This window comes from Streptomyces doebereineriae, assembly GCF_031845645.1.
Taxonomy (GTDB): Bacteria; Actinomycetota; Actinomycetes; order Streptomycetales; family Streptomycetaceae; genus Streptomyces; species Streptomyces canus.
Window position 1 is genome coordinate 225739 of the sequence record NZ_JAVREZ010000015.1, and the last position, 42207, is coordinate 267945.

General features: G+C 69.1%; 42 protein-coding genes and 6 pseudogenes (1 of these 48 only partly in view). 16 read left to right on the forward strand and 32 right to left on the reverse strand.

Translation table 11 applies throughout. From position 1 onward, the window contains the following. The 3 genes in view from RNB18_RS35610 to RNB18_RS35620 are tightly spaced (at most 7 nt apart) and all read right to left on the reverse strand, a layout consistent with a single transcriptional unit that may run on beyond the window. Window positions 1-569, reverse strand: the 5' end (the start) of a protein-coding gene (locus RNB18_RS35610; protein ID WP_311718201.1) for an ABC transporter permease. 1972 nt of this gene lie to the left of the window's left edge; only the first 569 of its 2541 coding nucleotides appear in the window; the start codon lies at window positions 567-569; its stop codon lies beyond the left edge, outside the window. Between the two features lie 7 nt (window positions 570-576). Then, complete coding sequence (locus RNB18_RS35615; RefSeq protein ID WP_311718202.1) at window positions 577-1326, reverse strand: ABC transporter ATP-binding protein; 750 nt, start codon at window positions 1324-1326, stop codon at window positions 577-579. Beyond that, on the reverse strand, window positions 1326-1559 hold the full coding sequence (locus tag RNB18_RS35620) for a hypothetical protein (RefSeq protein WP_311718203.1): 234 nt from the start codon (window positions 1557-1559) through the stop codon (window positions 1326-1328). Before RNB18_RS35620 ends, RNB18_RS35615 begins: the two co-directional genes overlap by 1 nt. A 232-nt stretch (window positions 1560-1791) precedes the next feature. On the opposite strand from RNB18_RS35620, the gene RNB18_RS35625 reads away from it, so the two are divergent. Further along, window positions 1792-1944, forward strand: coding sequence for a hypothetical protein (locus tag RNB18_RS35625; protein WP_311718204.1), 153 nt, complete (start codon window positions 1792-1794; stop codon window positions 1942-1944). A gap of 518 nt (window positions 1945-2462) precedes the next feature. Here RNB18_RS35625 and RNB18_RS35630 read toward each other — a convergent pair. Continuing rightward, window positions 2463-3092: a DinB family protein gene (locus RNB18_RS35630; RefSeq protein ID WP_311718253.1), complete on the reverse strand. Its 630-nt coding sequence runs from the start codon at window positions 3090-3092 to the stop codon at window positions 2463-2465. Between the two features lie 458 nt (window positions 3093-3550). Here RNB18_RS35630 and RNB18_RS35635 point away from each other — a divergent pair, with 458 nt between their 5' ends. Next, window positions 3551-4423, forward strand: a complete 873-nt coding sequence (locus RNB18_RS35635) for a class I SAM-dependent methyltransferase (RefSeq protein ID WP_311718205.1) — start codon at window positions 3551-3553, stop codon at window positions 4421-4423. A gap of 69 nt (window positions 4424-4492) precedes the next feature. Here RNB18_RS35635 and RNB18_RS35640 read toward each other — a convergent pair. The 6 genes and pseudogenes from RNB18_RS35640 to RNB18_RS35665 form a co-directional block, all read right to left on the reverse strand. Then, window positions 4493-5367, reverse strand: a protein-coding gene (locus tag RNB18_RS35640) for an IS5 family transposase (RefSeq protein ID WP_449657645.1) whose coding sequence is annotated in 2 segments (ribosomal slippage) — window positions 4493-4950 and window positions 4950-5367 — 876 coding nt in all. Because the reading frame shifts where the segments join, the coding sequence is not laid out codon by codon here. Between the two features lie 153 nt (window positions 5368-5520). Then, on the reverse strand, window positions 5521-6045 hold the full coding sequence (locus RNB18_RS35645) for an AAA family ATPase (protein WP_311718206.1): 525 nt from the start codon (window positions 6043-6045) through the stop codon (window positions 5521-5523). A 321-nt stretch (window positions 6046-6366) separates the two neighbouring features. Continuing rightward, the gene (locus RNB18_RS35650; protein WP_311718207.1) at window positions 6367-6891 is read right to left on the reverse strand and encodes a hypothetical protein; all 525 of its coding nucleotides are present in this window, start codon (window positions 6889-6891) and stop codon (window positions 6367-6369) included. A 105-nt stretch (window positions 6892-6996) separates the two neighbouring features. Further along, a pseudogene (locus tag RNB18_RS35655) lies at window positions 6997-7719 on the reverse strand (ATP-binding protein). A 242-nt stretch (window positions 7720-7961) separates the two neighbouring features. Beyond that, window positions 7962-9599, reverse strand: a complete 1638-nt coding sequence (locus RNB18_RS35660) for an ABC transporter substrate-binding protein (protein WP_311718208.1) — start codon at window positions 9597-9599, stop codon at window positions 7962-7964. A gap of 5 nt (window positions 9600-9604) precedes the next feature. Beyond that, entirely contained in the window at window positions 9605-11746 is a 2142-nt protein-coding gene (locus RNB18_RS35665) for a hypothetical protein (protein WP_311718209.1), read from the reverse strand. 63 nt (window positions 11747-11809) lie between these two features. On the opposite strand from RNB18_RS35665, the gene RNB18_RS35670 reads away from it, so the two are divergent. Then, entirely contained in the window at window positions 11810-11965 is a 156-nt protein-coding gene (locus RNB18_RS35670; RefSeq protein WP_311718258.1) for a hypothetical protein, read from the forward strand. A gap of 64 nt (window positions 11966-12029) precedes the next feature. Here RNB18_RS35670 and RNB18_RS35675 read toward each other — a convergent pair. Together RNB18_RS35675 and RNB18_RS35680 are read right to left on the reverse strand one after the other, a co-directional pair. Further along, window positions 12030-12122, reverse strand: a pseudogene (locus RNB18_RS35675) (IS5/IS1182 family transposase); the annotation flags it as partial. A gap of 478 nt (window positions 12123-12600) precedes the next feature. Further along, window positions 12601-12903 carry a hypothetical protein gene (locus RNB18_RS35680; protein ID WP_311718210.1) on the reverse strand — a complete coding sequence of 101 codons (303 nt, stop codon included), beginning with the start codon at window positions 12901-12903 and terminating at the stop codon, window positions 12601-12603. Between the two features lie 146 nt (window positions 12904-13049). Here RNB18_RS35680 and RNB18_RS35685 point away from each other — a divergent pair, with 146 nt between their 5' ends. Continuing rightward, window positions 13050-13568, forward strand: a complete 519-nt coding sequence (locus RNB18_RS35685; protein WP_311718211.1) for a TetR/AcrR family transcriptional regulator — start codon at window positions 13050-13052, stop codon at window positions 13566-13568. Window positions 13569-13804: 236 nt separating this feature from the next. On the opposite strand, the gene RNB18_RS35690 is transcribed toward RNB18_RS35685, so the two are convergent. After that, window positions 13805-16969: an N-acetylmuramoyl-L-alanine amidase gene (locus RNB18_RS35690; RefSeq protein ID WP_311718212.1), complete on the reverse strand. Its 3165-nt coding sequence runs from the start codon at window positions 16967-16969 to the stop codon at window positions 13805-13807. 682 nt (window positions 16970-17651) lie between these two features. On the opposite strand from RNB18_RS35690, the pseudogene RNB18_RS54205 reads away from it, so the two are divergent. Then, window positions 17652-18633 (forward strand): annotated as a pseudogene (locus tag RNB18_RS54205) (IS110 family transposase); the annotation flags it as partial. A 121-nt stretch (window positions 18634-18754) separates the two neighbouring features. Here the strand turns inward: RNB18_RS54205 and RNB18_RS35710 are convergent. Genes RNB18_RS35710 through RNB18_RS35720 form a run of 3 tightly spaced genes read right to left on the reverse strand, consistent with a single transcriptional unit; the run spans window position 18755 to window position 19904 of the window. Next, window positions 18755-19021 carry a DUF4235 domain-containing protein gene (locus tag RNB18_RS35710; protein WP_311718216.1) on the reverse strand — a complete coding sequence of 89 codons (267 nt, stop codon included), beginning with the start codon at window positions 19019-19021 and terminating at the stop codon, window positions 18755-18757. Next, window positions 19018-19488 (reverse strand): DUF3618 domain-containing protein, encoded by a 471-nt coding sequence (locus tag RNB18_RS35715; protein WP_311718217.1) that lies wholly within the window; start codon window positions 19486-19488, stop codon window positions 19018-19020. Before RNB18_RS35715 ends, RNB18_RS35710 begins: the two co-directional genes overlap by 4 nt. Further along, window positions 19485-19904 (reverse strand): phage holin family protein, encoded by a 420-nt coding sequence (locus tag RNB18_RS35720; RefSeq protein WP_311718218.1) that lies wholly within the window; start codon window positions 19902-19904, stop codon window positions 19485-19487. The genes RNB18_RS35715 and RNB18_RS35720 overlap by 4 nt, the downstream gene beginning before the upstream one ends. A 413-nt stretch (window positions 19905-20317) precedes the next feature. Here RNB18_RS35720 and RNB18_RS35725 point away from each other — a divergent pair, with 413 nt between their 5' ends. Then, window positions 20318-20479 carry a hypothetical protein gene (locus tag RNB18_RS35725; RefSeq protein WP_311718219.1) on the forward strand — a complete coding sequence of 54 codons (162 nt, stop codon included), beginning with the start codon at window positions 20318-20320 and terminating at the stop codon, window positions 20477-20479. 199 nt (window positions 20480-20678) lie between these two features. On the opposite strand, the gene RNB18_RS35730 is transcribed toward RNB18_RS35725, so the two are convergent. The 5 genes from RNB18_RS35730 to RNB18_RS35750 form a co-directional block, all read right to left on the reverse strand. Further along, window positions 20679-21737 (reverse strand): YihY/virulence factor BrkB family protein, encoded by a 1059-nt coding sequence (locus tag RNB18_RS35730; RefSeq protein ID WP_311718255.1) that lies wholly within the window; start codon window positions 21735-21737, stop codon window positions 20679-20681. 240 nt (window positions 21738-21977) lie between these two features. Then, window positions 21978-22262, reverse strand: a complete 285-nt coding sequence (locus RNB18_RS35735) for a hypothetical protein (protein ID WP_311718220.1) — start codon at window positions 22260-22262, stop codon at window positions 21978-21980. A gap of 188 nt (window positions 22263-22450) precedes the next feature. After that, window positions 22451-23245, reverse strand: coding sequence for a helix-turn-helix domain-containing protein (locus RNB18_RS35740; RefSeq protein ID WP_311718221.1), 795 nt, complete (start codon window positions 23243-23245; stop codon window positions 22451-22453). Window positions 23246-23260: 15 nt separating this feature from the next. Beyond that, window positions 23261-24022 carry an ABC transporter permease gene (locus RNB18_RS35745; protein WP_311718222.1) on the reverse strand — a complete coding sequence of 254 codons (762 nt, stop codon included), beginning with the start codon at window positions 24020-24022 and terminating at the stop codon, window positions 23261-23263. Next, window positions 24019-24828 (reverse strand): ABC transporter ATP-binding protein, encoded by an 810-nt coding sequence (locus RNB18_RS35750; RefSeq protein ID WP_311718224.1) that lies wholly within the window; start codon window positions 24826-24828, stop codon window positions 24019-24021. Before RNB18_RS35750 ends, RNB18_RS35745 begins: the two co-directional genes overlap by 4 nt. Window positions 24829-25029: 201 nt before the next feature. Here RNB18_RS35750 and RNB18_RS35755 point away from each other — a divergent pair, with 201 nt between their 5' ends. After that, a complete protein-coding gene (locus RNB18_RS35755) occupies window positions 25030-25407 on the forward strand; it encodes an NUDIX domain-containing protein (protein ID WP_311718225.1) in 378 nt (125 codons plus the stop codon). Window positions 25408-25590: 183 nt separating this feature from the next. Further along, window positions 25591-25806 carry a hypothetical protein gene (locus RNB18_RS35760; protein WP_311718226.1) on the forward strand — a complete coding sequence of 72 codons (216 nt, stop codon included), beginning with the start codon at window positions 25591-25593 and terminating at the stop codon, window positions 25804-25806. A 23-nt stretch (window positions 25807-25829) separates the two neighbouring features. Here the strand turns inward: RNB18_RS35760 and RNB18_RS35765 are convergent, their stop codons facing one another. From RNB18_RS35765 to RNB18_RS35805, 9 genes and pseudogenes are all read right to left on the reverse strand, one after another. Further along, the gene (locus RNB18_RS35765; protein ID WP_311718227.1) at window positions 25830-26279 is read right to left on the reverse strand and encodes an ATP-binding protein; all 450 of its coding nucleotides are present in this window, start codon (window positions 26277-26279) and stop codon (window positions 25830-25832) included. A gap of 137 nt (window positions 26280-26416) precedes the next feature. After that, window positions 26417-26542: pseudogene (locus RNB18_RS35770) on the reverse strand (CoA-transferase); the annotation flags it as partial. 35 nt (window positions 26543-26577) lie between these two features. Continuing rightward, window positions 26578-27315 (reverse strand): SDR family NAD(P)-dependent oxidoreductase, encoded by a 738-nt coding sequence (locus tag RNB18_RS35775; RefSeq protein WP_311718228.1) that lies wholly within the window; start codon window positions 27313-27315, stop codon window positions 26578-26580. An 11-nt stretch (window positions 27316-27326) separates the two neighbouring features. Next, window positions 27327-28292, reverse strand: coding sequence for a fumarylacetoacetate hydrolase family protein (locus RNB18_RS35780; RefSeq protein WP_311718229.1), 966 nt, complete (start codon window positions 28290-28292; stop codon window positions 27327-27329). An 84-nt stretch (window positions 28293-28376) separates the two neighbouring features. Next, window positions 28377-29327: a VOC family protein gene (locus RNB18_RS35785; RefSeq protein WP_311718230.1), complete on the reverse strand. Its 951-nt coding sequence runs from the start codon at window positions 29325-29327 to the stop codon at window positions 28377-28379. 11 nt (window positions 29328-29338) lie between these two features. Continuing rightward, the gene (locus tag RNB18_RS35790; RefSeq protein ID WP_311718231.1) at window positions 29339-30346 is read right to left on the reverse strand and encodes an amidohydrolase family protein; all 1008 of its coding nucleotides are present in this window, start codon (window positions 30344-30346) and stop codon (window positions 29339-29341) included. After that, complete coding sequence (locus tag RNB18_RS35795; RefSeq protein ID WP_311718232.1) at window positions 30343-31491, reverse strand: FAD-dependent oxidoreductase; 1149 nt, start codon at window positions 31489-31491, stop codon at window positions 30343-30345. Before RNB18_RS35795 ends, RNB18_RS35790 begins: the two co-directional genes overlap by 4 nt. A 104-nt stretch (window positions 31492-31595) precedes the next feature. Beyond that, window positions 31596-32573 carry a cyclase family protein gene (locus RNB18_RS35800; RefSeq protein WP_311718233.1) on the reverse strand — a complete coding sequence of 326 codons (978 nt, stop codon included), beginning with the start codon at window positions 32571-32573 and terminating at the stop codon, window positions 31596-31598. Continuing rightward, entirely contained in the window at window positions 32570-33568 is a 999-nt protein-coding gene (locus RNB18_RS35805; protein ID WP_311718234.1) for a fumarylacetoacetate hydrolase family protein, read from the reverse strand. The genes RNB18_RS35800 and RNB18_RS35805 overlap by 4 nt, the downstream gene beginning before the upstream one ends. A gap of 133 nt (window positions 33569-33701) precedes the next feature. Here RNB18_RS35805 and RNB18_RS35810 point away from each other — a divergent pair, with 133 nt between their 5' ends. The 5 genes and pseudogenes from RNB18_RS35810 to RNB18_RS35830 all read left to right on the forward strand — a co-directional run bounded on the left by RNB18_RS35810 (window position 33702) and on the right by RNB18_RS35830 (window position 39597). Next, on the forward strand, window positions 33702-34646 hold the full coding sequence (locus RNB18_RS35810; protein WP_311718235.1) for a LysR family transcriptional regulator: 945 nt from the start codon (window positions 33702-33704) through the stop codon (window positions 34644-34646). A 113-nt stretch (window positions 34647-34759) separates the two neighbouring features. Continuing rightward, on the forward strand, window positions 34760-36037 hold the full coding sequence (locus RNB18_RS35815; protein ID WP_311718236.1) for an MFS transporter: 1278 nt from the start codon (window positions 34760-34762) through the stop codon (window positions 36035-36037). Window positions 36038-36168: 131 nt separating this feature from the next. Further along, window positions 36169-36711 (forward strand): MOSC domain-containing protein, encoded by a 543-nt coding sequence (locus RNB18_RS35820; RefSeq protein WP_311718237.1) that lies wholly within the window; start codon window positions 36169-36171, stop codon window positions 36709-36711. A 321-nt stretch (window positions 36712-37032) separates the two neighbouring features. Further along, on the forward strand, window positions 37033-37776 hold the full coding sequence (locus RNB18_RS35825; protein ID WP_311718238.1) for a DUF3885 domain-containing protein: 744 nt from the start codon (window positions 37033-37035) through the stop codon (window positions 37774-37776). Between the two features lie 620 nt (window positions 37777-38396). Further along, window positions 38397-39597, forward strand: a pseudogene (locus RNB18_RS35830) (IS110 family transposase). Between the two features lie 5 nt (window positions 39598-39602). Here RNB18_RS35830 and RNB18_RS35835 read toward each other — a convergent pair. Together RNB18_RS35835 and RNB18_RS35840 are read right to left on the reverse strand one after the other, a co-directional pair. Beyond that, window positions 39603-40304, reverse strand: a complete 702-nt coding sequence (locus RNB18_RS35835; RefSeq protein WP_311718239.1) for a hypothetical protein — start codon at window positions 40302-40304, stop codon at window positions 39603-39605. A gap of 23 nt (window positions 40305-40327) precedes the next feature. Next, window positions 40328-40777 (reverse strand): YrhB domain-containing protein, encoded by a 450-nt coding sequence (locus RNB18_RS35840; protein ID WP_311718240.1) that lies wholly within the window; start codon window positions 40775-40777, stop codon window positions 40328-40330. Window positions 40778-40998: 221 nt separating this feature from the next. On the opposite strand from RNB18_RS35840, the gene RNB18_RS35845 reads away from it, so the two are divergent. The 3 genes and pseudogenes from RNB18_RS35845 to RNB18_RS53880 all read left to right on the forward strand — a co-directional run. Further along, window positions 40999-41616, forward strand: coding sequence for an HAD family hydrolase (locus tag RNB18_RS35845; protein WP_311718242.1), 618 nt, complete (start codon window positions 40999-41001; stop codon window positions 41614-41616). Between the two features lie 151 nt (window positions 41617-41767). Continuing rightward, window positions 41768-42034 (forward strand): hypothetical protein, encoded by a 267-nt coding sequence (locus RNB18_RS35850; protein ID WP_311718243.1) that lies wholly within the window; start codon window positions 41768-41770, stop codon window positions 42032-42034. Between the two features lie 92 nt (window positions 42035-42126). Next, window positions 42127-42207, forward strand: a pseudogene (locus RNB18_RS53880) (IS5/IS1182 family transposase); the annotation flags it as partial.

Sequence of the window (42207 nt, forward strand, 5' to 3'; positions counted from 1 at the left end):
GCGCCCGGTGTGCCCACCACGGCGGAGACACGGTACGGCTTGGCGGGGTGGCCGTTCGCGACGACCTCGACCCGGTCGCCCGCCTCGATCCCGGCCGCCGCCGCGGTGGCGGTGTCGACGGCGATCTCGCCGGAACCGGCCGGAGCGCGGCCCTCGATGTGCGGCGCAGCCAGCAGCGTCGTCGAGGACCAACCGTGGCCTGCGGTTCCGGGGTCGTCACCGGCCGGTACGGCCCGGCCGTGGGCGTCGACGAGGGCCGCCGGGAAGTCGACGGCGCCGACCGCGGCGGTGACGCCGGGCAGCCCGGCCAGCCGGCCCGTGAGCTTGGCCGGGACAGTGGCGCGCTCGGGCAGGGCGATCGGCAGGTCGCCGCTCGGGTGGAACTCTTGGTCGGCCGCCACCACGACGTCCGCGCCGGCGAGGCGGCCGGGCGGCAGATGGGAACGCACGCCGGACTCCGCGAGGACGCCGGTGGCCGTAATGAGTGTGGCGCCGCCGAGGACCGCGCAGGCCACGGCGAGCAGTGCGGTGATCCGGTGGGCGGCCATACGTACCGCGAGATGGAACATGGTCTCTCTACCTCTCCGCCAACGCGACGAGCCGGTCGGCGAGTTCGGGCGCGGTCGGCGCGTCCAGGGCGTCAACCACGCAGCCGTCGGCCATGACGAGGGTGCGGTGGGCCTGGGCCGCGGCGGCGGGGTCGTGGGTGACCATCACGACCGTCTGGCCGAGGTCGTCGACGAGGGCGCGCAGCAGGTCGAGGACTTGGTGGGCACTGCGCAGGTCGAGCGCTCCGGTCGGCTCGTCCGCGAACACGACGGCCGGACGGGCCGCCAACGCCCGTACGACGGCCGCCCGTTGCTGCTGGCCGCCGGAGAGCTCGGCCGGGCGGTGGGTGAGCCGGTCGGCCAGACCGACCCGTTCGACCAGGGTGCGCAGCCAGTCGGCGTCGGGGCGCCGGCCCGCGAGGCGCAGCGGCAGCGTGATGTTGTCCTCGATGCTGAGCGAGGGGATGAGGTTGTAGGCCTGGAAGACGAAACCGACGCGTTCGCGGCGCAGTTCGGTGCGGCGGGTCTCGTTGAGCCCGGCGATCTCGCGTCCGTCGATCCGGATGCTGCCCGTGGTCGGGGAGTCGAGCCCGGCGGCGCAGTGCATAAGGGTGCTCTTGCCGGAGCCGGAGGGCCCCATCACGGCGAGGAAGGTGCCGCGCCGCACGCTGAGCGACACGTCGTCCAGGGCCCGTACGCCGCCCGCGTACGTCTTGCTGACCTGCGCCAGAGCGATGGCGGGCGTCTGCTGCGTGGTGAGCGGCGCGACGGGGGCCATCACTTGCGTCCCCGCAGGTTGCGCACGACCAGGGTGCCGGCACAGAGCACGGTGACGACACCGCACAGCAGGTGCACCCAGGTGCGGGCTCCGCCGTAGGAGGCGGCCATGTTGGCGACGGTGCTGAGCACCACCACCGCCCACAGCACGGAGCGCAGGACGTCCCCGCGGGAGACGCCGCTCGGGCCGTCGGCGGGCGGCTCGGTCAGCCGGTAGGGGTTCGTGTGCGTCATGGCTCTTCCTCAACTCGCGCCTTGTGTACGGCTCCTGCCGTCGCCTCACCGACGCTATGAATCAGGACCCCCCTCGGCCGATCCCGCAGTCCGCCCGGTTCGAGGTACAGCAGGCTGTACCTCCCGCCTTCCGGGCTGACGGCTAACTTGCGTACGACATAAGGCCTTCGCGTAGAAGGGAGGTCCGCGCCTGGCCATCCGTCAGGAGGCGGCGACCGCGGGCGTCGGCGTCATGGACACCGCCGTAAGGGCGCTGGGCGCTTCCGGCAGCTCGTTCGCGCAGCTCTGCTCGGGGCTCGGCACGGCCCTTCTCGCGGCCGCGAACTCGCGCCGGGGCGGGCCAGCGACGGGCCGCAGGCTCGTCGGCGCGGGCTCCGGGGACTGACGCCTGTGATGGTGCCTGGCGGCCACGAGTCGCTGCTCACCAAGGGCGCCTCGGCGGAGCGGTAACGCCTGCCGTCTCGCGACATGGCATTATCGCCGCCCGCTCGGCATGGGCCCGTCGAAGGGCGGCGGCTTCGGTGGCTGCGGCCTGGCGGCGCTGGGCCCGGGCGGCTTCGATCGGACTGGGCTGGTCGGCCGGGTCCGGGTCGGGGAACGCGCGTCGGCCGGCTGAGCTCTCGCAGCGCGCGGGTCTGCGACTCGATCGCCTGCGCGATGGCCGGGTCGACGTGGCGGGCGGGGCGGGGCGTCTGGTGGGCGGCGAGCACCTGGTGGTAGCCGGCGGAGGCCTCATCACGGGTCTTCACCAGCGTCTTCGCGGCCAGTGCGTCCTCACACTCCGCTCCGGTGTCGACCGGGGCGGCCCCGTCGCTGCCGGGGGCCAGGCCAAGCGGACCGCAGCCTGCTGAACGGCGCCGCATGGCCGACCCCGGATCCAACGGGGTCGGCATCAGGGTGAGATCAGCCGTCGGCTTCCCGCGCCACGCGCTCCAGCCGGCTCCGGTAGTCCTCCCACCACGCCTGATCCCCCGGTGGCAAGTTGTCCTTGCCTTCCAGATATCCGACGGATCCGTCGATGAGCTCTCGCACGATGTCGGCCTGCCCGGCGTGCCGATGAGTATCGGAGATCACGCGCACAGCGATGTGGTTCAGCGTCACCTCCCGGCGTTCCTCCGGCCACCACGGGACATGCCCGAGCGCGTCAAGCGGCAGCGTCGCGATGGTGCTGTTGGAGTGCTCCCACGCCTGGCGATACAGCCCAACGATCTGCTCCCGTGATTCGTTTGCAGTGGCCCACATGTCCGAGTTGGGTTCCGACTCCTCGGTATACCACCAGGACGGCGGGTCCTCGTCGAAGAACGGCCGCCCAAACGTGTCGCCGAAGTACCCCAGCTCCACGCTGGCAACGTGCTTAACCAGCCCCAACAGGTTCGTGCCCGTGGGAGTCAGCGGACGGCGGATGTCGTACTCCGAGAGGCCGTCGAGCTTCCACACCAGGGCGTCACGCGCCTCTTGCAAGTACCGGAGAAGGTCCGCTTTCGGGTTCGGTTCATCATGCCGGGCAGTCTCCCACCCGGCACTGACAGCCAGGATTGAAGCGCTCCGGGATCGGTGGAGGCTCCATCGGACTCGGAGCGCTCAATATCGAGTGGCCGGAAGAAGCGGTCGAGCAAGGCGGCCTCGCCGTGGGTACGCATGCGGGCTACCACTTCGGCAGACGGCGGGAGATGCTGGCTTCGGCGGCGACGTGTGCGATCGGGCGCCCGGTGTTCGGGCGGTAGCAGAGTCGGCAACGTCCTTCCGGCGTCAGGGGCGTTGAGGGCCCCTGCATATTGGCCTCGTCCTGACAGCGGTCGCGTGGTCCTGTAGGTGAGAGCTGGCAACGTTTGTCGACGGTTTTGGGCAGCACTTACGACTCGTAACGAAATAAGCGCGGCATTGCTGTGCAGCATCACGAGGTTTCGCGACCACCTGTGGCTCCCAGCTGCGCATGGTACCCAGGGCGAAAATCCTGTGGCCCCGTAAGGCGTAGCTGGCAGACTGTCGAAGTGGACGATCAAGAATCTGACCTCGACACCGGAGCTGCTCGGGATGCTGTCACCGCCGAGCGATCGATGATGGCTGACACGACGCGCGCAGCTCGCCGGATGTCGTTCAACGCTGATGCGCTGACCTATAAACGAGGCAGACCACGGTACCCGGACGCGGTCTTCGACCTGTTGGCAGAGCGCTGCGGGCTGCGGCCCGGTGCGCGGGTGCTCGAGATCGGTGCCGGTACCGGCCTGGCCACCGAGCCGCTGCTGGCGGCCGGCGCGCACGTGGTCGCGGTCGAGCCCGGCGAAAGCCTGGCCGCGATCCTCGTCGCCGATCACGCGTGTGACCGGCTGGAGGTCCTCGTCAGTGACTTCGAGGCTGTAGACCTGCCAGGCGGGTTCGACCTCGCGGCGGCGGCGACAGCGCTGCATTGGCTCGACCCGGCCACGTCGACCGCGAAGATCGCCCGGTTGGTGCGTCCGGGCGGCTGGCTGGCGGCGTGGTGGAACGACTTCGGCGACGTCAAGCGGCCGACGATCTTCCGCGACCGGCTCGACGAGGTCTACCATGACCTGCTGCCCGCCGACACCGGCTACCGGGACAGCCGCTCGCACGTCCTCGACACCGACCGGTGGCGCAGCCAGTTGACCACGGGCGGCTACTTCGACAACGTCTCCGTCGAGATCATCGAATGGGAGCAGATCCTGACCGCGCAGACCGCACGGGATCAGTGGTCCACGTTCCCGAACATCGCGGAACTCTCCGCGCCCGACCGCGAAGAGTTCCTCACTCGCCTCGGCTCGCTCGTCGACGAGCTCGGCGGCCAGGTCGCAGACCCGCGCCTAACGGTCACCTACACCGCTCAACGCGTCCAAGGCTCGCCGTGACCCACATCCGCAGCGGTCCAGCAGAACACCATGACGAACGCGAAGACTTGTGGGCCACGGCGACACGAGTCACAGCGACAATTTCAGCCGTCGCCAGCAGATGAGGGCACAGCCGAGGGTGACGAAGGCATGGTGGATGTCGTCGCGGATCTCCCAGCGGATGCGCAAGCGGCGAAACCAGTGCAGCAGCGCGATCGTGCCCTCCACGACCCAGCGGTAGACGCCCAGGCCGGAGCCGTGTTCGATGCCGCGCCGGGCGATATGCGGGGTGACCTCAAACCTGCGCACCCGGTCGCGGTAAAGGTCGTGATCGTAGCCGCGGTCGGCATACAGATGCCTGGGCCGCCGTAGCGGTTGGCCGCGCTTGCCGCGGATCGGCGGCACGGCCTCGATCAGCGGAATCAGTTGAGTCACGTCGTTACGGTTGCCGCCGGTGGTGATCGTGGCCAGAGGGATTCCGTGGGCCTCGACGATGACGTGGTGCTTGCTACCGGTCTTGCCTCGATCCACCGGGGACGGGCCGGTGGCCGGCCACTCTTCATCGCCCGGATATGGCTGGAGTCGACGGCAGCCCTAGAGAGGTCGAGCATGTCGGCCGTCCGCAACTCGGCGAGCAGCAGCTCGTGCAGCCGTTGCCAGACTCCGGCCTCGTTCCAATCCCGAAGCCGTCTCCAGCACGTCATCCCCGAGCCGAAGCCCAGTTCCTGGGGCAGAAACCGCCACGGGATACCGGTGTGGAGGACAAACAGAATTCCGCAGAGCACCTGCCGATCATCCAAGCGCCGTCGGCCAGGGTGACGGTATCGGCACTGGACCACCGGCACCAGCGGCTCGATCCGTATCCACAGTCCGTCGTCGACCTCACACGGCTTGCTCGCACCCTTCGTCTCGACTGACTCACACCCCCCATCCGGACGCGTCAACGGGAGCTGACGCAGGATCATTCCCGACGCATCCACGAGCTCATTTCGTTACGAGTCGTTAGCCACCACAGGGCTCGGAAATGTCGATGAGAACTAGCAACGCTTTCGGAGCGCACGGCGACTGGCCCCAGGCTCCCGCGCCAGTACTGGGCCGCACCAAGGTTGGCCGGACAGTCACGCGAGTGACGGCCACCGTTCGGCGGCCCACTCCAGCCATCCTGACCATCCAGGAGGCGGACCTACCAACTCATGCCCATCGAGTTCCGTGGCGTCGGGCTCCTCGAACAGCGTCCTCCAGTGCATGAGGTCCGACTCGCTCATCGCGAAGGTCTGATCAGGGGTGGTCGACTGGCGATGAGCGATCCGAGCGCGTTGGGTCTCATGGTCCACCGGCACGTACACAAGGTGACAGGACGCGCCCACAGACATCACCAACCAGCGGATCGCGGATCTCTCGTCACGAGACCAGCATCCGAAATCCAGGACCACGTTGGTTCCCAGCTTCAGCGCCTCCAGACCAAGCCAGAGCAGCCGTCCTTCCAGCACATCGCGCTTCCCCTCCGGCTGCGGATCGCCGAACAGCGGGATCATCCACTCATCCGGCGTCAGCCGCAGCGCGCTGTGCTCCTTGGCCAGCTGCCGCGCTCTCGTGGTCTTCCCGGCACCTGGCAGGCCGACTGTCAGGAACAACGTCGTCACGCCCAGATCGTGTCACGAAGGCCAAGTGGAGGAAGACTGCTCTTTCTGCCGAGATCGCCGGGCCACGGCGCGGCCCAGCAGCGCGATGACCTCCAGTGGCGGTGACGCACGCCTCCCAGGTTCTTTCCGTTGGTTCAGGGGGCGTAGGTACTGGCGGGCCGATGCCTTGTGGTGTGGCTGATCATGGCTTGAGCCAAAGGCGGATCGAAGCCGCGGTGACGGGACGTGAAGTGGCCGAGTCATTCCTGGCCCTACTTAGCGATCTTGGAAGCGGTTTTCGGGAGCGAGTTTTGGCCCCACCCTGTGCACTGAGGAGCGACGTCAGTCAGCGGCGCCTGGTGTGGGGAGGTAGGGCTCGATCTCGCGCCATGGCGGCGGTCCTCCCAGCTGCCGGTTGATGGGCTGCTGGGATCCGTCGAGGGAGCTGCGGGCCGCGTTAACGAAGGCGAGCTGTCCGGATGCGAGTTCTGCCATGATCCGCTGCAGGTTGTCTCGGTTCTTCGGGCTGCGGTCAGCGACCAGGAGCGCGAAGCGGCCGATCGCATCGGCCAGGTCGCCGGCGGCATTCGCAACGTCGGGGGTGGCGACCAGACTGAGTGAGGTCAAGGCGGCGTTGAACGGTGGCCAGTTGGCGTTGTTGGGCCGGTCGTCGAGGTATGCCTCACGCAGCTCGATCTCGACCGCGGTGAACTCCTGGAGGAAGGCTCCGTAGGCAGCTGTCTGGGTGTCGCGCAGCCATTGCTGGTTCTGGCTGCGGCGACCGACGAAGCCGCCCACCACGATGCCAATGATGGTTGCGACGGCACCAACGCTCGTGGACACCAGAACATCCCAGGGGGCGGCCAAACCAGTTTCCTCCTTCAGCGCGGGGGCTGTGATCTGTGGTCAGCGTGGCAATCGACTGGTCCATTCTTGATCACGAGGTGTGTTCTGCGGGACCGGATCCGGAGGTCAAGTGGTGGCTTGCTGTTGTGTACGGGTCTGTGCGAGCCGATAGGACTCGGTGCCGGTCTCGATGATGTTCCCGCCGAAGGTCAGACGGTCGACGATGGCCGCGCAGAGCCGCGGATCCGTGAATGTCCTGGTCCAGCCGCCGAACGATTCGTTGGAGGCGATGGCGACGCTGATTTTTCTCCTCGCGTTCCGTCAGCACCTGGAACAGCAGCTCAGCGCCGCGGCGGTCCAGCTCCATGTAGCCGAGTTCGTCTATGCAGAGGAGATCGACGCGTCCGTAGCGGGCGATGGTCTTGGCCCGGAAGCCGGCCATGGCGGCCTCGGTGCCGAGCGCGATCAGCAGGTGGGACTTGCCGGTGCCGGAGTCGCCGATCAGGCAGAGCGGCAGGCCCTTCTTGACCCATTCGCAGGTCGCCAGGGTGTGAATGACGGCTGCGTCGATGTTCGCGTTGGCGTCGAACTCAAAGGCTCTGATCGACTTCTCCCGGGGGAACTGCGCCGCTTTGATGCGCCGTTCGGAGCGGCGGCGGGCCCGGTCGTCGCACTCGGCCATCAGCAGTTCGGCGAGGAAGCCGAGATAGGACATCTGGTCCCGGGCGGCGGCTTCGGCGAGTTCGGGGAACTGGGCCCGGATGGTGGGCAGCCGGGCCATGCGGCATGCCTGGTCGACGGCGGCGGCGCGGCCTGTTCGGTCAGCCCGCGGTGGCATTTGAGTGTCACGGCATCGGTCCCTGGATGGCGGGGCGATCGGCCGGCTGCCCGGCTCGCAGCAGCTGGTCGTAGGCCGCGACCGAGGGCAGCGGCCGGGTGTCGGGCGGCAGCTGACTTACGAAGCCAGTCGCGCCTCGGACAGGGGAAGGTCCCGTCCGGTGGCGGCCGTTCGGGCCGGACCAATGGGTGGAGGGCGGGTGGGATTCCCACTGCTGCAGATATGTAAAGGCACTGACCTGGCTGCGCACCTCTCAGGAAGTGCCGCTCGGGATCACGCAGTTCTTCGGCTGTTCCTTGCCGGTGGGCCAGCCCAGACCGACGAACTTCAGGGTCCCGCGCACGCCCTGGCCCGGGTTCAGTTCGACCACCGCGACCGGCTTGTCGTACGGATTCCCGCCGCTGGTCAGGCAGATCAGGCCACTCGTGCCCCTCACGCGGTGCACCGACTGGAGTTTCGACCACTCCTGGCGGACGTCTCCGAGGCTGGGCGCCTGCTCGGCGTCGTTGCCCTGTACCTCGTGCAGAGCCGTACCGATGGTAACGAGGCCGTCGTAGACGAGCATGGTGCGGGAATCCTCCAGGTTCGGGGTGGAGCCAAGGTCCGTGCCCGCCTTGCTCGTGCTCTTGATCAGTTCGCTGAGCCCGTCCAGGGCCGCCTTGGGCTCCGTGAGGTACTGAGGGAGTTCGTTCGCGGTGGGCTCGCGGTGGTGGGTCTCCTTCCACTGCTTGGTCCAGGCGGCCAGTTCGGTGTCCCAGGCGGCCGGGTGCGCAGGGGCGGCGTACTGGACCGTCACCTTCGCCGCGCCGTCCTCGCCGCGCAGCTGCGCCCAGTCCTTCTCAGACATGGCCTGCCGCAGCGAGGCGGCGTCGGAGCCGCTGACCAGGGTGAAGTGTCGGTTCGCGCAGGTCTGCCTGGCGAGCGTGAGCGCGAAGATCCGCAGGTGCAGCGTGCGCCCGGCGAAGTAGACGGTGTCGGCCGTGGAACCGCAGATGTTGTTGGCGATCTGCTCGAACTGGCTGCCGGTCGAACCGGCCTCATCGATGCCTGGGGATTCGAAGGACATGTCGGCGGGACCTGCCGGGCCCGTCTCCTGGATTCCCCGGAAGGCGCTCGCCAGCGACTGGTCGTAGGCGTCCGGGCGGTCGTCGTAGACCAGCACCGTCCTGGCGTCCTCCCGGCCCCGCTCGCCGTTGAAGTTGGCCAGTGCCTCGGCCGCGTTGCCGTTGGTGGGGATGATTCGGGCCAGGCCAGGGAATCGTTGCTTCTTCCCCTCGACGTTCGCGATCCCGTCTCCGCTGATCCGGGAGGCGAGCACCGGGACACCGTTCTCCGTCAGACGTTCCACGGCCTTCTCGGTGGCGTCGAGAGTGAGGTTGAAGCCCGTGACGGCTCGCAGCTTGTCCTTGTCGGATTCGGCCATGTCGAGCAGTGTGCTTACGATCTTGTCCTGATGGCCATAGTTCAGCCCGGGGTTGGCCAGCACCAGCCGGATCCTGGGTACTTGGCCCATGCCAGAGTTGGCCTGTCGCTGTCCCAGATACGCGCCCTGGAGATCGCTGCGCATCTGCCGCCTCAGCGCCGCCGAGTCCGACTGGAGCGGCAGCATCATCGCCACGGTGACATGGGGCTGGTTCGCGATCCTCTTGTTCTCCTCCGAGATGGCTTTGGCCACGGCACCGATCTCCGGTGTGCCGAAGGCGTAGCCAGCGCCGTCGACGCCGATGCACTCGCCACCGATCTTCTCGACACCGTGGTGGCAGGTGTCCGGCTTCTGGAGGGCGGGAACGCCGAATACGCCGGCGGCCACGAGCACCGCCACGCCCGCCAGCGCGTAGAGGATCTTTCCCCACCTGGGCAGTCTGTTCCACCTGGGTATCCAGCCGGGCATCCCCGTCACCTCCTGCGGCCGAGCTGATCGGTGCAGTCGCAGCGGAGCAACGGCTGCTCGTTCGCGGCCAGTTGGCTCCACTCGGTGGCTGTCGGGCCGAGTTCTCCGGCGCCGTCGAAGTCCATGGTCGACAGTTGCCTCAGCAACTGCTCCAGCGTGCGGGCCATTTCACTCCCGGTCGGTCTGGTGCGCTCCTCGCACAGCCATACGGCGTGCAGAAGTTGGTCGACGGTGCGGCGCAACGGTGGTCCGTCGACCTGTACCAGACCCTGGGCGCGCTTGCGGCGCTCGTCCGCCCCGCCCGGATACGGTGCCTGGGCGATCTCCAGCAGTTCCCCGCACCACTGACGGGAGCGGCCGGGGAGGGTGGCGGCGAGGTGGTGTATCACGTCGTCGACGCCGCCGGAGACAAGGTGGTGGTTCATCTGGTGGGTCATCACCGAGTGGAACGCACCGCCGCTCGGCTCACCCACGGCATAGTGTGCGCACAGCAGATGGTGGTCGGCGTACCAGGCGGCTCCGTCGCGCGACAGCCCGTACAGTCGGTGCACCAGCAGCTGGCGCAGGCCGAAGTCTCCGATGAAGTGCCGATCGCAGCTGGGCCACCCGGTGTCGTTGAGCAGCCGCGCGACCTCATGTGCCGTCAGGCGCAGGACACGGCCCGCCTGGTGTTGGCGGAGCAGGACGTCCGCGCACTCCTGGTCGTGCGCCACCGACAGATGGGTGAGGAGATCGAGCCACTGGTCATGGTGCTCGTCCGGCAGCCGCACCGGCAGCTGGTCGAGGATCAGCTCCTGAAGCAGTACGTCCGTCACCGGGCGCTCGGGGGCGCCGTCCGGGTGGTGCAGCCCCGCGTCCAGGATGGCCCGGTCGTTGGCGTCCGTCTCCATCGGGTGGTCGGCGGCAGCGGTGGCCAGCCGGATCACCGTGTGCGGCCGTCCGCCGCTCAGTTGGGCCACGGCGGCGGTGATACGGCGGCGGTGCACACCGCCCTCCCGCTCCGCGCCCAGCTGTATGCGTTCGGTCGCCTTGCGGAGCTGGTCGCCGGTGAGGAAAGGCATCCGCAGTATGAGCACCCCGGCGGACAGCGGCCCCCGGTCCTCCTCCTGGTCCCTGCGCCGGGACCAGGTGGCCGGCACCCCGTCAGCGGGCCGGAACGCTGCTACCTCCCTCGGTGGCAGACCCCCGTGCAGGAATTCCCCGCCGTCCGCCCGGCGAGCCGTGCCTACGATCACCACGCGGTCGCGCTGCCCGTCCCGGCGGTCGGTGAGCACGGCGCGCAGCAGCTGCTCGCCCACCGGTTCCTCTGCGTGGTCCAGCAGCAGTCCCGGGCGGCCGACCCGGCCCAGCCAGCCCCCCAGACCGCCGTACGCCGCCTCCAGATCCTCGCGCAGCGCCCGGAACAGGAAGCGCTCCGCGTCCTCCCGCCGCTCGCCGCCCGCCTGGAAGTCGGTGGCGAGCCTGCGCAGCCCGTGCTTGGGCTGGCCGGCCGCGCCGGGATACTCGCCGTAGATCCGGGTCAGTTCCGCCTCGACCCGGGGCGTCACACTCTCGAAGAGGGCGTCGAGCAGCGCGGTGAGCGCGGCGGCCCCGTACGGGCCGAACGCCTGTCCGGCCAGGACCTCCAGCATTTTCCGTACGGCCCCGAGGAGCACACTGCGCCAGAAGTCGCGCACTCCCAGACCGCGCAGGCGCGGCGGATGGAGCAGTTCCTCGTACCGCTCGACCTCTGTCCTGATCGCCGCAGGAGTGCCGTCCGCGACTCCGGTCGCGATCACCGCCAAGCCCGCGAAAAACCGCGGGAAGGTGAACGCGCCTCCCGTTCCCCGCCAGGTGTGCAGCAGCAGGGCGGCCTCGACCAGGGCCTCGGTCGCCGCCGAGCGGGCACCGGGCTCCGGCCCGGCCTGGTCCGCGTACACCGGTGAGGCGCAGTCCAGACGGATCACCGGCACGTGGCGGGCGAAACGCTCGTGCACCGCCCGTAGCAGCCGCCCCTTTCCCATCCCCGGACCGCCGGTGAGCAGCACCACGGGCAGGTCAGGGCCGTACAACGCCTTGCGGTCGGCGCCTGATGGCGACCGCCCTAACAGGCGTGCGAAGAAACCGTCCGCGTCGAGGAGTTTCTCGAAGCCCAAGTCTTCATACACGCATCTCCCCCGTGGATGCTCTCCCGCCCGGGAGCGGGTGATCGAAGTGGTGGATGGAGATTAGTGGAACACGAGACCTTCAGCCAGGACAACGGCTGTTATGTGAAGGGAAGTTGGTGGTGGGATTCACGTGTCACCGTCCTGACGGAAGGCTCTTCGCTGGGACTGACCCAGGCCACCAGTTGTCAGGGCGTCGTCCCGCTGAACCAGCCGGGCTGACCCCGCCCTCCCTCAGACGGGCTCCGGAAGCGCTCAAACAAAGCCTCTGGACGTGCCGGTGGGTGATCAGGCAGACGGCAAGTCCGAGGAAGGCCTCGTGGATGTCGTCGCGTCGTTCCCAGCGGGTCCGTAAGCGGCGAAAGCCGTGCAGCCAGCTCCCATATCCTCCGGGCGGATCCGCCCGAGCCTTCGACGCTGTGCAACTACGGAGAACCCGTGGTTGCACAGGTCCGGTTGGTTGCACAGGCCGTGTGGCCGCGCCGTCCCGCCCAGGGGATTTCTGATCACTTCCCACGCCCGCGAGGCAGTCGGGGGGCGTGCCGGGGGTCGCGACGCCGCGGAGATCCATCAGAGACAGCCCGGCCTCACTCGCCGCTCGACTCGGCCGCCATCCGTTCCAGGTCGTCGGCGAACTCGGTCCAGGCACTCGCGCACTGCCGAGCCAGCTGACTGATCACTTTGGCTCCGTGCTCCGGTACGGCCTCCTTCAGCTCTGTCCACCGGCCATCGGGCAAAACCCGTGTTCCGAACAGCCGCAGCTGGAATCGCCCCCGCTCGGTCAGCCTGAGGGACGGGTCCTTCATGAGGGGCTTCAGCAGACCCTGCCCGGCGATGGGAGCGCGCGCCTGCGCCGGCTACCGCACGAGCGCCGGTTCGGTCTTGACGGGTGAGCCGCCGCCCCCGTCCGAAGCCCGCAGCGACGCCGGAAGCGGGCCCTCGCCCCGGCTCAGCCCGTCGCGTACCTCGCGGACCGTGCCCGGGGAGAGCCCGGCCCGCTGGGCGATCGCGCGCAGCGATGCGCCCGGCATCTCCATGATCAGCTGACTCGCGCGTATCCGTCCCTCGGCACTGTTCAACGGCCGCACCCGACCGTCACGCCCCAGCCTGACGGCGGGCTGTTCGCCCTCGTCCAGGGACGCCCGCCGGATCTCGCCCACAGTGCGGGCGGAGAAACCGGCCGCCAGTGCGATGGCGGCGTCGGACCACTGCGGATGCGATCGGAGGATCCGGGCGGTGGCCGCGGCGCGGTCGCGTGCGCTCAGCGGCAGGCCGTGCGCGATGTTCTCCCGTACGGCCCGCAGGGGTGACCAAGGGAGCCGTCTACTTCCACTTCACGAACAAGGAGGCCATCGCCGTCGCGGTCTCCGAGGAGTACTTCGCCCGTCTGGCCGCCCAGTCCGCCGGGGTCAAGCGCCTGAAACTGCCTCCCCTTCAGGCCACGGTCAAACTCCTGAACCGCGTGGCGGTCGCCCTCCGCGACGACAACCTGTTCCAGGCCGCGGTGCGGCTGCATCTGGACCGCCACCTGATCGACAACGGTCTGCCCACCCGTCCGTTCGCCGACTTCATCGCACACTGTGAGGAGTTGTTGACGGAGGCGAAGCGCCTGGGCCAACTCCACGGGGACGCGAGCCAGGAATCCCTGGCCCGGGTGCTCGTCGCTTCCTTCTTCGGCGCGCAGCACACCTCCTGGGCACTGAACGATCGGACAGACATCGTCGATCGTGTGCAGGAGACGATCGACGCGATTCCGCCCCTCCATCAGTGCTCGGGCAGTGCTCGGGCCGACAACGCGCCAGCGCATCAGGACGCACGTGCCTGACACGAAGACGGGGTGAGCGAGGCAATCGGCCACCTGCCGCCGCCTCCCGCCGAGGACGGCGGGGGGACGTCGGATCGAAGTCGACCTGGTCCCGGGTCGGACAGAGGCCGGTGCCGGGTCTGCCGACGCGGACGGGCCCGGTCACGAACGAGGGAGCCGTTCGTGACCGGGTCCGGATGCCGTGGGCGGGCACACGCGCGTCCGGCGTACGCCGCGGCGGCCCGCCGCCCTGGGGCTCAGCTCGTGAAGTAGCCCGTCAGGTCGGCGATGAGTTGGACGCTGCCGGCGTTGTTGTAGAAGTCGACCTTTCCGTTGATCATGGGGACGACGACCAGGTTGGGTATGGTCTCGCCGGCTGTGAAGTTGAGGTTGGACGCGCTGGACCGGGTGGTGCCGTCGGGGTAGACCGTGACGTAGCTGGAGGAAGTACCGCCGGTCGCGGTGACGTTGAGGACGACGGCGGTGGCGTCCACGGGGACGCCGTTCCTGCCGCCGACGGTCAAGGTGACCTTGGCGGCGGCGCCGACCGTGCCCTTGCGGACGCCGGTGCCGTTGCGGGTGTCCATGACGCGGAGCGGGCCGGCGTTGTGCTCGACGGAGCCGCTGCTGCTGAAGTAGCCGGTGATGTCGGCGATGAGGTTGACGCTGCCGGCGTTGTTGTAGAAGTCCACCTTTCCGTCGGCCACGGGGACGACGACCAGGTTGGGGAAGGTCTCCCCCGCACTGAAGTTGAGGTTGGAGACCGCTGGGCGCGGACTGCCGTCCGGATAGACGGTGACATAGCTGGACGAAGTACCGCCGGTCGCAGTCACGTTCACCACGACGCCCGTGACCCCACTGGTCGGCACTCCGGCCACACCGGCGACCTTCAGAGCGACGGTACCGGCCGGGCCGACCTTCGCCTTCGTCACACCCGTGCCGCTGCGGGTGTCCATGATCCGCGTCGGGCCGACGCTGGTGAGCTTCGATCCGCTGCCGTCACTGGTGTAGTAGCCGGTGATGTCGGCGATGAGGTTGACGCTGCCGGCGTTGTTGTAGAAGTCCACCTTTCCGTCGGCCACGGGGACCACGACCAGGTTGGGGAAGGTCTCCCCCGCACTGAAGTTGAGGTTCGAGACGGCGGGGCGCGGACTGCCGTCCGGATAGACGGTGACGTAACTGGACGAGGTCCCGCCGGTCGCGGTCACGTTCACCACCACCCCGGTGACCCCACTGGTCGGCACCCCGGCCACACCCGCCACCTGCAGACGGACCGTACCGGCCGGGCCGACCTTCGCCTTCGTCACACCCGTGCCGCTGCGGGTGTCCATGATCCGCGTCGGGGTGACGGGCTTGAACGTGCCGGTCGGCGGCACGACCGGCTGGATCGTTCTGACGTCGCTCGCCTTCACGTACGCGATCCGGTGGTTGTAGCGGATCGGGTAGTACTGCGTGGTGCCGACGACGAGCAGGCAGTCGGGGTCGGCCGTGCAGTTGAGGTTCTCCGCGTAGTAGAAGTCGCCCGTCACCTGGTCCAGCGCGCCGTACGCCTGGCCCGGCTGGATGGTCTCGTGGCTCAGCGGGGTCAGCTGCTGGTCGGGGTCGGCCGCGAGGGTGCTCAGGGACGAGGGGTAGGCCGAGGTCTCCGGGTAGGCGCGTCCGTACACCGGGACCGCCGACGTGCCGGCGGGGGTGATCAGCTGCTTGGCGGTGCCGGTGTTGGCCATGGTGTAGGCGCCGCCGGGGTTGGAGAACCAGGCCTTCTGACCGTCGTACCAGATGGCCGTCCAGTCGCCCTGCACCGCCGCGACCACGAAGGTCTGGCCGTAGACAGCCTTGTCGGTCCAGTCCCAGCCCAGCGTGGAGCCGGTGGTCTGGCCGTCCGCCGTGTACTTCGGGTCCTTGATCAGGGAGGCGGTCGAGGACGGACTGGTGCGCAGGTAGACGAAGTTGGCCGGGTTGGCGGGGCAGGTGGTGGTGGAGGAGCCGCAGCCGGTCAGGGTCGGCTCGTTCGCGGTGCTCCAGGGCGGGGTGATGGTGACCTCGCCACCGGCCACCGGCATGCCGTCGCCGTTCGGGGAGGCCTGCAGCAGGGCGAGATAGTGGCCCCAGTTCCACCATGGGCCCGGGTCCCAGTGCATGCCCTCGTAGTACGCGTCGAGCGGGCCGGGAACGTCGTCGTGGCCGATGAGGTGCTCGCGGTCGAGCGGGATGGCGAACCGCTGGGCGAGGTAGGTCACCAGCGCCGCGGAGGACTGGTACTCCTGCTCGGTGTACCAGGAGCCGTAGTCCAGGGCGTAGCCCTCGTGCTCGATGCCGATCGAGTGATCGTTGACGTACTTGTTGCCCGCGTGCCAGGCGACGTCCTTGGTCGGCACCATCTGCGTGACCGAACCGTCGGCGCCGACGACGTAGTGCGCGCTGGCGTATGACGATGGCTTCTGGAACGCGTTGATCGCCGCGGACGCCGTGCTCTCCGTGTCATGGATGACGATGCTGGTGATCGCGTCCCCGTCGGCGGGACGGTTGGCCAGGTCGTAGTTGCCGTAGTCGGTCTGGTCGGTGCTGCCGTTCAGCGCGTAGGCCGCCGGCGTGAAGGTGCAGGTCAGCGTGGACGGGCACTCGGTCGCGGGCGTGGTCGTGCTCGTGTCCGCCTGGACCACCGGGGTCCGCGGGGACAGCGGGGCGACGGCGGCCGTGGCGTGGGCCACCCCTGACTGCGGGGCGGTGTTCAGGGCGACGGCGTCCGAGGCCTGGGCCGCCGCGGACTTGAGATCGGGGCTGAGCTTGGGGGACGCCTGGACCGGCACCGAGGGGTCGGCGGTGAGCGTCACCTCCTGATTGTCCGCGGTGATCCGGTGGGCGCCGGTGCGGATCGTCGCGTAGACCCGGTGGGCGAACTGGTCGGCGGTGGCGGAGTTCGCTGCCTGCGCGAAGCGGGCCACCGCGGGGTACCACTGCGCGGAGGTGGTGGGCAGTGAGCCGGTCGCGGCGCGCTCGTACGAGGCGAGGAGCGCGGCGGCCCCGCGCACGCTCTGTCGCGTGGAGGTGCGCAGCGACGCCGGCGAGTCGCCGAGCATCGAGGCGGCCGTGTCGAGGGTGCGCATCGCCGGGGTGATCGGCGGCACCGTGCCGCTGTCCGACGGCGTCGCCGCGGGGTGGTGCGGCGCGCGGGGGTCGTCACCCCTGCCGTTCGTCTCCGGCGGGCTGTCCGACGCCGCCCGGAGATCCGCCCGGCTGACGGAGGTGAGGCCCATGACGTTGTAGTTGCCGGTGACCGACGGGCTGCCGCGGTGCGACTCCCACAGCGTCTGCTGGTACGAGATGGCCAGCAGCACGCTGCTCGGCACGTGGAACTCCGCGGCGGCCGCGCTGAAGTCGGCCTGCAGCGTGTGCAGGGCGGGCTTGACCGGCGCGGACACCGCAGTCCTACCGGCAATGCCCTGTCCCTGGGTTGAGCCGGATCCCGGGGCGGCCTGCGCGACCGCCCCGATGACCAGCCCGACGGTGGCGAGCCCTCCGGCGGCTCCCCACCAGATCCTCTTCCGCTGACTGCGGTGTCTCGAACGCACTGCTACCCCTGCCCCTGTTCGGTGCACACGGACGCAACGGCTCCCACGCGACACGGGGGAACACGCAAGCGCCTCGTCTGTGGCCGCGCGGCGCCATCGCGCCGGCCCTGATAGGTCCGTGTCGCGGCAGAAGCCCTGCCGGCAGGCAGGGCAGCGGTGGGGGTACGCGACGATCGGCAGCCTATGGCGCATCGGGCCATGGACGGTCGATCGACCGATCATGAACGGGTAAACACCTCGGGCCTCACACGCAACACCCAACCCAGGGACATCCGGCCGCGACTCAGGGACAGTGAGCTTGCCCTACCTTTCGAGCGTGGGTCTGAGTTGGTCATCCGTAAGTTCGGCGGACCCAGGGGTTCTGGGGATGGCTGTGAGCTTGTCGCCGTTCGATGGCTCAAAGAACTTGGCCGCTCGGTGCCCGGCGGCGACTGGACCGCTAATTGGGATACGCGACTCGATCGCTGTGTAGGACAACGTCGGCGAGGTTGTCTGCGGGATCGATGTGACGACGAGCCGGCGGAGGTGACCCGTGTCCCAGATCTGGGCAGGAGTGGACATCGGCAAGGAACACCACCACTGCGTGGTGGTCGACGAACGCGGCGAACGCCTCCTCTCACGCCGGGTCTTCAGTGACGAACCGGCCCTGCTGGAGCCGATCAAAGACGTGCTCGCGCTCTGCGAGGACACCCTGTGGGCGGTGGATATCAACCACAGTGGTGCCGCCCTGCTCATCGGCCTTCTGCTCAGCAGCGAGCAGCCGATGGTCTACATCACCGGCCTGGCCGTGCACCAGGCGTCGGCCGCCTACCGCGGTCAGGGAAAGACGGACGGGAAGGACGCGTTCGTCGTCGCCGACGAGGCGCGCATGCGCAAGGCCTCGGTCTCCTGCGGGCCGGCGATGAGATAGCCGTCGACCTGCGCACCTTGACCGCACGCCGCCTCGATCTGGTCAACGACCGCACCCGTCAGACCAACCGGCCAAGGGCCCAACTCCTGGAGCACTGCCCCGCGTTGGAGCGGGCACTGAACCTGAGCAAGAAAGGTCCGATCATGCTGCTGACCGGTTACCAGGTGCCGGCCGCGATCCGCCGCAGTGGGGCCGGGCGGATCGGAACGGGGCTGAAGAACCGCAAGGTGAAGAACGGCGCCGCGCTCGCCGAAACAGCCGTCGAGGCAGCCCGGGCCCAGCACGCCGCACTGCCGGGAGAAACCCTCGCGGCCGCCATGGTCGCCCGCATCGCCAAGGGCGTGCTGGCCCTCGACGAGGAGTCGCCGAACTCGAGGCGCTCATCGAAGCCCGGTTCAACGACCACCGACACGCAACGGTGATCCGGAGTTTGACCGGCATGGGCACCCTCCTAGGCGCCGAGTTCATCGCCGCCACCGGTGGCGACCTTGAGGCCTTCGGCACAGCAGATCACCAGGCGTCCTTCGCCGGCTTGTCACCCGTGCCACGGGATTCCGGTCGTGTCAGCGGCACCATGCGCCGCCATCGCCGCTACCACCGCGGCAGTACGGCGTAGACAGCCCTCCGCCCCACGGGGGCCGCGTTCACACCCGCGCGTCAGGAAGGGCGACCAGGGCGACCACCGGTGGTAATCGCAAGCCGGTCGGGGCGGAGCCGACGGTCGGTCAGCCGGGCCAGGTGCCGGTCAGGCGGCGGGTGGCGGTGGCGCCACCGCGGTCGACGGCGGCCTTCACACCGGCGAAGATCGCGCCCTGCAGGACGGCCGCAGACACCACCTCACGCCAGGTGCGGTGCTCATCGGTGGCGTCGGGGGCGTCCTCCTCGTGCCCGAGTTGTTTCCAGACCTGCTTGAACATCGCGCCGGCCAGGACACCGCTGAGGGCACCCATGGCCATGCCTACCGGCTTGTAGGCGACTTTCGAGGCTTTCATCGGTGCCTCCTGGCACGTCGGACGACCAGCAGCACGATGAGCGCACCGGTTGCGGCAAGCAGCGGGCCGCGGTTGGCCCGCGCCGCCTGCATGCCCTGGTCGGCCTTCTCCCGCACCGGCTGCGGGGCCTTGTCCCGGGCCAGCTCGGCGACGTGCACGGCCTTGTCGTGGAACTGCTCCGTGGCTGCGGCGGCCTTGGCGCGCACCGGCTCCGGCGTCCGGTCCTGCACCGTGTGGGCCGCGTGTGCGGCCTTGTCCTTCAGCTGAGACCTGACCTGTGTGGTCTTCTCGGCGACCTGATCCTTGACGGCCGTCGTCTTCTCCCGGGCACGGGTCTTGACGTCGGCCTTGGCCGCGAGCGCCTCGACAGTCTCGCCGAGGTCCTCACGTGTCGCCTCGACCCGTTCACGCAGTTCCTCGGAGGAAGGGGTCGGCTCATCGCCCGGCTGCGGCTTGTCCTCGGTCATCGCTGTGCCCTTTCCTTGATCTCGGCCACATCGGCCCTGACGCTGTCCACGGCCTGCTCGGGCGCCGGCGGGGACGCCTTGCTGACCTGCTGCTTGCCGAGCGCCGCCATCAGCGCGGTGACGGCCGCCAGGACACCGGTGACGATCAGCGCCGCCACCCACACATCCACGGCGAGCGACAATGCGGCGATCACGGTGGCCACCAGAGCCTGCAGGGTGAGCACACCCACCAGCCCCGCGCCGCCGAACAGGCCACCGCCCTTGCCGAACCGCTTGCCCTTCTCGGCCATCTCCGCCTGCGCCAGGCGCATCTCGTCGCGCACCAGCTGCGACAGCTGCTGCGAGGCACGTTGAACCAGGTCACCCACCGGTTCCTGCCCGGGACTGCCCGGGCGGGGGGAACCATCTGCTGTCATAAGTGCTCACCTTCCCTGCGGCTGCCCGGGTGACCGAGCGGCCATCTCTGCTTCCACTGTCTGATCGGCCCTCCGGATACCCGGGTCAACACGCATCACCGCCCGTCAGAACCTTCGTCGCCACGGCAGATGGGGTGCGGCCCGTACCAGGACGGCCGCGGCCGGAGCGATCACTCCTGCAGCCGCGACGCCGGAGGGGTAGGGGGCACCGCTGCGCGTCCGCTCGGTGGACACCATCGACGCCGACAGCCCACAGGCGGCACCCGGCGGTCGGAAAGACCGGCGCGACGGCGCCCGCGAACGCGATGGCCGCGGCGGTCTGCCCGGAGGGGAACGAAGAGCTGTCCGGGAGCTCCCGGAGTCCCTCCCGCGGGAAGAAATCCCGGGGTGGGCGGCGCCGCCGGTACAACTTTTTGGCGATCGCGTTCGACAGCACCTGCGCCGTCGTCATGGCCGCCACCCCGGCGGCGGCGGCCGCGCGGCCGCGCCACCCGCCGAAGGTGACCGTCACAGCGGGCGCGGGCCACGACAGCTTGGTGTGCTCGGCCGCCTCCTGCACCGCCGGCGCTGTCTGACGCACCCAGGGCGGCGCCCACGCGATCGCTCGCCTGGCCGGCCGGTGGTCCCTGTCGTGCATATCCGCCGTCGTCCCCATGATCAGCCGCCTTCCCGTCCCGAGCCCTCGCCCACCCGTCTTGGATCGGCTTCGCCGTCGCCTGGCCGGCGCGACCCCCTAGGCCAAGCCCTGGAGGACGCCGGCGGCGGTAGGGCGCCTCAACCGAGGCGGCGGTGGTCCTCCTCGTCCCACTTGCGGGTGTCCCGCGGCTGCACGTACGGCTCCTGTTCGGCCGGGTGACCGCCCGCCACGGCGCGCTGGCGGTGCAGCTCGGCGTCGAATTCCAGACCGAGCAGGATCGCCAAATTCGTGATCCACAGCCACACCAGGAAGATGATCACTCCGGCGAAGGTGCCGTAGGTCTTGTTGTACGAGGCGAAGTTCGCCACGTAAAGCGCGAACCCGGCCGAGGCGACCATCCAGATCACCAGTGCCAGGAAGCTGCCCGGGGTGATCCAACGGAAGCCGCGCACCCGCGCGTTCGGCGTCGCCCAGTACAGGATCGCGATCATCGTCGTGACGAGGACCGCCAGCACCGGCCACTTCGCAATCGACCACACCGTCAGCGCCGTATCGCCCACCCCCAGAGCGGAGCCGATCTGCTTGGCCAGGCTCCCGGTGAACACGACGATCACCGCGCTGATGACGGCCAGGACCATCAGGACCACCGTCACGCCGACGCGGACAGGCAGCACCTTCCACACCGGGCGGCCCTCCGGGACGTCGTAGACCGCGTTGGCGGACCGGATGAACGCGGCGACATAGCCGGAGGCCGACCACACCGCGAGCACCAGACCCACGATCGCCATGATGGAGCCGATGCCGGCGTTGCCCTGCATCTGCTTCACCGCGTTGCTCAGCACATCCCGCGCCGCGCCCGGGGCCAGTTTCTGGATGTTGTCCAGCACCTGCTGCGACGCCGACTGCCCGACGATGCCGAGCAGCGAGATCAACGCCAGCAAGGCCGGAAACAGCGCCAGGATCCCGTAGTAGGTCAGCGCCGCCGCCCGGTCGGTCAACTCGTCCTTCTTGAACTCCTTCAAGGTGCCTTTCAGCACCGCCCCCCAGGAGCGCTTGGGCAGATCCGTCGGAGTGTCCGGCGCCTGCCTCTCCACCTGCTCATCCGGCCCGGCCTCAGGTGTCCGCGCGGTCTCGACCATCTGGTCGGTCGCGCTGTGCCCGCCGTGCCTTCCATGCCGTTTCAACGTCCGTACCATTCCCGACGTGTATCCGGCCCAGCGCCACCTATACACACATTCGCCACATAACATGACAAGACGGAAGATATCGACGTCCGTGCGGGGCGAGTTCCAGCTCACATCCGAACGCAGAGACCACCGAGAGGGGACCGTGGTCAACCTCAGCGCGCTCATGGCGGACAACGCCTGCGCCAACGATCAGCCCGCAGCGTCAGCACCGACAGGAGGCACAGTCACGCACGGCTGGAGAAACTGCGGTCAGGCACTACGTGATCGGCGTGTGGTCTGGCCGGACGCCGCCCAGGTGCTTTCAGCCTGCCGGCACTGCGAGAGCGGTGAACGCCCTGGCCGCACCTGGGTGACCCACCCCCGCTCCACCAGGCGCTGCGCCTTCGACCGCAGCCCCTCGACCTTCGCCGGTACGGCCTCCAGTCCCAGGGCCACGGCCAGCTGCTGACAGCGCGTGCCCTCCCGGCCGCCCGCTTCCGACTCCAGCACCGCCACAATCCGCTGGTAGTCCGGCGCGAGGACGGACGCCGTCATGTCCCCGGCCCGCCGCGGCACGGGCGAGCCCGCCACCGCCCTTTGCGCCGGCTTGCGACCGCGGAAGGCGGCTCACCCAGTACCTCGACCACCGCTACACGCGCATCCACCAGCCGCCGAGGCAGACGGCCGCCCGTGGCCAGCACGTGCACCCCCAAATAGCGTCACTCCAGGACCCTGACCTGCCTTTACGATGGCGGCAGCCCAGTGTTGAGTCTGTCGGCAGGCACTCGTTCGATGCGGGTCCAGCCCCTCCAGCCCCGCTCCTCCAGGACCGCCAACAGCCGCGCAGCCTGCGGTGAGGACTCGACCATGGTTGAGTCCAGCAGGTCGACGAACTGGTCGTCGATGCCGTCGTCGGCACCGACCTCGCCGGCCTCCACAGCGCGAATCATCAAGCGCTCCATGATGTCGGCGACCTCGACGATCCGCGGATCGTTGGCCGGCCAGTCGAGTGCCCCGCTGAGAAGGCTGTAGAGCTTCACCATGTCGGGGTCGTTCAGCTCCTCGTGCTTCTTGGCGATCACGGAGTCGATCGAATGCGGCACCTGGGCGGCGATCATGATCCAGGCGTCCCGCTCCATCTCGATGTACCGCTCCTCAACGCCGAGACCTCGCAGCCGGTCGAGGTAGTCCACAACGCTCTGCGGAAGCGCCAGGTGCTCTCCGGCGGCAAGCCTGGCGAGTCGACTGCGAGTGTCCTGCAGCCGCCGGATCTCGGCGCGCAGGGCCTTGTCGATCTCCTGGACGCCGCCGGCGAACTCCTCCGGGCCGGCGTCGAGGAGTTCCTGCACCCGAGCCAGCGGCACACCGGCGTCTGCCAGGGTGCGGATCCGGATCAGTCGCACGACCGCGACAGCGTCGTAGGTCCGGTATCCGGACCGGTCGCGCTCGGGCTCCGCCAGCAACCCGATCCGGTGGTAGTGGCGTACCGCCCGCACCGTCACCCCGGCGTACGACGCAAGCTGGCTGATGGTGAGCATGGGTCTCAGCCTGCCTCAGGCGATCTTCCGGCGATAGGCGGCCATCGCGAAGATGTACGCCACGACGAGGATGCCGATGCACCACGCGAGGGCGGTCCAGATGTCGTCGCCGACCGGCTGCTGGGCGAACAGGTTGCGGATCGTGTTGACGATCGACGTCACCGGCTGATGTTCGGCGAACCAGCGCACCGGGCCGGGCATCGTCTTTGTGGGCACGAAAGCCGAACTGACGAACGGCAGGAAGATGAGGGGGTAGGCGAACGCGCCCGCGCCCTCGACCGACGACGCGGAGAGCCCGGGGATCACGGCGAGCCAGGTCAGCGCCAGGGTGAACAAGAGCAGGATGCCGGCGACCGCGAGCCATGCCGACACTCCTGCCCCTGAGCGGAAGCCCATGAGCACAGCGACACCCACGACGAGCACGAGCGCGATCAGGTTGGCGACCAGAGAGGTGACGACGTGGGCCCACAGCACACCCGACCGAGCGATCGGCATGGACTGGAATCGTTCGAAGATCCCGCTCTTCACATCGGTGAACAGCCGGTACGCGGTGTAGGAGATGCCTGAGGCGATGGTCATGAGCAGGATGCCGGGCAGCATGTAGTTCACATACGAAACCGACCCGGTGTCGATGGCGCCGCCGAACACGTAGACGAACATCAACATCATGGCGACCGGCGTGATGGCAGTCGTGATGATGGTGTCCATGCTGCGTGTGACATGGCGCAGGGTCCGCCCCGTGAGCGCGGCTGTGTCGTGGATGAAGTACGCGGTCATCCTCGTCCCCCAGCTGTCGTGACAGTGGCGTCGCTCTTTTCGCCGCCGCCAATGACCGAAAGGAAGATCTCCTCCAGAGTCGGCTGCTTCTCGACGTACTCGACCTTGGCGGGTGGGAAGAGCTGCTTGAGCTCGGCGAGGGTGCCGTTCACGATGATCCGACCCTGGTGGAGGATCGCGATCCGGTCGGCCAGCTGCTCGGCCTCGTCCAGATACTGCGTGGTGAGCAGTACCGTCGTTCCGTAGCCGGCAAGCTCCTTGACCGCATCCCACACCTCGATGCGCGCCTCGGGGTCGAGACCGGCCGTCGGCTCGTCCAGGAAAATCACCGGCGAATTCCCGATGAGGCTCATCGCGATGTCCAGCCGGCGGCGCATCCCACCCGAGTACGTGGACACTCGCCGCGCGCCCGCCTCGCTCAGCGAAAAACGCCCCAGCAGGTCATCCGCGATCGCGCCCGGGTCCTTGACGTGGCGCAGCCTGGCGACGAGGGCGAGGTTCTCCCGACCGCTGAGGATCTCGTCGACCGCCGCGAACTGTCCGGTGAGACTGATGGACTCCCGCACGTTCGCCGGTTGTGTGGCAACGTCGAAGCCATTGACGCTCGCCGCCCCCGCGTCGGCTTTCAGGAGCGTGGCGAGGATCCTCACGGTCGTGGTCTTGCCCGCCCCGTTGGAGCCGAGCAGGGCGAAGATGCTGCCCGGCGCCACGTCGAAGTCCACACCGCGCAGCACTTCGAGCTTCCCGTACGACTTCCTGAGACCTTGCACGCGAATCGCCGGACCGGCGATCGATTGGGCTGTCATGGTCAACTGCCTCCTTCGCGGAGCTGTCCAGGCGCCTGCGCGGAAGCTCCTCCGGAAGGATGGAGGGTTGACCCAGCGTCAAGGTCAAGCCCGTTCCGACCACGGCACCCAGATCGCCGACCGGCCAGACACACCGCAGCGATGACGGACCGCTCGCCCCGAGCTCGTTCGGCCGCGAACCCGCCATACTCATAACTGTCGGTGCACCACTCACGCGTCGGTTCGTGCGACTCACCGGTCAGAAATCAACGAACCCGCCTGCTTCCCCCGGCGGCCACGTCGACCACGTCGACCACGGAGAGACCAGCCTCGAGGCCGCCGCGGGAGCTGGCGGAGGAAACAGGCGTCACCGTCACTGCCGACGACCTGCGCCAGATCGGCGTCTGGGACGCCCCCGAGCGTGACCCGCGCGGCCGGTACGTCACCGTCGCCTACGTGACCGTCGTCCCCGTCGACACCACGATCACCGCCGGGGACGACGCCCGCACCGCCCACTGGTGGCCCCTGGACGACCTGCCGGAACGACTGGCCTTCGACCATGCCGCCGTCCTCCGTGCGGCCGTGGCATCGACCCTCTAAGCACCGCGCCCAATCCGTCAGAGCGCCGCACCTGCCCTTCCCGGTCAGGTCCGGCGCTCTGACGTTCCCGCCCTTTCACCAGCGACCTGGAGGCCCTTTCGTGCGCTGGACCCACCCGATTCGTCTGGTCTCATTCGGCTACCTGCACCTGCCCACCGGCCATTCACCCGCGGAAAGTCCGCGGTGAACGGCATCCCGCCTGCGTTCCAGCATCTTCACGCCCGCGTAGTAGACGCCGAAGCCACCACTCGCGCGCTGTGGGAGGACAACGACCGGCTCCGCGAGCGCGTCGCCGTCTATGCCCAGGTCATCCACGAACTGCGCACCGAGCTGGACCGGCGCACCGACACCAGCACCCAGCGCAGCCCCGTCCGGAGCCTTCCTACCAGCATCACTTGACGCATGAGGCAGACACGGCCTGCCTAAGGACGTCGAAGGGACGGGTGACCGGCGACGTCCCCACCAGGGTCGTCGGCGAGTACGACGGACACGGTGATCCGCTTGCCCACCGGTTCACGGTGAACGCAGAAGGTCTGGGACACCGCCATCACGATCTCAAGGCCGTGCCGACCGACCCGCTCCGGGTCGGCCGCCTGGACCGACGGCTGCGTGGTGCTGCTGTCCCACACGCTGATCCGGACGGCACTCTCGTTGATCTCCAGGTCCAGCAGGCACGGGCCCGGAGCGTATTTGCGGGCGTTGGTCACCAGCTCGCTCACCACCAGCTGCACCATGCCCATCGCCCGCGCCGACACCGGCAGCCCGTGCTCAGCCTGCACAGACGTGAGGAAGACGCGGGCCAGGTCCCGGGCCTCTGCGATGTCCGCGCTGCCCTCGAGGGGTGGGACCGGAATACGAGCGAAACGTGCCACACGTCAGCGGTCAGGACGTCACGGGCACGAACCGGTTTCGTAGGCGGTGGCGAGCACGTCCGCCGACTCGAAGAGACGACAACGCGGACACTGAGGTTGTTTCATAGGTGGTCGCTCGTGAAACACGGCGACGGTCGCCGATCATGCAGGGCGCCGATGAGGGTGGCCGGGATGCCGGACAGGCCGAAGCCGCCGACTGCCAGCGAGGCCCCGTTGGGGATGTCGGCGACCGCCGCGGCGGCGCTCGCGCTGACCTTGTTCACGTAGGGGGTCCTTCCGGTCGGAGGTCAGTTGGCGGTCAGTCGGAGGCAGGCCGCAGGGCATCGGAGATGGACTTGGAGCCGCCGTGTGCGGTGAAGCCGCCGTCTACGGGGATCTCCGTGCCGGTGATGAAGGAGGCGTCGTCGGAGAGGAGGAAGACCACCAGCGGGGTGATCTCGTCGACGGTGCCGGTGCGGGCCAGCGGCGTCTCGCGGATGTTCGCCTCGCGGAAGGCGGGCGCGGCGGAGGCGGTCATCTCGGTCTCGATGAAGCCGGGATGGATGGTGTTCACGCGGATGCCCCGGGGGCCCAGCTCGACACAGGCCGCCTTGGACAGGCCGCGCAGCGCCCACTTGCTGGCCGTGTACGCGACCGGGTAGTGCCCGGTGAGCCCGGCGGAGGAGCCGACGTTGACGATCGACGAGCCCGGCGGCATCAACGGCGCCAGGTGCTGGATGGCAAGGAGCGGGCCGGTGACGTTGACGGCGTGGACGCGGGCGAAGTCCTCGGGCGTGACCTCGTGGAGTCTCGCGCGCCAGGTGATGCCGGCGTTGTTGACCAGGCCGTGGACCTCGCCGTACTGGCAGCGCAGCTCTTCGGCGAGCGCCGCCCACTCCTTCGCGTCGGTGACGTCCAGGCGCCGACAGCCCGGAGCCTGAGTCACATCGGTGGCGACGACCACCGCCCCCGCGCGGGTCAGCGCCTCGGCCTCGGCCGCGCCCTGCCCACGCGCGGCTCCGGTGACGATCACGACCTTGCCGTCCAGCCTGCTCACGGCCCCGCCGTTCACGGGCGCAGCCGCGGGCGCTTGCGGGCCCGGGGGACCGGTACCGGTCCAGCGCCGGGCACGACGGTGTTGGTGACGGTGCCGATGCCCTCGACGGTGAGGGCGACGGTGTCACCGGGCTTCAGCGGTGGCGGATCCTGGCGGCCGCGTACGCCCCACAGCTCGGCCAGGCAGCCGCCGTTGCCGCAGGTGCCGGAGCCGAGCACATCGCCGGGACGGACGTATGTGCCGCGCGAGGCGTAGGCGACCATCTCCTCGAAGGTCCAGCTCATGTTGGACAGCAGGTCCTTGCCGACCACATCACCGTTGATCTCCGCGGTCAGCGCCAGACGCAGGAACCCGTCCGTGTCCCGGTACGGCTCCAGCTCGTCGGCGGTGACCAGGTAGGGGCCGAGGGTGGCGGCGGTGTCCTTGCCCTTGCAGGGGCCCAACCCCACCTTCATCTCGGCGGACTGAAGGTCACGGGCGGACCAGTCGTTGAAGATCGTGTATCCGATGATGTGGTCGCGGGCCCGCTCGGGCGTCAGGTCGCGGCCCTCGTGGCCGATGACGGCGGCGACTTCGAGTTCGAAGTCCAGGACCGAGGAGCCGGGCGGCACGGGCACGTCGTCGTGCGCGCCGATGACGGCGTACGGATTGGTGAAGTAGAAGGTCGGCGCGTCGTACCAGGCGTCGGGGACCCCGGCCGTGTTGTCGATGCTGCGTCGTACGCCCTCGACGTGTTCCTCGAAGGTGACGAAGTCCCGTACGGACGGCGGCTGGAAGGGCGGCAGCAGTCGCACCTGCGAGACATGCGGGCCGCCCGGCACGGCCTGCGTGGCGTTGCCCGCCTCGCGCAGCGCCGCGGGGCCCGCCCCGAGCAGGTCGAGCAGCGAGGCACGGCCGGGGAAGGGGTGGAGGGTGCCGTCGTCCCCGACGGTGGCGACGCTGTGGCGGCCGTGGTGTTCGTACGTGGCGAAGCGCATGGCATTCCTGAAGTCCGGGGGCCGGGGACGGGGGCGAGTCAGGGCATGGACCGTTCCGCGCCCCCGGCGCCGAGCCGAGAGGGATCAGACCGGCGGGGCGACGAAGACACCGCGGTCAACGTCGTTGAAGGACTCCTTGGCTACCAGTTCGTTCATGGGGTTGGCGGTGCCCCACTGGTCGGTGACTTCGGGCCGGGAGAAGTCGTAGACGTGCGGATGCCAGGTGTCCTCGTCGAGTTCCTCCAACTCCGTTGTGTACTCGACGGTGTTGCCGTGCGGGTCGAGGAAGTACGTGAAGGTGTTGTCGCCGGCCATGTGCCGGCCCGGGCCCCAGATCTTGCGGGCACCGGAGCGCATCACGCGTCCCGAGCCGCGCATGTACTCGTCCAGGCCGCGCATCTCGAACGAGACGTGGTGCAGGGAGGTGTGTGGCCCCTTGGCGAGGGCCATCGAGTGGTGCTGGTTGCTGATCCGCATGAAGTGCATGACCTCGCCCATGTGCGGGGAGCTGAGCGTGTCGGACAGCCGGAAGCCGAGGTGGCGCTCGTACCAGGCGCGGGTGGCGTCCAGGTCTGGGGAGTTGAGGACGACGTGTGAGAGGCGGACGGGGATGGCCTCCTTCTCCTCGATACGCCGGTGCTGCCGGGCCTCGACCAACGCCGAGACCTCGACGGTGCGGCCGTCGCCGTCGAAGAAGCGGAAGCCGTAGCCCCCGCCGGGGGTGTCGACCTTGCCCGGCTGCGAGATCAACCGCACGCCCTCCGCGAGGAGTTGCCCGGCGAGCGTGTCCACGTCGGTGGCCGACGCGGCGCCGTAGGAGACGAGGTCGAGCCGCTTCTCCTCGGCCTTGCGGAGCCGTACGACGTACTGCTCGGGGCTGCCCTCGGCGGCCAGGAAGGAGATGCCCGAGTCCTCGGCGACCTTGGTCAGGCCCCAGACTCCGGCGTAGAAGTCGAGCTGCTTGTCGTAGTCGGGCACGGCGAGGTCGACGTGCCGCAGGTGGGTGAGCAGGCGAGTGGGCGAATCGTCGGTCATGTCGGGGCTCCTCAGGAGAGGCGCAGCAGCGCTGCCGCGTTGCCGCCGCGTACGGCGTGGAAGTGGGGGTCGGGCAGGTCCGCGGCGGCGCGCAGCGCGCCGACCGGATCCTCGGTGCCCATGTCGAAGGGGAAGTCCGAGCCGAGCAGGACCCGGTCGGGGCCGGCCACCCGGATCAGCTCGCGCAGGACGTGCGGGTCGTGGACGAGCGAGTCGAAGTACAGCCGCTTGAGGTAGCTGCTCGGCTCGAACGCGCAGCCCCGCGTGTCCGGTCTGGTCCGCCAGGCGTGGTCGGAGCGGCCGATGTGGGTGGGCAGGTAGCCGCCGCCGTGCGCGGCGATCACCTTCAGGCCAGGGTGGCGGTCCAGCACGCCGGAGAAGATGAGGTGGGAGAGCGCGACGGCGTTCTCGGTGGGCTGCCCGACCGTGTTGGACAGGTACCAGCGGTCCAGGCGCTCGTCGAGCGTGCAGCCGAAGGGGTGCAGGAAGAGCACGGCGCCGGCCTCCTCGGCGCGCGTCCAGAAGGGCGCGTACGCCGGGTCCGACAGCTCCAGGCCGGGCGCGTGCGAGGAGATCTCCACACCCAGCAGCCCCTGCGCGAGGGCGTGGTCCAGCGCCTCCACGGCCAGCACCGGATGCTGCAGCGGCACCAGACCGAGGCCGAGGAGCCGTTCGGGGGCCCCCGCGACGTGCGCGGCGGTGCCGGAGTTGGCCAGCTCCCACACCGTGCGGGCCAGGCCCTCGTCGGCCCAGTAGTGGTAGTGCGAGGGGGACGGCGAGACCAGTTGGACGTCGACGCCGGCGGCGTCCATCGCGGTGAGCCGGGCCTTGACGTCGGTCAGTCGAGGGATGCGGTCGCGGACCATCGGGCCGCTGACGGCGAGCGCCTCGGGGCCGTTTCGGCGGGCGTCGAGGCTGCGGGCGGCGGCCAGCCCGGGGTGTCCGGCGACTGCCTGCTCGACCTGTGGAAGCAGGACGTGCGCGTGGACGTCGATGGTGGGGGTGGCCGGGGTCGTCACGGGGTCTCCTTCAGGACGGACATCGTGCGGCCGATCAGGCCGGGCACGTCGGCGTCACGGACGCCGTCCAGCTGCCACTGGCCGAGCAGCACCGAGGCCTCGACGACCGTGCGGACACGGTCGATGCGGCGCTCGTGGTAGCGGGTCAGCAGGTCGTCGAGGGTGTCGAGGGAATCCCACGACTCCTCCGCGCTCAGCAGCTCGGCCAGTACGGAGGCATCCTCCAGCGACATGGCCGCGCCCTGCGCGAGGGTGGGCGGGCAGGCATGGGCGGCGTCGCCGACCAGCACGACCCGGCCGCGGTGCCAGGAACCCTCGACGAGCAGCCGGTCGAACCAGGTGTAGTTGACCTTCGCAGGGTCGGTGATGCTGGCGGCGATCTCGGGCCAGGCGCCGCCGTACGGAGCTGCGAGGCGTCGCATCTCGTCCGCGTACGAGGCCGGGTCGATGGAGGCGCGGTCGCGGTTGGCCTCGACGAGATAGGCGTAGATGGTGCTCTCGCTGGTGGGGCAGTAACCGGCGATGTAGCAGGGCCCGCCGTAGGCCAGGTCCGTGCGCTCCACGCCCGCCGGGCGGGGTGCGGCGATGCGCCAGATGGCCATGCCGGTCGGCTCGGGTTTCTCACTGATGCCGATCATCGCGCGGGTCAGGGAGTTGAGACCGTCGGCGGCGATGACGAGGTTGTAGCGGCCCTCGGTGCCGTCGCTGAAGCGAGCGGTGACGCCGGCCCCGTCCTGGACCAGCTCGTCGGCGGTGGTGCCGAGGCGGACCGTCGCACCGCTCGCCCGGACCGCCTCGCACAGGATCTCCTGGAGCCGGGGCCGCCGCATGCCGATGGTCGCGGGCAGGTCGTCGCCGCCGGTACGGATGTCCTGCTGGACGTGGAACACATGGCCGTCGGGCGTGGCCAGGCCCACGGAGTCGAAGGTGTAGCCGCTCTCTTGGACCTTGTCCCACACGCCCAGTCCGCGCAGTACGCGCAGCGCGTTGCCCTGGAGGGTGATGCCGGAGCCGAGGACGTTCCAGTCGGGCCTGGCCTCGATCAGGTCCACGGTGATGCCCGCTCGCCGCAACAGCACGGTCACGGCGTTGCCGGAGGCGCCGCCGCCGATGACGAGGACGGTGCGGGGGCGGGGGTCGGTCATGGGATCTCCCTGCGGTGGGGCCGCGCGACTTCGAGCGGCAGGGGTGGTGGTGCGAGCCGGACGGGTGCGGCTGTCGGGGCGGCCCACTCCGCCGGTCCGGGGCGTTACTTGACGGCGATCGGGTTCACGGGGGAACCGACGGCCCCGGTGATGGGCAGCGGAGCGGCGGTGAGCCAGAACTCGTACCGCCCGTCGGCCGCACAGTGCTCGGCCAGCGCGTCGAGGTCCCACATCTCGCCGATGAGCAGGCCGATGTTGGGGATGGCGACCTGGTGCAGCGGCTGGAAGGCGTGGTCGAACTCGTTGGGCCGGACCTCGAAACCCCAGGTGTCGGTGGCGATCCCGGCGATCTCGCTGCCGTGCAGCCAGCCGGCGGTGGTGAAACTCAGCCCGGGCGAGGGACCGCCCGCGTACTCGCCCCAGCCGTCACGCTTGGCGCGGGTCAGCCGTCCGGTGCGGACGAGGACGAGGTCGCCGCGGCCGACGGTGACGCCGTGCGCCTCGGCGCTGGCGGTCAGGTGCTCCTCGGTGATGGCGAAGCCGTCGGGCAGTTCGCCGTTCTCGCCGACGACCAGACCCACATCGAGGAGGACGCCCCTCCCGGCCACGTACGGCGCCATGTGCTCGATGCCCGTGACGAGGTCGCCGTCGGAGGTGACGACCTTCTCGGCGGCCCGCCCGTTCCATGCCTTGCCATGGTCGAAGATGTGACCGAGGCCGTCCCACTGGGTGGAGCACTGCAGCGGCATCGCGATCACGTCGTCGGCGCCGCCCATGCCGTGCGGGAATCCCTGGTTGCCCAGGGCGGCGTCGGTGCCGGTGTCGAGCATGGTGTGCACCGGATTCGTACGTCGCCGCCAGCCCTTCTGCGGGCCGTTCATGTCGAAACGCTGGGAGAGCGAGAAGCTGACCCCGTCGCGGACGAGGGCCGCGCCCTCGCGGCGCTTTCCGGCGTCCAGGAAGTTGAGCGTGCCGAGGACGTCGTCCTCGCCCCAACGGCCCCAGTTCGAGTACGCCTTGGCGGCCTCGGCGATCGCGCCCTCGGCGTCTGCCGCATCAGGCACGGTGGCGCTGCCGCTCACGATGCCTCCTCCGCGACGCAGTGGGTGCGCTGGGCACCGAGCCCCGTGACGGATCCGTCCATCACGTCGCCGTCGCGCAGCAGCCGGCCCCAGTGCATGCCGTTCCCGGCCGGGCTGCCGGTCAACACCAGGTCACCGGGAAGGAGTTGGGAGGTCTGGGAGATGTACGAGACCAGACGCGCCACGCCGAAGATCATGTCCTTGGCGGACTCGTCCTGCATGGTGTCTCCGTTGAGCTTCAGGGTGACCTGCAGCTCGGACGGGTCGGCGACGGACCCGGCGGGGACGATCCAGGGGCCCAGCGGGGTGAAGCCGGGAGCGTTCTTGCAGCGCAGCCAGTCGGTGCCGATGGCGGGCATGTCCCGGCGGAAGACGGTGGCCCGGTCGGTGAGGTCGTTGGCGATGGTGTAGCCCGCGACGTGGTCAAGGGCCTCTTCCACCGTGACCCGGTAGGTGGGGCGGGAGATCACCGCGGCCAGCTCCAGCTCCCAGTCGGGCTTCTTGGCCCAGGCGGGCAGTACGACGTCGTCGTAGGGGCCGGTGATCGTGGTCGGCAGGCCGATGAAGACGTACGGGAGATCCTCGGTGGCCCGCTTGTCCATGATCGCCGCGATCTCGGCGATGGCCTCCTCGGCGGTGCGCGGGTCGTCCGGGGAGCGGTGCGCGACCTCCAGGTCGATCACGTGCTGCCGGTAGTTGGCGCCGGACTGGAAGATCTGCCGGGGCTCGACGGGCGCGTGCACGGACAGGTCGTCCAGCGGCAGCCAGTCACCGGCCGGCTCGTCCGCGAGGCCGCGCAGGCGAGGCAGTTCCTCGTCCCAGCGCTCCAGGAGAGCGAGGGTGGTCAGGGCGGGTTCGTCCAGTGCCGTACGCAGGTCGAGCACGCGGCCGTCCGGCAGCACGAGGCCGGGGAACGCGGCCCCGCCCGGAACGGAAAGAGTGCCGATGGCCAAGGGGCCGGCGAAGAGGGGCGCCGACGTGGCTGCGGATTTCACGGAGATGTCCTCCCGATTGCGAGGCCACTAATCTGACCCGTAGATTGCGATCAGGGAAATAGATTCCTTGGATGCCAGGCATCCAGGCGGCGAATACTCACGCCACCGTCTCCTGCTCCGTAAGGGATTTCGCGTGAACCTGGCCAGCCTGGACCTCAACCTCGTCGTCGCCCTGCGGGCCCTCCTGGAGGAGCGCAACGTCACCAACGCGGGCCGGCGCATCGGGCTCAGCCAGCCCGCCATGAGCGCCGCCCTGGCCCGGCTGCGCCGCCACTTCGGCGACGACCTGCTCTCCAGGGTCGGCGGACACTACGAACTGACCGCCCTCGGCCTGGCCCTCCTCGCCCGCACCGCCACCGCCTGCGACCTGCTCGAACGCGTCTTCACCAGCCAGGCGGTGTTCGACCCCGCCCGTGAGGAGCACGAGTTCACCCTGATCGCCTCCGACTACGCGGTGGCCGTCTTCGGTGCCGAACTCGCCCGCACCGCCCACACCGAGGCGCCGGGGATCAGGCTGCGCTTCAGGCAGCCCCCGACGGACCTCACCGAGAACACCGGGGCACTGCTGAGCACCGCCGACGGGCTGCTCCTGCCGCACGGCATCATCGGCGACTTTCCCGCCGTGGAGCTCTACCGGGACCGCTGGGTCTACCTCGTCGCCGACGACAACCCCGAGGTCGGCGAGCAGCTCACCCTCGACGACCTGGCCCGGCTGCCGTGGGTGACGTACCAGCGCACGTACGACGCACCCGCCGCCCGTCAGATCGGCATGCTCGGTATCGAGCCGCGCGTCGAAGTCTCCGTCGACAGCTTCCAGTTGATGCCCCTCCTGGTCGCGGGCACCCGCCGGGTCGCCCTGATCCAGGGGCATCTCGCCGACCGGCTCGACGGACTCGTCCCCGTACGGGTCATGGAACCGCCCTACGACGCCGTGCCGCTCCGGGAAGCCCTGTGGTGGCACCCGGTGCACACGCACGACGCGGCGCACATCTGGCTGCGGGAGACAGCGGCCCGGGTCGCCGAGACCATCCACGGCAAGGATGACCGCGATCCAGGAGATCGATCGGACAGAGCCTAGGCAGGGCCGGGCCGCTCACTCATAGTCGACCCCAGTTCTCCGCACGCCCCTCTTCCCGGGTCTCCGTTTCCCGTTGGCGTGCCGTCCCTCACCTCGCCACGTGGAGTTCCCGCATGCCCGCTTCCGTGCCTTTGCCCGCCTACGCGGAACCAGTGCCGCCGTCCGGTGCGATCCTTCCGACGTCCGGTGCCGCACACCGGCTGCGCGTCGCTCTCCTCATGGCCGGCAGCTGCCTGCCGATCCTCGGGGCCGTCCTGATCGCCCCCGTGCTGCCCAAGATGCAGGACCACTTCGCCGACGTGCCCGGCGCAGGCGCCCTGGTCCCGATGGCCCTCACCGTCCCTGCCCTGGCGCTGGGCTTGCTGGCACCCTTCGCGGGCGTCATCGTCGACCGGCTCGGCCGCAAGCGCCTGCTGATCGCCGCGACCGTGCTGTACTCGATCTTCGGCACCGCCCCGCTGTGGCTGGAGTCGCTGGGCGCCATCGTGGCCAGCCGCGCCCTGGTAGGTGTCGCCGAGGCCGCCATCATGACCTGCTGCACCACGCTGATCGGCGACTACTACAGCGGTCGGGTACGGGACCGCTACCTCGCCCTGCAGACCATGTGCGCCTCCGCCTCCGCGACCGCGTTCTTCGTCATCGGCGGTGCCGCGGGGTCGGCCGGCTGGCGGACCCCGTTCTGGATCTACGCCGTCAGCCTGCTCATCGCCCCGCTCATGGCCATCGGGCTGCCGAAGCCGACCGCGGCCACCGGTGCCGCCGCCGAGGACGGGGACGGGGAGAGCACGGACACCACGGTCGCGCCGAAGCGCTCCTTCCCCTTCCGGCAGCTGGCCGGGATCTGCGGACTCACCGTGTTCGGGGCCCTCGTCTTCTACACCGTCCCGGTGGAGATGTCCTACCTGTTGGACGACCTCGGCGTGACGGCGACCAGCGTGATCGGGCTGGCCACAGCGATCGCCAGCGCCGCCACCGTGGCCGGCGCGATCACCTTCGCCAAGCTGCGCGGGGCCCCGGGGCCCCGGCTGCCACTCGTCTTCGCCCTGTGCTCGGCCGGGTTCGCGGTGATGTGGCTCGCCAACAGCGCGCCGCTGCTGATCGCCGGCGCCGTACTCAACTGCCTCGGCACCGGTCTCCTGCTGCCTTCCCTGCTCACCATCGCCATGTCCAGGCTGGACTTTGCCGACCGAGGCCGTGGCACCGGCCTGTGGACCGCGTCGTTCTTCATCGGCCAGTTCATCTGCCCGCTGGCGCTGATCGCGGCCGAGTCCGCCCTCGGCACCCTGGCCTCCGCCGTCGGCCTGCTCGGCCTGACCTCGGCCGTCGTCGCGGCAGGCCTCTTCCTGACCGCCCGGCGCAGGGCCGCGGCCGCCGCACCGTTGCCCCAGTAGTAGGAAGCCGCCCTCGACGGGCGAGTCGAGGGCGGCGCTGTCCGGTACGGACCAGGTCCAGGCGGTGAGGCCGGTTTGCAGAACAAGGGTTAGGGTCGTGGCTGACCATTGTCACTGGAGGGGATCCGAGGATGAGCGGGATAGTTGCGGCAGTCAGCAGCAACCCTGAGTACTCGTTCACCAAGCCGAACCGGGACAGCATCAAGCTGCTCGCCGGGCTCGGTGTGGAGGGTGATGTGCATGCCGGCGTGACGGTCAAGCACCGCTCTCGGGTCGCACAGGACCCCACCCAGCCGAACCTGCGCCAGGTCCACCTCATCCATGAAGAGCTCTTCGCCGAGGTCAGTGCAGAGGGATTCAAGGTGATGCCTGGTGACCTCGGCGAGAACATCACCACCCGCGACATCGATCTGCTGGGTCTGCCGGTGGGCACGCTTCTGCGCATTGGCGACCATGCGGTGCTGGAGGTGACTGGCCTGCGCAATCCCTGCCTGCAGATCGACAACTTCCAGGATGGGCTGCTGAAGCAGGTTGTCGACCGCGATGAGGCCGGGAACGTCGTGCGCAGGGCCGGAATCATGAGCATCGTGAAGCAGGGCGGCGCGGTGCGCCCGGGCGACACGATCAAAGCGGAGCTTCCCAGCGGACCGCACCGGCCTCTGGATCGGGTCTGACGTCTCCTTTGGGCGAGTCGTGACGTGGCATCGGCCGCACGGGTTCTTGTGGTGTGAGCATCAAGCAGGCCCGCGCGGCCATGGCGCATCACGCCTTCTGCGGGCTCTCGCCAGCATCTCGGCGAGTCGATTGAACAACTCGCGCCACGCTGGGAAGCGCGCTGTGAGTCCGCCGGCACGAACGGCGCCGGGGCAGCCGAGCCGCCAGGCCAACACGGCCCAACATCAATCGCGGGCCAGCTCGTTACACCCGGGCCGCTACTTGAGGAAGGGCGCCTGCGTCGGGACCATGCGGACTACCGACACACGATCCGCCAATTGATGGCGCAGGCGATCGTTCTCGACAACGCGACGGACTGGACGAACTTCATCAAGCGCGACTGGACCGCTACATCGGCAGTCGGCGAAGCGGCGGCTAAGAAGTCGGTGTCTCTCGTTCGTGAGCCCGGCATCATGGTCGTCGGTAGTTCATACGCGAGAGGACGAGTGCGACGGGTGTCTGAAGACGGACGGGCGACTTTGACCGAGCTGTGGCAGCAGCGTTGGCCCAGTTGCCCTCCGGTTGGGTACAAGCTCCGTGACCCGTATCGGGATGTCTGGGTACGCTTTCACAGCCTGCCGGAGTCGAAGCGGTACGCGGAGGACGAGAGCGAGTACACCGTCGTCCTGGAGCGTTACAACACCGTCCTCGATGAGTTGTTCGCTGGTGCGGACGTATATGTGATCACTCCGCTCTGGACGACCGAAACCGAGGTGCCGTCATCGCAACCCGTCACGGGGTATTGGCAGAGCCTGCTGGTGGAGGACGATCCTGACCCTGAGTTCCGCACGTACTGCCACCTCTTCGCCGCCCACCGGCCCTGGCAGCGCGGCTGCATCGACCAGTCACTCCGAGACATCGCCGACGACAAGGTGGCGGGAGTCCTCATCACCGACACTCGCATGCAGCGCATCCACCACCCCTACGACGGTGGCGCAGACGTCTTCCTCGCCACGTCTGACGAGCGGGACCGGATGCGCGATCGGCACGCCGACTGGCTTTCCAGTCATCCCTCGGGTCTCTGACCGGCTCGGATCGCCGCCCCGCTCAGAATGGTCTCCACCGCAAGTACCGGGTTGAGAGGCTCCACAAGTTCTTTGGTAGCGACGGCCACACGGCGCGCGGGTGCATCACCCTTCAGCAACGCGCTCACGTACTCGATGGCCTAATCCGTAGTTATGAGCGTTCCGTAGGAGCGGGTGGCTGTCGGAACGTTCGAGTACCAGACCGTGACATCCAGGTGCAGCCGGGCCATGGAAGCCTCAACGTAGATCGGTGCGCGGTCGTGGTGCTGGTGGTCACGTGCGTCAGGCGCATGCCTATCGACGGCCCGGCGTCGACGCCTATGCAAAGAGTGGCGGCGTCTGACGTTCGTGGCCACCACCATGCCTTGGCTATGACCAAGTGCAGCCAGCCGCTTTGGTCACTCGTTGGCGTTGGTGGTGTGAGCCCGCCGCATGGCGACCTCTCGATATGCCCGAGCCGAAGAGTTCCTGCACAGACCGAGGCCCGCGGGGTGCACTGGTGCCACGAACGGCTGGTGAGGTGGCGGACCGGTCCTCGTGCCGAGTCCTGGGATTAGGTCGCTGCATGGCCCGCATGCGCTCGTGACCAGCGCAAACGCCGAACTCCGGGGAGGGGAATCTTGATCTACTGCGGAATCGACTGGGCGGAACGAACCCACGACGTCGCCCTCGTCGACAACACCGGCCACCTGCTCGCCAAGCGTCACATCACCGACGACGCGGCCGGCTACAAGACCTTACTCGAGCTGCTCGCCGAGTACGGCGATACCGAGGAGAACCCGATCCCGGTCGCGATCGAGACCTCCCGCGGTCTGCTTGTGGCCGTGTTGCGGACCGGCAAGCGCAAGGTGTTCGCCATCAACCCGATGGCCGCCGCCCGCTACCGCGACCGGCACAGCGTCTCCCGCAAGAAATCTGATCCCGGAGACGCCCTGGTCCTGGCCAACATCCTCCGCACCGACATGCACGCCCACCGGCAGCTGCCCGACGACTCCGACCTCGGCCGCGCCATCGCCGTCCTCGCCCGAGCCCAACAGGACACTCTGTGGAACCGGCAGCAGCTCGCCAACCAGCTCCGTTCCCTGCTGCGCGAGTACTACCCCGCCGCCCTGGCCGCCTTCACCACCTGGACCAACGGCCTGTGCCGCCCCGAGGCCCGTGAACTCCTCAAGACCGCCCCGACTCCGACTCGGGCCTCACAATTGACCCGCACTCAGATCCAGACCGCATTCAAACGCACCGGCCGCCAGCGCGGCATTGAGGCAGAGGCCGAACGCCTCCGTGAGGTCTTCCGGGGCGAGTGGCCACACCAGCCGACGCTGGTCGAGGACACGCTCGGCAAGCAGATGCTCGCCCTCCTCATCCAGCTGGACGCCGCCTGCACCGCCGCCGACAGCCTCGCCCAGGCGGTGGAAGAGGCCTTCCCCCAGCACCCGGACGCCGAGATCCTGCTGAGCTTCCCCGGACTCGGCATCCAGCTCGCCGCCCGAGTACTGGCCGAGATCGGCGACGACCGCACCCGCTTCGCCGACGCCCGCGGCCTCAAGGCATGCGCCGGCTCCTCACCCATCACCCGCGCCTCCGGCAAGAAGTCCGCCATCCGGCTACTTGTGGGCCTTCTCCGCGCTTCGCCACTCGCCAGGAGCAGGAGCCCACTACCGGCGCCGACGCGAGCAGGGGGACTGGCACGCCGCCGCCCAGCGAAACCTCTTCAACCGCATGATCGGCCAGCTCTACCACTGCCTCCAGCAGGGTCGAACGTATGACGAAGCGCTCGCCTTCGGTCCTGCTCCAGCTACGGCCGCCGCGAACGCGGCCTGACCTCGTCAGCGGCGTGTGAGGCAGGCTTCGAGAGCAGCCCGCTGCTGCGGGGGTAGGTGATCGCCCAGGGGGACCTTGCGGGGGCTGCGATCACCTTCGCAGATCCAGCTCTGCTCATCCGTGTCGAACCACCAGTCCTCGCCGCCCCACATCGGGTGCCCTTGGAGCAACCGCCTGGCCAACGGCTCGCTCGCCTCGGGAGCCCCTGCAGCAACGAGGGCCTGGACGACGGCAGCCACCGCGTCCTCCGAGACCGCCGTGTCGCCCAGAACGGGCAGGAGGAGCAGGAGCCGGGCATGGGGGTCGATGATGCCAACAGCGGCCGCTGGCGCCTCCACCAGTGCGGAGAGCTCGGGCCAGCACAGCCCCGGGCCGATGCGGTCCTGATCGTCACTGGCCAGGACGAGATCCTGGCTCCAGTCGGGATGTGTGAGGAAGTAGTCCGTGGTTGTGAACTCCTCGCCGCTGTTGAAGTGCACGACGATCGCGAAGCCGTCGGCCAGCGGCACCGTGAACATGGGCCACGCCGACGGGTCGTGGAGCGTGCTCAGCATGGCGTCCGCGTCGCCCGCGTCCGATCCGAAGGCTTCCGGCGCGAACCCCTCAGCCAGGTCCGCCAAGTACGCGGGCCAGAAGCCCGGCTCATCCAGGAGCGCGTGCCCGTCCACGACGGGCGACGAGGAGTACCAGTGCCGTGCCATCACCATGCCGGGATTCTCTCCAAGCCCAGTCAGGACTGTTCGAAGACCCCGGCCCTCACGGCCGACCGACTTGACGGCATAGCAACGTGAGGTGTCTCCGCAGGCGAGAGCATCGGCAGCCTCTGGCGCAGTGTCCGCACAGCGTGCATGCGTCCGTTCGTAACGGCGACTTCGCAGAGTGCATCGTGCAGGTCGTCTGCTGCGGTACGCACCGGCAGCCCACGTACCCGGGCCCGGTAGTCGGTCTCCCACTCCCCTGTTTTCGCGGAGACGACGCCGATCTGGTGCAGTCCCCCGTCGACGCGGTCGACCAGGTACGGCCCATTACCGACCAGCATGTACCTCGAGTTCCGAGTGCGTACGAGCTCCTCGGACTGCCAGGAGACGATCACTGCGTCCGCGCTCACAGCCCGCCACTGCTGATAGTCGTGCTCCAACCGTTCTTCGACAGCCCGAACGGCGGCTTCTCGCTCGATCACGCGTGCAGCATCCCGTACCGGCCCCTCTGCCGACCAGTGAATTCGCACGGCCCAGCGCCACATATGAGGGGCTGACGGACCTTCTTGCTCAGGACTTACGACAGCTGCGGAACAAAGTGCTCTGCGCCAGTACACCAACCAGCACGCTGATCGCCGAGCGTCAAAGCCACCGTTCTGAACGGCGTTGGCGGTTGAGCTGGCAGATGGAATGATCGCCGTTCATGGACACGTTGCCGTTCGACGCGGTGCTGTGCGACTTCGACGGAGTCGTGCACCTGTGGGATCCCGACGGGATGAACTCGCTGGACCGGGCCTGGAGCCTGACCGAGGGCACGCTGGCAGCAGCGGCGTTCGATGGTGATCTTCTCCAGGCAGCCGTCACGGGGCGTCTGAGCGACGAACAGTGGCGGCGCCAGGTCGCCCAGGTCCTGGCTCCGGTCTGCGGATCACCTGAGCAGGCCCGGGAGCTCATCGAGGCATGGAGCGGACTCACCGGCCGAGTCGACACTGACGTTGTGGAGCTTCTAGCCGCACTCCGCACGAGGGTGCCGGTGGTCCTGGTTTCCAACGCGACCACCCGGCTGGAGGCATATCTTGCCGCGATCGGGCTGGACGAGGCGTTCGACGCAGTGATCAACACAGCCCGGATCGGGGTGGCCAAGCCCGACCGACGAGTCTTCGACATAGCCGCCCAGCAGGTCGGGGCCGATCTCAAGCGTTGTCTGTTCGTCGATGACACCGCTGGCCATGTCACCGCAGCCCAGGTGGCCGGTGCGACCGGCGTGCACTACCAGCACATCGAGCAACTGCGGGCCGCGGTCGCGCCGCTGCTGGATTGACTGGCCACCTGCCCAGCCTCCCTGCAGACGCTGGCTTCGGGTGCTGCTGAAACTCGCCGACCCTCCTGCACGCAAGTGCCGTTCAACGTTCCCAGAACTGACCCTTGGTGTTGCTACTTCTAGAAAGCCGACGCCGTTCAGCTACCTCCACATGTCCCACGACACCGACGGCCGCCCCGCCCCGCCGCAGGCCGACCGGATCGAGGACGTCCGCGACGGGCTCCGCGACCCGACCTCCGCCCGCGACATCCTCGACCTCGACGGCCATGACCTCTGCGTCCATGACGTCGTCCGCAACTCCCCCGGCGCCCTCGAACTCAACGCCAACCTCGCCGACTACGCCCACCTCCCCGCCAGCCCCCGCCAGCCCCCGCCACATAGCTATCGGATGCACAGGCGGCAAGCACCGAGTCGTTGACCGGACTACGGCGAGACATGCCGAGCAGGAGCGCATCCCCCGCTTGGCCTAAAGCGTGTTCCAAAAGGCCGTGATCAGGGCATTTCCCTTGTATGGCTGGGGTGTTGAGGGCTGATCCGTTGTGGGTGGAGACGTTCACGGGCCTGCGGATGCGGCAGTTCGAAGGCTTGTTA

Coding starts and splice junctions, on each gene's coding strand:
- RNB18_RS35710 (WP_311718216.1), bottom strand. CDS start 19,021: ATGAAAGCCTCGAAAGTCGCCTACAAGCCGGTAGGCATGGCCATGGGT.
- RNB18_RS35720 (WP_311718218.1), bottom strand. CDS start 19,904: ATGACAGCAGATGGTTCCCCCCGCCCGGGCAGTCCCGGGCAGGAACCG.
- RNB18_RS35815 (WP_311718236.1), top strand. CDS start 34,760: ATGCCCGCTTCCGTGCCTTTGCCCGCCTACGCGGAACCAGTGCCGCCG.
- RNB18_RS35745 (WP_311718222.1), bottom strand. CDS start 24,022: ATGACCGCGTACTTCATCCACGACACAGCCGCGCTCACGGGGCGGACC.
- RNB18_RS35660 (WP_311718208.1), bottom strand. CDS start 9,599: ATGCCCGGCTGGATACCCAGGTGGAACAGACTGCCCAGGTGGGGAAAG.
- RNB18_RS35730 (WP_311718255.1), bottom strand. CDS start 21,737: ATGGTACGGACGTTGAAACGGCATGGAAGGCACGGCGGGCACAGCGCG.
- RNB18_RS35625 (WP_311718204.1), top strand. CDS start 1,792: ATGGACACCGCCGTAAGGGCGCTGGGCGCTTCCGGCAGCTCGTTCGCG.
- RNB18_RS35740 (WP_311718221.1), bottom strand. CDS start 23,245: ATGCTCACCATCAGCCAGCTTGCGTCGTACGCCGGGGTGACGGTGCGG.
- RNB18_RS35620 (WP_311718203.1), bottom strand. CDS start 1,559: ATGACGCACACGAACCCCTACCGGCTGACCGAGCCGCCCGCCGACGGC.
- RNB18_RS35835 (WP_311718239.1), bottom strand. CDS start 40,304: ATGGTGATGGCACGGCACTGGTACTCCTCGTCGCCCGTCGTGGACGGG.
- RNB18_RS35715 (WP_311718217.1), bottom strand. CDS start 19,488: ATGACCGAGGACAAGCCGCAGCCGGGCGATGAGCCGACCCCTTCCTCC.
- RNB18_RS35845 (WP_311718242.1), top strand. CDS start 40,999: ATGGACACGTTGCCGTTCGACGCGGTGCTGTGCGACTTCGACGGAGTC.
- RNB18_RS35750 (WP_311718224.1), bottom strand. CDS start 24,828: ATGACAGCCCAATCGATCGCCGGTCCGGCGATTCGCGTGCAAGGTCTC.
- RNB18_RS35825 (WP_311718238.1), top strand. CDS start 37,033: ATGGCGCAGGCGATCGTTCTCGACAACGCGACGGACTGGACGAACTTC.
- RNB18_RS35735 (WP_311718220.1), bottom strand. CDS start 22,262: ATGACGGCGTCCGTCCTCGCGCCGGACTACCAGCGGATTGTGGCGGTG.
- RNB18_RS35795 (WP_311718232.1), bottom strand. CDS start 31,491: ATGACCGACCCCCGCCCCCGCACCGTCCTCGTCATCGGCGGCGGCGCC.
- RNB18_RS35780 (WP_311718229.1), bottom strand. CDS start 28,292: ATGCGCTTCGCCACGTACGAACACCACGGCCGCCACAGCGTCGCCACC.
- RNB18_RS35850 (WP_311718243.1), top strand. CDS start 41,768: ATGTCCCACGACACCGACGGCCGCCCCGCCCCGCCGCAGGCCGACCGG.
- RNB18_RS35820 (WP_311718237.1), top strand. CDS start 36,169: ATGAGCGGGATAGTTGCGGCAGTCAGCAGCAACCCTGAGTACTCGTTC.
- RNB18_RS35615 (WP_311718202.1), bottom strand. CDS start 1,326: ATGGCCCCCGTCGCGCCGCTCACCACGCAGCAGACGCCCGCCATCGCT.
- RNB18_RS35785 (WP_311718230.1), bottom strand. CDS start 29,327: ATGACCGACGATTCGCCCACTCGCCTGCTCACCCACCTGCGGCACGTC.